56 protein-coding genes and 5 pseudogenes (1 of these 61 only partly in view) are annotated in these 55,758 nt (G+C 64.4%); 34 read left to right on the top strand and 27 right to left on the bottom strand.

The features are described from left to right. Together LGR69_RS29940 and LGR69_RS29935 are read left to right on the top strand one after the other, a co-directional pair. Window positions 1-310, top strand: partial view of an MBL fold metallo-hydrolase gene (locus LGR69_RS29940; protein ID WP_091995191.1) — the end only. 602 nt of this gene lie to the left of the window's left edge; only the last 310 of its 912 coding nucleotides appear in the window; its start codon lies beyond the left edge, outside the window; it ends in the stop codon at window positions 308-310. A 363-nt stretch (window positions 311-673) separates the two neighbouring features. Further along, the gene (locus LGR69_RS29935) at window positions 674-1,102 is read left to right on the top strand and encodes a hypothetical protein (protein ID WP_091994684.1); all 429 of its coding nucleotides are present in this window, start codon (window positions 674-676) and stop codon (window positions 1,100-1,102) included. Between the two features lie 83 nt (window positions 1,103-1,185). On the opposite strand, the gene LGR69_RS29930 is transcribed toward LGR69_RS29935, so the two are convergent. From LGR69_RS29930 to LGR69_RS29920, 3 genes are read right to left on the bottom strand one after another with little or no spacing between them, the layout of a single operon-like run. Then, window positions 1,186-1,749 carry a hypothetical protein gene (locus LGR69_RS29930; RefSeq protein ID WP_091994687.1) on the bottom strand — a complete coding sequence of 188 codons (564 nt, stop codon included), beginning with the start codon at window positions 1,747-1,749 and terminating at the stop codon, window positions 1,186-1,188. A 4-nt stretch (window positions 1,750-1,753) separates the two neighbouring features. Continuing rightward, window positions 1,754-2,482 carry a hypothetical protein gene (locus LGR69_RS29925; RefSeq protein ID WP_091994689.1) on the bottom strand — a complete coding sequence of 243 codons (729 nt, stop codon included), beginning with the start codon at window positions 2,480-2,482 and terminating at the stop codon, window positions 1,754-1,756. A gap of 4 nt (window positions 2,483-2,486) precedes the next feature. Then, window positions 2,487-2,963: a hypothetical protein gene (locus LGR69_RS29920; protein WP_091994692.1), complete on the bottom strand. Its 477-nt coding sequence runs from the start codon at window positions 2,961-2,963 to the stop codon at window positions 2,487-2,489. A gap of 227 nt (window positions 2,964-3,190) precedes the next feature. Between LGR69_RS29920 and LGR69_RS29915 the strand changes: the two genes are divergently transcribed. The 5 genes from LGR69_RS29915 (at window position 3,191) to LGR69_RS29895 (ending at window position 8,653) form a co-directional block, all read left to right on the top strand. Next, window positions 3,191-3,487 (top strand): hypothetical protein, encoded by a 297-nt coding sequence (locus LGR69_RS29915; RefSeq protein ID WP_091994694.1) that lies wholly within the window; start codon window positions 3,191-3,193, stop codon window positions 3,485-3,487. After that, window positions 3,484-6,423, top strand: coding sequence for a MobF family relaxase (gene mobF / locus LGR69_RS29910; protein WP_091994697.1), 2,940 nt, complete (start codon window positions 3,484-3,486; stop codon window positions 6,421-6,423). Before LGR69_RS29915 ends, mobF begins: the two co-directional genes overlap by 4 nt. 9 nt (window positions 6,424-6,432) lie before the next feature. Beyond that, a complete protein-coding gene (locus LGR69_RS29905; protein WP_307356114.1) occupies window positions 6,433-6,762 on the top strand; it encodes a FitA-like ribbon-helix-helix domain-containing protein in 330 nt (109 codons plus the stop codon). Further along, a complete protein-coding gene (locus tag LGR69_RS29900) occupies window positions 6,759-7,187 on the top strand; it encodes a type II toxin-antitoxin system VapC family toxin (protein WP_091994704.1) in 429 nt (142 codons plus the stop codon). Before LGR69_RS29905 ends, LGR69_RS29900 begins: the two co-directional genes overlap by 4 nt. A gap of 122 nt (window positions 7,188-7,309) precedes the next feature. Then, window positions 7,310-8,653 (top strand): IS1380-like element ISMex4 family transposase, encoded by a 1,344-nt coding sequence (locus LGR69_RS29895; protein WP_043765794.1) that lies wholly within the window; start codon window positions 7,310-7,312, stop codon window positions 8,651-8,653. A gap of 103 nt (window positions 8,654-8,756) precedes the next feature. Here LGR69_RS29895 and LGR69_RS29890 read toward each other — a convergent pair whose 3' ends face one another. Continuing rightward, window positions 8,757-8,966 (bottom strand): hypothetical protein, encoded by a 210-nt coding sequence (locus tag LGR69_RS29890; protein ID WP_139239622.1) that lies wholly within the window; start codon window positions 8,964-8,966, stop codon window positions 8,757-8,759. A gap of 107 nt (window positions 8,967-9,073) precedes the next feature. Then, complete coding sequence (locus tag LGR69_RS29885; protein WP_139239624.1) at window positions 9,074-9,625, bottom strand: hypothetical protein; 552 nt, start codon at window positions 9,623-9,625, stop codon at window positions 9,074-9,076. Window positions 9,626-10,273: 648 nt separating this feature from the next. Between LGR69_RS29885 and phnC the strand changes: the two genes are divergently transcribed. The 6 genes and pseudogenes from phnC to LGR69_RS29855 all read left to right on the top strand — a co-directional run bounded on the left by phnC (window position 10,274) and on the right by LGR69_RS29855 (window position 14,712). Next, complete coding sequence (gene phnC / locus LGR69_RS29880; RefSeq protein ID WP_048464251.1) at window positions 10,274-11,083, top strand: phosphonate ABC transporter ATP-binding protein; 810 nt, start codon at window positions 10,274-10,276, stop codon at window positions 11,081-11,083. 13 nt (window positions 11,084-11,096) lie between these two features. Next, entirely contained in the window at window positions 11,097-11,969 is an 873-nt protein-coding gene (phnD, locus tag LGR69_RS29875; RefSeq protein WP_091995058.1) for a phosphate/phosphite/phosphonate ABC transporter substrate-binding protein, read from the top strand. 4 nt (window positions 11,970-11,973) lie between these two features. Then, on the top strand, window positions 11,974-12,807 hold the full coding sequence (gene phnE, locus LGR69_RS29870; protein WP_048464249.1) for a phosphonate ABC transporter, permease protein PhnE: 834 nt from the start codon (window positions 11,974-11,976) through the stop codon (window positions 12,805-12,807). A gap of 8 nt (window positions 12,808-12,815) precedes the next feature. Continuing rightward, a complete protein-coding gene (locus tag LGR69_RS29865) occupies window positions 12,816-13,847 on the top strand; it encodes a phosphonate dehydrogenase (RefSeq protein WP_048464248.1) in 1,032 nt (343 codons plus the stop codon). A 10-nt stretch (window positions 13,848-13,857) separates the two neighbouring features. Further along, window positions 13,858-13,986, top strand: a pseudogene (locus tag LGR69_RS29860) (LysR family transcriptional regulator); the annotation flags it as partial. A 93-nt stretch (window positions 13,987-14,079) separates the two neighbouring features. After that, the gene (locus tag LGR69_RS29855) at window positions 14,080-14,712 is read left to right on the top strand and encodes a LysR substrate-binding domain-containing protein (RefSeq protein ID WP_082167375.1); all 633 of its coding nucleotides are present in this window, start codon (window positions 14,080-14,082) and stop codon (window positions 14,710-14,712) included. Window positions 14,713-14,742: 30 nt separating this feature from the next. Here LGR69_RS29855 and LGR69_RS29850 read toward each other — a convergent pair. The 8 genes and pseudogenes from LGR69_RS29850 to LGR69_RS29815 all read right to left on the bottom strand — a co-directional run. Further along, window positions 14,743-15,188, bottom strand: a pseudogene (locus LGR69_RS29850) (transposase); the annotation flags it as partial. A 360-nt stretch (window positions 15,189-15,548) separates the two neighbouring features. Continuing rightward, window positions 15,549-15,665, bottom strand: a complete 117-nt coding sequence (locus tag LGR69_RS29840) for a DUF2474 family protein (RefSeq protein WP_139239545.1) — start codon at window positions 15,663-15,665, stop codon at window positions 15,549-15,551. 11 nt (window positions 15,666-15,676) lie between these two features. Next, entirely contained in the window at window positions 15,677-16,000 is a 324-nt protein-coding gene (locus tag LGR69_RS29835; protein ID WP_091995050.1) for a cytochrome d ubiquinol oxidase subunit II, read from the bottom strand. A gap of 192 nt (window positions 16,001-16,192) precedes the next feature. After that, the gene (locus tag LGR69_RS29830; protein ID WP_091995330.1) at window positions 16,193-17,536 is read right to left on the bottom strand and encodes an IS1380 family transposase; all 1,344 of its coding nucleotides are present in this window, start codon (window positions 17,534-17,536) and stop codon (window positions 16,193-16,195) included. Between the two features lie 1,092 nt (window positions 17,537-18,628). Next, on the bottom strand, window positions 18,629-19,147 hold the full coding sequence (locus LGR69_RS29825; RefSeq protein WP_139239556.1) for a hypothetical protein: 519 nt from the start codon (window positions 19,145-19,147) through the stop codon (window positions 18,629-18,631). Window positions 19,148-19,428: 281 nt separating this feature from the next. After that, entirely contained in the window at window positions 19,429-20,031 is a 603-nt protein-coding gene (locus LGR69_RS29820) for a DUF6338 family protein (RefSeq protein WP_091995096.1), read from the bottom strand. Between the two features lie 18 nt (window positions 20,032-20,049). Continuing rightward, window positions 20,050-20,325, bottom strand: a complete 276-nt coding sequence (locus LGR69_RS32260) for a WGR domain-containing protein (protein ID WP_370881422.1) — start codon at window positions 20,323-20,325, stop codon at window positions 20,050-20,052. After that, entirely contained in the window at window positions 20,270-20,818 is a 549-nt protein-coding gene (locus tag LGR69_RS29815) for a recombinase family protein (protein WP_091995102.1), read from the bottom strand. The genes LGR69_RS32260 and LGR69_RS29815 overlap by 56 nt, the downstream gene beginning before the upstream one ends. A 785-nt stretch (window positions 20,819-21,603) precedes the next feature. On the opposite strand from LGR69_RS29815, the gene LGR69_RS29805 reads away from it, so the two are divergent. After that, complete coding sequence (locus tag LGR69_RS29805; RefSeq protein ID WP_091995105.1) at window positions 21,604-22,689, top strand: SAVED domain-containing protein; 1,086 nt, start codon at window positions 21,604-21,606, stop codon at window positions 22,687-22,689. Between the two features lie 14 nt (window positions 22,690-22,703). Continuing rightward, complete coding sequence (locus LGR69_RS29800; protein ID WP_230368345.1) at window positions 22,704-24,080, top strand: nucleotide-binding domain-containing protein; 1,377 nt, start codon at window positions 22,704-22,706, stop codon at window positions 24,078-24,080. 101 nt (window positions 24,081-24,181) lie between these two features. Here the strand turns inward: LGR69_RS29800 and LGR69_RS32140 are convergent, their stop codons facing one another. From LGR69_RS32140 to LGR69_RS29785, 4 genes and pseudogenes are all read right to left on the bottom strand, one after another. Beyond that, entirely contained in the window at window positions 24,182-24,328 is a 147-nt protein-coding gene (locus LGR69_RS32140; RefSeq protein ID WP_328505095.1) for a DUF4113 domain-containing protein, read from the bottom strand. A 48-nt stretch (window positions 24,329-24,376) separates the two neighbouring features. Then, a pseudogene (locus LGR69_RS32135) lies at window positions 24,377-24,520 on the bottom strand (DNA polymerase V subunit UmuC); the annotation flags it as partial. A gap of 105 nt (window positions 24,521-24,625) precedes the next feature. Then, window positions 24,626-25,207: a recombinase family protein gene (locus LGR69_RS29790; protein WP_091995112.1), complete on the bottom strand. Its 582-nt coding sequence runs from the start codon at window positions 25,205-25,207 to the stop codon at window positions 24,626-24,628. 155 nt (window positions 25,208-25,362) lie between these two features. Further along, complete coding sequence (locus tag LGR69_RS29785; RefSeq protein WP_091995115.1) at window positions 25,363-26,436, bottom strand: YeiH family protein; 1,074 nt, start codon at window positions 26,434-26,436, stop codon at window positions 25,363-25,365. Between the two features lie 185 nt (window positions 26,437-26,621). On the opposite strand from LGR69_RS29785, the gene LGR69_RS29780 reads away from it, so the two are divergent. Beyond that, complete coding sequence (locus tag LGR69_RS29780) at window positions 26,622-26,870, top strand: hypothetical protein (protein ID WP_091995117.1); 249 nt, start codon at window positions 26,622-26,624, stop codon at window positions 26,868-26,870. 19 nt (window positions 26,871-26,889) lie between these two features. Here the strand turns inward: LGR69_RS29780 and sorB are convergent, their stop codons facing one another. From sorB to LGR69_RS29760, 4 genes are all read right to left on the bottom strand, one after another. Beyond that, entirely contained in the window at window positions 26,890-27,246 is a 357-nt protein-coding gene (sorB, locus tag LGR69_RS29775; RefSeq protein WP_230368343.1) for a SorB family sulfite dehydrogenase c-type cytochrome subunit, read from the bottom strand. Between the two features lie 11 nt (window positions 27,247-27,257). Continuing rightward, window positions 27,258-28,445, bottom strand: a complete 1,188-nt coding sequence (gene sorA, locus LGR69_RS29770) for a SorA family sulfite dehydrogenase catalytic subunit (protein ID WP_230368342.1) — start codon at window positions 28,443-28,445, stop codon at window positions 27,258-27,260. Between the two features lie 34 nt (window positions 28,446-28,479). Further along, a complete protein-coding gene (locus LGR69_RS29765; RefSeq protein WP_091995124.1) occupies window positions 28,480-29,337 on the bottom strand; it encodes an amidohydrolase family protein in 858 nt (285 codons plus the stop codon). Between the two features lie 62 nt (window positions 29,338-29,399). Next, entirely contained in the window at window positions 29,400-30,707 is a 1,308-nt protein-coding gene (locus LGR69_RS29760) for an MFS transporter (protein WP_230368340.1), read from the bottom strand. A 330-nt stretch (window positions 30,708-31,037) separates the two neighbouring features. On the opposite strand from LGR69_RS29760, the gene LGR69_RS29755 reads away from it, so the two are divergent. The 5 genes and pseudogenes from LGR69_RS29755 to LGR69_RS29735 all read left to right on the top strand — a co-directional run bounded on the left by LGR69_RS29755 (window position 31,038) and on the right by LGR69_RS29735 (window position 38,645). Next, window positions 31,038-31,922: a LysR family transcriptional regulator gene (locus tag LGR69_RS29755; protein ID WP_091995128.1), complete on the top strand. Its 885-nt coding sequence runs from the start codon at window positions 31,038-31,040 to the stop codon at window positions 31,920-31,922. 410 nt (window positions 31,923-32,332) lie between these two features. After that, complete coding sequence (locus tag LGR69_RS29750; RefSeq protein WP_139239557.1) at window positions 32,333-32,629, top strand: hypothetical protein; 297 nt, start codon at window positions 32,333-32,335, stop codon at window positions 32,627-32,629. Window positions 32,630-32,894: 265 nt separating this feature from the next. Next, the gene (locus LGR69_RS29745; RefSeq protein ID WP_230368338.1) at window positions 32,895-35,690 is read left to right on the top strand and encodes an ABC transporter ATP-binding protein/permease; all 2,796 of its coding nucleotides are present in this window, start codon (window positions 32,895-32,897) and stop codon (window positions 35,688-35,690) included. 134 nt (window positions 35,691-35,824) lie between these two features. Then, entirely contained in the window at window positions 35,825-37,033 is a 1,209-nt protein-coding gene (locus LGR69_RS29740) for an IS256-like element ISMex14 family transposase (RefSeq protein ID WP_230368337.1), read from the top strand. Window positions 37,034-37,323: 290 nt separating this feature from the next. Next, window positions 37,324-38,645 (top strand): annotated as a pseudogene (locus tag LGR69_RS29735) (IS701 family transposase). A 137-nt stretch (window positions 38,646-38,782) separates the two neighbouring features. Here the strand turns inward: LGR69_RS29735 and LGR69_RS29730 are convergent. Next, window positions 38,783-39,313, bottom strand: coding sequence for a response regulator transcription factor (locus LGR69_RS29730; RefSeq protein WP_091995133.1), 531 nt, complete (start codon window positions 39,311-39,313; stop codon window positions 38,783-38,785). A 193-nt stretch (window positions 39,314-39,506) separates the two neighbouring features. Then, window positions 39,507-39,827 carry a hypothetical protein gene (locus LGR69_RS29725; protein ID WP_139239558.1) on the bottom strand — a complete coding sequence of 107 codons (321 nt, stop codon included), beginning with the start codon at window positions 39,825-39,827 and terminating at the stop codon, window positions 39,507-39,509. A 489-nt stretch (window positions 39,828-40,316) separates the two neighbouring features. Between LGR69_RS29725 and LGR69_RS29720 the strand changes: the two genes are divergently transcribed. Further along, complete coding sequence (locus tag LGR69_RS29720; protein ID WP_091995135.1) at window positions 40,317-41,213, top strand: LysR family transcriptional regulator; 897 nt, start codon at window positions 40,317-40,319, stop codon at window positions 41,211-41,213. Window positions 41,214-41,216: 3 nt separating this feature from the next. Here LGR69_RS29720 and LGR69_RS29715 read toward each other — a convergent pair whose 3' ends face one another. Both LGR69_RS29715 and LGR69_RS29710 read right to left on the bottom strand, forming a co-directional pair. Further along, window positions 41,217-41,558, bottom strand: a complete 342-nt coding sequence (locus LGR69_RS29715) for a sulfite:cytochrome C oxidoreductase subunit b precursor (protein WP_091995137.1) — start codon at window positions 41,556-41,558, stop codon at window positions 41,217-41,219. 15 nt (window positions 41,559-41,573) lie between these two features. Further along, window positions 41,574-42,791 carry a molybdopterin-dependent oxidoreductase gene (locus LGR69_RS29710; protein ID WP_091995140.1) on the bottom strand — a complete coding sequence of 406 codons (1,218 nt, stop codon included), beginning with the start codon at window positions 42,789-42,791 and terminating at the stop codon, window positions 41,574-41,576. A gap of 1,077 nt (window positions 42,792-43,868) precedes the next feature. Between LGR69_RS29710 and LGR69_RS29705 the strand changes: the two genes are divergently transcribed. Further along, window positions 43,869-44,957, top strand: coding sequence for a YeiH family protein (locus LGR69_RS29705; protein WP_170867515.1), 1,089 nt, complete (start codon window positions 43,869-43,871; stop codon window positions 44,955-44,957). 134 nt (window positions 44,958-45,091) lie between these two features. On the opposite strand, the pseudogene LGR69_RS29700 reads toward LGR69_RS29705, so the two are convergent. Beyond that, window positions 45,092-46,220 (bottom strand): annotated as a pseudogene (locus tag LGR69_RS29700) (IS3 family transposase). Between the two features lie 231 nt (window positions 46,221-46,451). On the opposite strand from LGR69_RS29700, the gene LGR69_RS29695 reads away from it, so the two are divergent. The 11 genes from LGR69_RS29695 (at window position 46,452) to LGR69_RS29645 (ending at window position 54,246) form a co-directional block, all read left to right on the top strand. After that, on the top strand, window positions 46,452-46,592 hold the full coding sequence (locus tag LGR69_RS29695; RefSeq protein ID WP_170867516.1) for a hypothetical protein: 141 nt from the start codon (window positions 46,452-46,454) through the stop codon (window positions 46,590-46,592). Between the two features lie 46 nt (window positions 46,593-46,638). Continuing rightward, window positions 46,639-47,448, top strand: a complete 810-nt coding sequence (gene tetH / locus LGR69_RS29690) for a thiosulfate dehydrogenase (protein ID WP_091995147.1) — start codon at window positions 46,639-46,641, stop codon at window positions 47,446-47,448. Between the two features lie 10 nt (window positions 47,449-47,458). Then, the gene (locus LGR69_RS29685; RefSeq protein ID WP_091995150.1) at window positions 47,459-48,433 is read left to right on the top strand and encodes a molybdate ABC transporter substrate-binding protein; all 975 of its coding nucleotides are present in this window, start codon (window positions 47,459-47,461) and stop codon (window positions 48,431-48,433) included. 10 nt (window positions 48,434-48,443) lie between these two features. Next, a complete protein-coding gene (locus tag LGR69_RS29680; protein WP_307356090.1) occupies window positions 48,444-48,749 on the top strand; it encodes a LysR family transcriptional regulator in 306 nt (101 codons plus the stop codon). Between the two features lie 205 nt (window positions 48,750-48,954). Next, window positions 48,955-49,614: a c-type cytochrome gene (locus tag LGR69_RS29675; RefSeq protein ID WP_230368333.1), complete on the top strand. Its 660-nt coding sequence runs from the start codon at window positions 48,955-48,957 to the stop codon at window positions 49,612-49,614. Between the two features lie 32 nt (window positions 49,615-49,646). Further along, a complete protein-coding gene (locus LGR69_RS29670; RefSeq protein WP_230368332.1) occupies window positions 49,647-50,576 on the top strand; it encodes a c-type cytochrome in 930 nt (309 codons plus the stop codon). Further along, window positions 50,573-50,728, top strand: coding sequence for a hypothetical protein (locus tag LGR69_RS29665; protein ID WP_170867518.1), 156 nt, complete (start codon window positions 50,573-50,575; stop codon window positions 50,726-50,728). The genes LGR69_RS29670 and LGR69_RS29665 overlap by 4 nt, the downstream gene beginning before the upstream one ends. A 9-nt stretch (window positions 50,729-50,737) precedes the next feature. Continuing rightward, window positions 50,738-51,253: a cytochrome c oxidase subunit II gene (locus tag LGR69_RS29660; protein WP_091995160.1), complete on the top strand. Its 516-nt coding sequence runs from the start codon at window positions 50,738-50,740 to the stop codon at window positions 51,251-51,253. Then, window positions 51,250-53,001: a cbb3-type cytochrome c oxidase subunit I gene (locus tag LGR69_RS29655; protein WP_091995163.1), complete on the top strand. Its 1,752-nt coding sequence runs from the start codon at window positions 51,250-51,252 to the stop codon at window positions 52,999-53,001. The genes LGR69_RS29660 and LGR69_RS29655 overlap by 4 nt, the downstream gene beginning before the upstream one ends. Beyond that, a complete protein-coding gene (locus LGR69_RS29650) occupies window positions 52,998-53,615 on the top strand; it encodes an SCO family protein (RefSeq protein WP_210187145.1) in 618 nt (205 codons plus the stop codon). Before LGR69_RS29655 ends, LGR69_RS29650 begins: the two co-directional genes overlap by 4 nt. Next, window positions 53,608-54,246 carry a cytochrome c oxidase assembly protein gene (locus LGR69_RS29645; RefSeq protein WP_091995165.1) on the top strand — a complete coding sequence of 213 codons (639 nt, stop codon included), beginning with the start codon at window positions 53,608-53,610 and terminating at the stop codon, window positions 54,244-54,246. The genes LGR69_RS29650 and LGR69_RS29645 overlap by 8 nt, the downstream gene beginning before the upstream one ends. 831 nt (window positions 54,247-55,077) lie before the next feature. Here the strand turns inward: LGR69_RS29645 and LGR69_RS29640 are convergent. Then, on the bottom strand, window positions 55,078-55,758 hold a 681-nt coding region (locus LGR69_RS29640; protein ID WP_230368330.1), incomplete at its 5' end, for an aldolase.

The raw sequence follows: 55,758 nt of genomic DNA, 5'->3' as shown, positions 1-55,758 counted from the left end.
CGGCGAAGCGGAACTCGCACCGGGCATCCATGCGCTGCCACTGCCCGGCCATACACCGGGACATATGGGCGTCTTGATCGCGGACGGCTCCGACCGGCTGCTGATCTGGGGCGATATCGTCCACTCGCGGATCCTACAGATGCCGCATCCGGATTGGACGGTGATATGGGACACCGATCCAGCAGAGGCGATCACGACGCGACGGCGCATCCTCGACCGTGCGGCGGTGGAGGGCTTGAGGGTGACCGGGATGCACCTCGCCACTAGCGGAAAAATCGAACGCGCCGAGACGGGGTATGAGCTGCTCTAGGTGCGCCGGAACTCGGAGACCGCGGGCGTCCGCTTTTGAGGTTCCTCCAACGTACGATTGGCGACCGCATCGGGTCGCAAACGGAACGTCTGCTTCCTGATAGAAGACTAAGGTCCGGTGCCCACCATCTGTGACACTGATCACGGGGCTGGCGACCGGCATAGGCGTCGGCGGTGAGCATACGTTTTCGGACATCCTCTGCGATGCCCCAAGCCGGTAGCGCTCAAGTGGAGCTCTGATCGTGGTCCAAGATCTGGGCCGTCAGGTGAATGACACCGGGTTCAGCCACGTAAGCGGACCCCTGGGCCCGCGACCGGTTCCGTTCTACGGTCAGGCTTCGACGTCTTGTCCTCGACCTGCACCATGCCGATCAGGCGCGAGCACCGCTTCTTCTATCCGATCGATTGGCCACAGCTCTCCCGCGTGATCCGGTTCGACCGTGCCGGAGGGCGCTGCGAGTGTTGCGGCAGGCCGCATGGGCAGCGCGTGGCCCACCTCGGCGATGGCTGTTGGTGGGACGGGGAGGCGGCGTCCTGGAGGGACGGAAACGGGCGGCGCGTGCGCCGCGCGCCCGGATCCGTGGACATCCTCGGGCGTGTGCGTCGGACCCGGGTGGTCCTAGCCGCAGCCCACCGCGACCACGACACGGCGAACAACGTCGGGGCCAACCTCGCGGCGTTCTGTCAGCGGTGCCACATGATCCACGATCGCCCCGAGCATCGCCGACGCCGGTGGGCCACGCTGTTCCGGCGCAAGGCGCTCGGCGACCTGTTTCGGGGACCCTATGCCTGAGCGCGGATCGGCCAGGAGACACCCGACCCCTGGGGTGCGTTTGAGGCGATGTGAGAGGGCGGGTCCGCGCCTCCCCGATCCGATCAGCGCGCGGGCGACAGGTCGAGGCCGGCGCGCCAGACCGCGCCGTACAGGTAGCCTTGCTTTTCATTCCACACTCGGACCCAGGCGAGGTCGCCTTCCAGGCGTTCGACCGGGACCCAGGTATTGGCCGGGAGCGTGTAGGTCATCCTGAAGCCATCCGGTCGCGAGAGGATGGCGGTCAGCGGATACACTGAGCGTTCGATCCGGGGCGTCGCCCGGCGGGCGAGCTCGAACCAGCCTCCCGCGATCACCAAGAGGGCGAGCACGGCCGGATGAAGGGCACCGCGCAGCAGCGCGATGCCAAGGCGGCGCCCGCGCGCGAGGATCCGGCCACGCGGCCACCATCGGCGCCGGGGTTTGGCGAAGGCGGCCTGGATCGAGCGGCGCAGTCTGACCCGGTCGGGGCCGATCAGGGCCGCGTCTTCGAGATGGGCCATGCGCTCGCGCGGCGCGAGCCGCAGCAGTTCGGTCAGCCGCACTCGGCTGTTCTGTCCGACCCGACGCGCGGCGGCGCGTTCGGCCTCCTCGGCACCGCGTAAGCGAGCATCCACGATGCGGGCCACGGGTTCAGCCCTCCAACCACGCCGCGGCCGGGGCGGTAGCCGCCATCGCCTTGGCGCGGAAACGGGTGAGATCCTCGACGATGCGGCCGGCCTCGGCGAAACCGAATTGCGTAATGAGGTTATCCTCGGCCCCGGCGAGGTCCTCGCCGATGAACCGCAAGCCGCCCTTCTGCAGGAGCTCGTTGGCGCGCGCGTCGAGGCTGAGCCGCTCCAGCCGGGTCAGGGTGACGCCTTTGCCGAGCGCCTTCAGGGCGGCCGGGTCGACCGGGCCCTCGACCTGGTTCTCGACCGCGAACCGGGCGGCCGCGAACGGTGCTGCGAGGTCGAGCAGCATCGGGGCGTTGGCCAGGGCGCCGGGCTCGCTGGTGACCACGACGAGCAGGGCGAACGTGATGCCACGCCGGCCGTAGCGCCCGCCCGCCTCGCGGATCAGCGGCAGGAGCGAGCCGGCGGTGTTGGCCCCGACATCGACGATCACCGGCCCCTCGGCCGCGGCCATGGCGTTGAGCACGCCGTCGAATTCGGCGCGTGCGGCCTGGCCGCCGGTGCGGTCGATCTCACCGCGTTCGGCGCGAACCGGGAAAAACGCGAGTCGGTCGTCGAGTTCGACCAAGCGGCGGCCGGCCTCGATCTCGATCAGGCGGGCGGTGGGCAGGCATTCGGCGAGCGCGCGCACAAGGACGGTCTTACCGGAGCCACCCTTATCCTGGGCGACGAGGAGGATACGCGGCATCAGGTCAGGCCTTCTTCAGGAGCTTGTGCAGGGCGTCGAGGCCGGCGCGCCGGATCGCCTCTTCGCTGGCGTGCGCGGTACTGTCGGGAGCGGGCGGCGAAGCGGGCGGGACCGGTGCGATCAGCGCTGGGGCGGCAGTGAGGTCGGTGCGCGCGGGCTGAGGAGCAGCGAGATCGGCGCGACCGCGACGTGCGGTGGCCTGCTCGGCCTGTCGACGCAGCTGCGCCTCGACCTGTCCGACGATGGCGGTGAGCCGGGACGCGGTCAGGGGGCGACCGGCACCCTGGGTGACGCCCTGGGCGCTCATCGCCGCGGCGATGGCGGCCCAGGTGATACCGCCCTCGCGCAGTTGTCGGATCATCGGCAGGCCGTCGCGCACGGCGCGGGTCACGCCGGTGGTCTCCCGGCCGATGCCGCCGGCGGGACGCGTGGCCTGGACGCGCTTGGCGTCCCGGGCGAGGCGCTTGGGATCGAGGGTCATGGCCGGGAGGGTTGCCCGACCCGGGGTTAACGGTGGCTTGGCCCAGAGCGCTTGCCAGGGCTGCCAGCCTTTGCCGTTGCGTTTGCCGTTAAAAGACCATGGTCGAGATGGGTCACACCTCACGCACTGAAGTGACCCAGCGTTAACCGCACGGCGGCGTGGGCCTCGCCCGACCGCCTCGACCGTGCCACGGCTGCCGACCCGATCCACGCGCAGCAGGTACGCCGATGACCCAGGAGGTCAAGCTCACCGTGACCCTGGAGGCGGCGCTCACCGCGCGGTTGCGAGCCGCCGCGGCCGAGCGTGGCTGGTCCGCCGAGAGCCTGGCCGCCGCGTGCATCGCCCAGCACCTGGAGGTGGCGATCCGTCACCGGACCCTGGTCGAGCGCCTGGAGCAGGTCGACGGCGCCATCCTCGACATGGCTCAGGCCGTCGGCGAACTCGGTGCGCCGACGGCCGGCATTGATCTGTCCAAGGTCTGCCGCTTGCGCAAGGGCGACGGCGTCGTCGATCCGGTGCCGTGACCGCCTCGCTACACCGACTGGGTGCCGGCTCACCGGTGGCGGCGTACTACACGCAGGACAGCCAGCGCGAGGCCCGGCCGGATCGACGCGACGAGTACTACCTCGCAGACGGCGGCGGGGTGTGGTGGAGCAGCGGCGAGACGGTCGTGCGCCACGGTGCTGCGATCGATGCGGCCTCGTTCCGCGACCTGTGTGCGGGGATCCATCCAGGCACCGGCAAGCCGCTGGTCCGCGGCGCCGGCCCCGGTCACTGGGCCGGGGTCGACTGCACCCTGACACCCGGGAAGTCGATTTCCGTGCTTTGGATGGCCGGCACGCCCGAGCAGCGCGCGGCGATCGAGGCCGCCCACCGCTCTGCCGTCGAGCGAGCGCTCGGTTTCGTCGTCGCGGAGGGGCTCGTCACCGTCCGGACCGGCGCCGGCGGCACGGAGCAGCATCGCCCGCGCGACCTGATCGTCGGCCGGTTCGACCACTATACGACCCGGGAGGGCGATCCGAACCTCCACACGCACTGCGTGCTGATCAACGTCGCCGGTACGCCCGAGAATGCCGGATCCGGGCGGTACAAATCAAGAACACACCTGACCATCGAGCCCGACCGTCTGTACGCGGCCCAGCTCGGGGTGGGAGCCGCGTACAGGGCCGCCCTCGCCGAGGACCTGCGCGAGCGCTTCGGCCTGCAGTATCGCGAGGCCGGGCGCGGGCAGTGGGAGGTCGCCGGGCTGCCGGAGACGCTGCTCGCGGCCTTCTCCAAGCGCGCGGAGCAGATCCTCGCCTATGCAGGGGCGGGGGCCAGCAGCGCCCAGCGCGAGATCGCCGCCCTGGCGACCCGCCGGGGCAAGGACGAGCTGCCGACCGGGGTGGAGCTGGAGGCGCGCTGGCGGGAGGAGCTCGCCGCCTGCGCGATCGATCCGTGGCTGGCCGCGCGTCACCCCGAGCGCGACCCCGCCCTGGCGATGGCCACCGAGCGCGAACGAGATCTCCCGTTCGACCCGCCCGAGATCCCCGGCGATGGCCCGGTGGCGCGTGCCGCCTCGGCCCTGTTCCGGCACGAGAGCGTTCTAGCACGCAAGGACCTGCTCCAGCGGGCCCTGGAGATCGCCGGTGTCGCCGGCCTCGGGGTCGACGCCGTGGCGGCGGAGCTCGCCCGGCTCGAGCGGGACGGCACGCTGATGCCACTGGCCGATGCCGCGATGGTGCCCGGCGCCAGCGCGTGCTGGACCAGCCCGGGCATCGCCGCCTGCGAGGCCGCGATGCTGCGCGCCGCCGATCGCCCCCTGGAGCGGAGCTGGATCACGCCCGAGGCGGTCGAGGACGCGCTGGCGCACGCCCCTCACCTCAGCTCGGAGCAGGGCGAGGCCGTGCGTCACGCCGCTGGTCGGGACGGGGTGTCGCTGCTGCAGGCCGGTGCGGGGACCGGCAAGACCACGACGGCGGCCGCCCTGGTCGCCGCTGCCCGTGCCTCCGGCCTCCGCGTGATCGGCCTCGCGCCGTCGTGGGTGGCTGCCGACGAGCTCGGGCATTCGACCGGGATCCCGGCGCAGGCGATCGCGCGCTGGCGCCACGACCTGACACGGGCGGCAGGCCCGGATACCACCCACAGGCTCGACAGCCCGGCTACGCTCGATGCTGATACCGTGGTGCTGGTCGATGAAGCCGGGATGGTCGCGACGCGTGACCTGGAAGCCGTGCTGAGCGCAGCCCAGTCGGCCGGGGCGAAGGTGGTGCTGATCGGCGACCGGCGGCAGCTCGCCTCGGTCGGCGGCGCGAGCGCGCTCCGGGCGGTCGCCGACGTGGTCGGGCGCTCCGCCGTGCTCGAACACGTCCGCCGGCAGGCCGTGGAGTGGCAGCGCGCCGCCTCGGTGCTGATGGCACGCGGCGAGGTCGAGGCGGGCTTGCGCGCCTACGCGACTCGGGACCGGATCGAACTGGTCGCCGGCGCCGAGGCCGCGCAGGCGCGCGTGCTCGCGGTCTGGAACGAGCAGCGCGCGGCGCATGGCGAGGATGTTCTGATCGTAACCCGGCGCAACGCCGACGCCGCGGCGTTGAACGTCCGGGCGCGGGCCGTGCTGCGGGCGGAGGGGCGCCTCGGCCCCGACCTGGTCACCCTGCCGGCGCGCGACCGCGACGACAGGCCGGCGCCGCTCGCGCTCGCAGTCGGCGACGCCTTACGCTTCGGCGAGAGCCTGCCGCATCTCGGGCTGCGCAACGGCAACCGCGCCAGGGTCGCGGCGATCACGGCCGAGCCGGATGAAGCGGTACGCCTGCGCCTGACGCTGGAGGATGGTCGCGCGTTGGAGGTGGCGTGGTCAGATCTGGCGCAACAGCCGCGGTTCGGCCGGGCGCGGTCTCAACCCAGGATCGTGCACGCCTATGCCGGCACCGCTTACGCGGCGCAGGGCCGGACCTCCTCCGCAGCGGTGATGTATGTCGGGGCGGCGACCGACGCGCGGGAGCTCTACGTCGGCCTGACCCGACACCGGCACGAGGCCAGGGTGGTGGTCGAGCGCGACCGGCTCGACGCCCTGTGCCGACAGCGTCAGGAGGATGCGCGCATGCCGGCGACCGACGCGATGGTGCTGGAGCGCCTGTTCCGCGAGGCGCGGACCTACAGCGAGAAGATCAACGTGGTCGACTACGCCGCCGACCGGGTCGCGTTCGTGCGCGAGGGATCACTGGGAACGCGCGAGCCCATCGGCCGAGGGTTGGACGTGCCGCGCGTGATGCGCGCAGCGCGTCTGTTGCGGGAGGCCACGGTGTGGCTCGGCGTCGAGCAGCTCATCGTGCCGACGTGGCGGCTGGTGGATGCCTACGGGCGTCGTTTGACACAGGCACCGGCACGGGTGTCCCGTGCTCTGGTAGGGGAGCTTGCCCGTCGCCTCGGCCGCCCCGATCCGCTGTCTCAGCGTGAGCGGGGTCGGCACATCGAGCGATGAGGAGGCCGGATGCAAAGTACCAAAAACGATCTCGTTGCTAGCAGCGCTAGCAACGCTTACAATCAGAGCATGGCGGTTTCTCATGCACCCAACGCGACGATCACGATCCGTAACCTCGACGGCGGGGTGAAAGAGCGGCTTCGCATGCGGGCCGCCAGGAACGGTCGATCGATGGAAGCCGAGGTGCGTTCGATCCTCTCGGATACGCTGGACACCGAGGCGGCCGAGTCGGTGAACCTGGCAGAAGCGATCCGTCGGCGGGTCGCACCCCTCGGCGGCATCGAGCTTGACGACCATCCGGCCATCTCGATCGGAGAGCCGCTAAGCTTCGAGCTGTGATCGTCCTCGACACCAACGTGATTTCGGAGCTGATGCGGCCGGAGCCCGACCCGACCGTAATCGCATGGGTTGCCGCGCAACCCCGCGCATCGCTCTACACAACGAGCATCAACCGGGCAGAAATCCTCTACGGCGTCGCGACTCTTCCGGCCGGACGCCGCCGTGAGGGCTTGGAGTCGGTAGTCCAGGCGATCTTCTCAGAGGAGTTTGCCGGACACATCCTTCCGTTCGACAGCCGCGCCGCCGAGTACTATGCGCGGATCGCGACGGCACGGCGCATGGCCGGCGTTCGGATCGAGGGTTTCGATGCACTGATCGCCGCCGTCACGGCGGCGGCCGGCTTCCGCATCGCCACGCGAGACGTGGGGGGCTTCGAGGGCTGCGGCCTTGAGGTCATCAACCCCTGGGACGCCGTCGCAGCCTAGCCCGTCTTATTCACGAGGGCAGTGGATCTGTGGTGGCGAGCGTAGCGTAAAGCATTGATGTGGCTTAGGGATTGGGTGCTGACGCCAAGTCCTCAGACCAGATCGAGCCCGCCACGCCCGCCATGTCCGATCCTACGTGTCTGCCGTTCGCGTTTCCATCGGTTCGAGGCAAGAAGCTCACAGCTGCTTTCGACGGCGGACGCCTGACCTCGGACGGGGGCGTCCTGTTGCTCGCTCAGGCTGCCCGGCGGATGCAGATCGGTGAGAAGCTCGCCGCGGTGATCCCCGACCGGCGTGACCCGAGCCGGATCGTGCATCCTCTGCCCGAGATCCTGCTGGCGCGCATCCTGGCCATCGCCTGCGGGTACGAGGATGCCGACGACCTCGATCACCTGCGCGTCGATCCCGCCTTCAAGCTCGCCTGTGGTCGCCTACCCGACAGCGGACGCGACTTGATGAGCCAGCCCACCGTCTCGCGGCTGGAGAACACGCCGGGCCTGCGTGACCTGATCCGGCTCGGACGGGTGCTGGTCGACCTCTACTGCGCCAGCTACGCCGCGCCACCGGCGGCTGTCACGCTGGATATCGACGACACCTGCGACGTGGTCCATGGCCAGCAGCAACTGTCGCTGTTCAACGCCCACCACGACGAACGCTGCTTTCTCCCCATCCACGTCTACGACACCGCCACCTCGCGCCCGGTGGCGATGATCCTGCGGCCGGGCAAGACGCCTTCGGGTCGCGAAGTCCGGGGCCATCTGCGTCGTCTGGTCCGGGCGATCCGCCGACACTGGCCGACGACCGCGATCACGATCCGTGGCGACGGCCATTACGGGCGGCCCGAAGCGATGGACTGGTGCGAGGACAACGACGTCGCTTACGTCTTCGGCCTGACCGGCACCAAGTCGCTCACCGCCAAGGTCGAGCCGACCGCCGATCACATCCGGGTCGAGCGGGCCCTCAGCAACACAGATGCCGTGCGCGGCTTTGCTGAGACCACGCACGCAGCCAAATCCTGGCGGCAGCACCGCCGCGTCGCCGCCCGCATCGAGGCGACCCGCCTTGGCCTCGACATCCGCTACGTGGTCACGAACATCGCCACCGGTACGCCCGAATGGCTCTACGCCGAGCTGTACTGCGCCCGCGGACAGGCCGAGAACCTGATCAAGCTCCATAAGGGCCAGCTCGCTTCCGACCGCACCTCCTGCCGGCATCCGGCCGCCAACCAGATGCGGCTCGTGCTGCACACCGCCGCCTATTGGCTGATGCTGACCGTGCGCGACGCCATCCCGGCTCCCCATCGCCTGGCCAAGGCCGAGTTCGCGACGATCCGCCTGCGCCTGCTCAAGCTTGGGGCTCGCATCCACGAGACCACTGCCCGTGTTCGTCTCGCCTTCGCCGCCGCCTGTCCCGAGGCCGACTTGCTGCGCCATATCGCGGGCGCACTCGCCCCAGCGCCAGCCTGAACCACGGGGCGTGATGCCCCATCGACACCGCTCCCGTCCCTCCAGCGCCGACAGCACAACCAGATCCATACGCGTCAGGACAGACGCACGATCCCGCTCGCCTTCAGCTCAAAACACGTCGCCAGCCAAACCCTGGTGAATAAAGCGGGTTAGATAAGACGGCGATGGTTCCTGCACGATGGAAGAACGACCGATAGGCATCTGTTGCAGCAGGAAGACGTTCAGTTTCTACCAACGGAGGCTGTGAAGTGCTTTGACGCCTCCCTGCGAGTAGAAAAGCGCGTTCGAGGTGGCCGCCGAGTTGAATGATCATGTAAGTCTCGTCATTGAATTGTTGACCTTCACTTTTGTCGATGAAGGTATGAGGTTTCGGTGTTATACTTGTTCGATAGCAAGGTTTATTAATTATGTCGTTCGTGATCAGATTGAATATTGCGCTAGCGCCTCCATGAATAGATGGAGCTTGGTTTCGATTGCGGCAGCCGTTAAGGCGTCAAAGTCGAGCGGAGTCTCGATGTTGAGACAATGAACAAGGCGGTCATCGCCATCCCGAGACGCGTCGTAGATTTCAACACGACACTGCACGTATTGCTCTAATCGATCATGATAGAAGCTTAGGGTAGGAATTTCATAAAGATTGATCCCATTCGGTAGTGCGGTATCGGAGAGGATCAATCGTATACCGGCACCGACGACAGCAAGGGCTTCGTCGGTGTGATCGTTATCAGTGACGACGTGATGAGCGTAGTTGCCGAGTGAACCGGCGCGGCTAAATGCGTGCATGGTCGGCTCAATCACTTGATCTCTGAGTTCGGCGAAGCGGGTAACATTCTCAAAAGGCTTAGCTTTAGCCAACTCGGGATATTGCAACAAAGCGATCTGCAGTCTTTTATGACGCTGCTCCATATTGTGAAGCCGAATACGGTTCGCTGCTGTGTTGTCATCAAGTGAAGATTTGCTCATGTTGCGCACCGTTATCCATTACAATTCTTGAGCTGATTTTTTTACAGTTTCTAGAGTCATGTGGGCGCTTTTTGGCGCATGTCCACCCCTTGTGTTTATATTAATCGGAAAGCGATCAGTCACAGCGTAGCGAGGCCCAGAACACCCCTCAATGGGCAGCAAAAATTTCTTATCCTTAAGCATGAGGTAACGTGCTACATCCTATAATTATGTCTGTTATGTTTTACGGGCAGTATGTAGGGAATCGATTTCATAATATCATAGTAATATTTTTTAAATTCAGGGATTATCATTGACGGTTTGTCCTTATGGGATTTACAAAGGAATATTTACACTTAATTTGATTTCATTATTACATTTATTAAGTATACAAGCTCAAGATATAAACGATAAATAACTGTCATATGAATGCATCCATTGGCATTGTATAGATTTTATGAAATTGCAGTCAAAACTAGTCATAAAAGCTGGGACTTTAAGAGCTTGATTGTCAACCACACCCAGGCCGGGAGGTCCATGCTTTAACAGGGGCAACCAGTCGATCTGGCTCTTGGTGACGTCGGTGAACCAGGTTGAAGTCATTCGATTGTCATCTCCCCCCCGTATCGGAAAACGCGATCGAATATTCTCTTTGATCTAGGAATCGATTGGCGACTGATGCTGTCCATCTACGACCTTCAAGTTACCTATCCGGGGCGGTTAACCGCCCTGAATCCGACGTCGTTAACGTTCGACCAGGGCGAGTTCTCTGTGCTTCTCGGTCCGTCGGGTGCGGGCAAGTCCACGCTGTTGCGGTGCCTGAACGGTCTGGTCCGGCCAACGAACGGGCAGGTCGTGTCGACGGCTCATGGCGACATCCACTCCGGAAGCGTAACTTTGCGCCGGCATCGGGCTGCAACAGGCATGGTGTTCCAGCATCACCATCTTATTGGCCGCTTGACTGCTCTGGCCAACGTCCTCGTTGGCCGGCTCGGTCATCACTCGGCCCTTCGCTCATTGCTTCCGCTTCCCCTTGCAGATCGGCGCATCGCCCTGGAGGCACTCGAACGGGTCGGTTTGCTCGACCGGGCCTTAACCCGAGTTGACCAGCTTTCGGGCGGGCAGCAGCAACGTGTCGGCATCGCGCGGGCTGTGGCTCAGCAACCTCGGCTGATCCTTGCCGACGAGCCGGTAGCAAGCCTCGACCCGGCCACCGCGGCACGCGTCCTCGATCTCCTGCGAACGATCTGCAAGGCCGATGGCATCACGGCCGTAGTAAGCCTGCACCAAGTCGACTTGGCGCGCGGCTTCGCAGATCGCGTCATCGGTCTCCAGGCTGGGGCCGTCGTGTTCGATGGAACACCCGATCAGCTCTGCGAGGCGAGCCTTGAGCGGATCTACGGATCACGGACCGACGCCCCAAGGGCCGTCGAAGACGAACGAGTGCGGCCCCGCCGTGAGCCGTCCTACGCCGCCCAGCCCGCCTAAAGGAAACCAACCCATGATTTCAAGACGTACCCTCGGTGCCGGCTTTGTGCTGGGCGCTCTGCTGCGAACCGGACCGTCGCTCTCGCAGGGCGCCGATCCCGACACTCTCAAAGTCGCGCTGCTGCCCGATGAGAGCGCCTCAACCATCATTCAGAACAATCAGGGTCTGAAGTCTTACCTGGAAGAAAGGCTTGGTAAGCGGATCGAGCTTGTCGTCACCACAGACTACTCGTCCATGATCGAGGCAATGCGGTTCAAGCGCATCGACCTTGGGTACTTTGGCCCATTGTCCTACGTGCTGGCCAAAAGCCGTTCGCCAGGGATCGAGCCGTTCGCTGCCCTGGTCTCAGGGGGGAAGCCGACCTACACGAGCTACCTTATCGCGAACGTCAATGCCGGCATTGCAAAGGCCGAGGACGTACGAGGGAAGACGGTCGGTTTCGGCGATCCGGCCTCGACGTCAAGTCACCTGATCCCGCGGGGCCTGCTCAAGAACCTTGGCCTCGAAGCCGGGGAGGATTTCAAGTTCCAGCACCTTGGCACACACGATGCTGTGGCTCGCGCAGTGGAGGCCGGCAATGTCCAGGCTGGGGGGATCAGTCGGACCATCTTCGAGACGCTCGTCGAAAGGAAGCTCATCGATTCCTCTAAGGTGAAGGTCGTCGCCGAGAGCCGGCCGATCCCGAATTATCCGTGGACCCTGCGCGGCGACCTCACGCCGGCGTTGAAGGACAAGATCAAGTCTGCTTTCCTTGAGATGAAGGATCCGGCGATCCTGAAGCCCTTCAAGGCCGAGGCCTTCGGCCCGATCACGGATGCGGACTACGACGTCCTGCGCGAGACCGCCAAGCTCCTCAACATCGACCTTACCAAGGTCAAGGGCTAGCGGCATGCCCCAATCACGCCTTCCTACGTCGTTCCCGGCCCCTTCTGCGGTCTACGACGTCCTGCTCGATCAGGCCCGATCAACGGCGCTACGGCGGCAGATCCTCGTCCTACCGATCGCTCTCGGGATCCTTGCATGCCTCTGGAAGGTCGGGCTGCTGGATCCCGTGCGTCTGGCGGAGGGTGTGCCCGCCCTTGCGCAGCTCGTCGACGAGATGACGCCACCTGATTTCACACGCTGGCGGTCGTGGCTGTCCCCCATCGTTGATACCTTCGCCATGAGCGTCGCTGGGACGGCTCTCGCCGTTACGCTTTCACTACCGCTTGGGCTGCTCGCGGCTCCGAACACCAGTCCTCATCCTCTGGTGTTTCGTGCGACGCGCATCGCGCTTAATGCGCTCCGGTCCGTCCCGGAGCTCATCATGGGCATCTTCTTCGTGGCCGCCGTCGGGTTCGGGGCCCTACCGGGCGTGCTTGCTCTCGGCCTGCATTCCGTTGGCATGGTCGGCAAGTTCTTCGCCGAGGCCATCGAGCACGCCGATCCGAAGCCCATCGAGGCCGCGAGAGCGGCAGGTGCCTCACCTTTCCAGGTCGTGACGCATGCTGTGCTGCCACAGGTCCTGCCGCAGCTGACGGACACCACCTTGTATCGATGGGAATACAATTTCCGAGCATCGACTGTGCTCGGCGTCGTTGGGGCGGGCGGCATCGGTTTTGAACTCATCGCCTCGCTAAGGCTCCTTCAGTACGATCAGGTCGCAGCGATCATGCTGTGCATCCTGGGCGCCGTTACCCTCGTCGATGCGTTGGGCGGACTGCTGCGCCGCCGGCTTAAGTGAGAGATTGCATGCGCGCCAAGGTCGTCGTCACGAACCCTGTCTTCCCCGAGACAGAGGCCCTCCTGGAACCGCTCTGCAGCCTCGACGTCAATCCAGGCCCGGACCCCTGGCCGCCTGAGGAAGTGAAGCGCCGTTGCGCTGATGCCGACGGGGTCTTTACCTTCATGACGGATCGCGTGGACGCCGATTTCCTCGCGGCCTGCCCACGGCTCAAGGTTGTGTCGTGTGCCCTTAAGGGGTGGGACAACTTCGACGTCACCGCTTGCACCGACGCCGGGGTCTGGTTGACCGCAGTCCCGGACCTGCTCACTGAGCCGACCGCGGAACTGGCGGTTGGTCTGGCCATCGGTCTTTGCCGAAATGTTTTGATCGGAGACCGGGCTGTGCGCGCCGGATTCGAGGGCTGGCGCGCCAGCCTCTACGGCGCGGGGTTATCAGGCAGCGTCATCGGCATTGCCGGCATGGGAAAGGTCGGCCAAGCCATTGCGCGTCGGCTCGGAGGCTTCGGTGCCAGGGAGATCGTGTACTTCGATGCCGCGACGCTCCCCGTGGACGCAGAACGCGCGCTCGGTCTGAGGAGGGTCGCTTGGGAGACACTCGTTGCACAATCAGACCTGCTTATCCTGGCACTTCCCCTGACACCTGCTACTCGTCACCTGCTGAACGCTGAGACTCTCGCCAAGGCTCAGCCTTGGTTACGGATCGTCAATGCCGGTCGCGGTTCGGTGGCAGACGAGGCTGCGGTTGCCGACGCTCTTTCCGGTGGACGCATCGGCGGCTATGCCGCGGACGTATTCGAAATGGAGGATTGGGCCCTCGACGATCGCCCGCGAAGCATCGAGCCGAGGCTTCTATCCGATCATGACAGGACTCTATTTACGCCTCATCTCGGTTCCGGTGTCGTTGCGGTGCGTCGCGAAATCGAGGCAGCGGCGGCTCGCAACTTGTTGGCTGTCCTTCAGGGCAAAGAGCCGCCGGACGCGATAAATTGGCCATCGCAGCCGCGCACGCAGCGCAAGGGGCACGCTCCGTCATTGTGAAAGCATACTTGTGCTGAACCTTCACCACGTCGAGACATGGCTTTCCGTGCTCGCGACAGGCAGTTTTCAAGAAGCTAGTCGTCGCCTCGGATTGGCCCAGTCCACGGTTTCGCAGCACGTGCAAAAACTCGAGGCGTCGTTGCGGGCACCCCTCGTGGAGCGCCATGGCACGGGATGCCGGCCCACTCCCCAGGGTAGAGCGCTACTACCCCACGCAGAGGCGCTCCTACGATTGAGCCGACGCGCGGAGGAAGCCGTCAATGGCGGCCGTCTTGCTATCGGTGCATCCGGCAACGTTGGCACCTATCTCCTGGCCGACCTGCTACGTGCCTACCAAGCGACCAATGCGACGTCCCCGCAGGTCGAGATCGGGACTAATCCCTACGTCATGGATCGGTTGGAGGCCGGTGAAATCGACCTAGCGTTGGTTGAATGGTGGGAGGCTCGGCCTGGTCTGATCGCACGTGCTTGGCGTCGCGAACCGCTGATTGTCATTGTCGGACCGGACCACCCATGGTCGACCTGGAAAAGCGTAACCCCAGGCGACCTTGTGGGCCGTCCACTCCTTGGGGGCGAACCTGGCAGCGGGACGGGACGCCTCTTACGAGAGGCCCTGGGTGCGGCGGGGGCGAACCTCGGTATCCACCACCAGCTTGGAAGCACAGAGGCGGTCAAGCGCGCGGTGCGGGCCGGCATTGGCATCTCGATTGTGATGGCAAGCTCCGTCACGGACGAGGTTCGTGCCGAGTTGCTTGTGGCATTGCCCCTGAAGGGCATCGACCTCTGTAAGACATTGTATGCGGCTCATCGATACCCGCTGCCCGGCACAACGTTGGCCGATGGCTTCATCGCAGCCCTTGCATGACGGCCATGGATGCTGTCATCGACGAAAAAGGGTCAGCGCATCCTCGTCAGCCGGCACCGTCGGCACGTAGCGTTGCGTGCCCCGGTGCTGGCCGACGATCCGGCAGGCATGGCGTTCTGAGAGACCATACTTCTCACGAATGCCGTCGACTGCCTGCCGGCGTCGCTCCGGGGCTATAAGTTTTGCTGGCGCTGGCCTTCGGCTCCCGCGGCGACGTCCACCAGCACCTGCTTCTCCAGGAACAAGTCAGACACGAGCTGGCGCAATCGCGCGTTCTCGCGCTTCAGATCCTTCATCCGACGGTCTTGGTCGATCTGCAGGCCGCCGTATTTCTTGCGCCAGCGTGAGTCGCTCTGCTCGGAGATCTCCGCCTCTCTGCACGCTATCGCCAAACTTTTGAACTGCGCCGTCTGAACCTCGATCTGGCGCAGCTTCAGCACCACCTGCCCCGCACCCGTCTTTTGATCTTGCTTCATGTCCAGCTCATGCGGTCCTGGCTGCTCCTCTCAATTAGCCCGGTCCGAAGCCAGCCGGTCGGGTCGCAGGGGCCATCCACACCATCAATCGAGCAGCCCTTCGCCAAGCAGAAAGGCCTTCGCCGCACCAGGGCGGCTCACACCGCCCTAGATCTGTGGGAGGCCATCAAACGCGCGCCGACACGCTTCCAACCAAGTAAGTGCTGCAACGACCTCGCATCAGAGGGATACGACACAACCTGATCGGATGCCGCTCAAAGGGGCCGATTTTTCCCAGCCCGGCATGTCCCCAAAGAGGGGTGAAGTTTTTGCTCTGCTCAAAGCGGGCGTACAACTTGAGCAGAGCACACACTGGTAGCGTCAGACGACTTTGAGCAGCCAGCGCAGCGGGAGGGCGACCGCAGTGAGGCAGGCGATACCGCCGGCCCAGAGTGCCACGAACCAGCCGAGGCGACGCATCGAAACGGGAACGGACATGATGGGGCTCCTCAATGGTAGCCCGGGGCACCGGCGGTGACCTTCCCCCGGAACAGCCAGTAGACATAGGCGGTGTAGCCGAGGATCATCGGCAGCAATACGACCGTCCCGACGATCAGGAAGAGCTGGCTGCTTGGGTGGGTGGCCGCATCCCAAATCGTCACCGTGGGCGGTACGATCATCGGGAACAGGCTGATGCCGAGCCCGACATAGGACAGTAGGAACAGGCCGAGGCCACAGAGGAATGGCATGACCTCCTCCCGCCGGTCGAGGGCGTTACGCAGACGCAAGCCGAGAAGAGCAACGAGGACTGGGACGGGAGCAACGAAGGCCATCGCCGGCCAGGTGAACCAACGTCCGCGGAATGCAGGGCTTAGCCCGTCTTATTCATCGGGCTTTGTCGGCGGTGGTTTTTAGGCTGATGGCGAGCGGGATCGCGCGTCTGTTCTGACGCGTGTGGATCCGGAATGTTTTGTCAGCGCTGGAGGGATGTGGACGGGTTCGTCGGGGCGTCGCTGCCCCGTCGTTCAGGCTGGCGCCGGGGCGAGCGCGGTCGCGAGGTGGCGCAGAAGGTCAGCATCAGGGCAGGCGGCGGCGAAGGCGAGGCGAACCCGGCTGGCGGTCTCGCGGATGCGAGCTCCGAGCTTCAGGAGGCGCAGCCGGAGGGTGGCGAACTCGGCCGTGGCGAGGCGGTGCGCCTTCGGGATGGTGTCGCGCACGCTCAGCATCAGCCAGTAGGCGGCCGTGTGCAGGACGAGCCGCATCTGGTTGGCGGCGGGATGCCGGCAGGAGGTACGATCGGAGGCGAGCTGGCTCTTGTGGAGCTTGATCAGGTTCTCGGCCTGTCCGCGGGCACAGTACAGGTCGGCATAGAGCCATTCCGGCGTGCCGGTCGTGATGTTTGTGACGACATAGCGGATGTCGAGGCCGAGCCGGGTCGCCTCGATGCGGGCGGCGACGCGACGCTGCTGCCGCCAGGATTTGGCCGCGTGCCGGGTCTCGGCAAAGCCGCGCACCGCATCCTCGTTGTCGATGGCTCGCACAACTCTGATGTGATCGGCCGTCTGTTCGACCTTGGCGGCCAACGCCTTGGTGCCGCTCAGGCCGAAGACGTAGCTGACTCCATGGTTCTCGCACCAGTCCATGGCCTCGGGCCGCCCGTAATGGCCATCGCCCCGGATGGTGATCGCGGTGTTGGGCCAGTGGCGGCGGATCGCCCGGACGAGGCGGCGCAGATGCCCGCGGACTTCGCGGCCCGAGGGCGTCTTGCCCGGCCGCAGGATCATCGCCACCGGGCGACTGGTGGCCGTGTCGTAGACGTGGATCGGCAGAAAGCAGCGCTCATCGTGATGGGCGTTGAACAGCGATAGCTGCTGCTGGCCGTGCACCACGTCGCAAGTGTCGTCGATGTCTAGGGTGACGGCGGCCGGCGGGACGGGGTAGCTGGCACAGTAGAGGTCGACCAGCACCCGCCCGAGCCGGATGAGGTCGCGCAGGCCCGGCGTGTTCTCCAGCCGCGAGACGGTGGGCTGGCTCATCAGGTCGTGCCCGCTCTCAGGCAGGCGGCCGCAGGCGAGCTTGAAGGCGGGGTCGGTGCGCAGGTGGTCGAGGTCGTCGGCATCCTCATACCCGCAGGCAATCGCCAGGATGCGCGCCAGCAGGATCTCGGGCAAGGGATGCAGAACCCGGCTGGGGTCACGCCGGTCCGGGATCACGGCGGCGAGCTTGTCGGCGATGTCCAACCGCCGGGCGGCCTGGGCGAGCAGCAGGACGCCGCCATCCGAGGTCAGGCGTCCGCCATCGAAGGCGGCTGTGAGCTTCTTGCCCCGAACGGATGGAAACGCGAACGGGAGACACGTAGGATCGGACATGGCGGGCGTGGCAGGCTCGGTGCGGTCTGAAGGCTTGGCGTCAGCACCCAATCCCTAAGCCACATCAATGCTTTACGCTACGCTCGCCATCCCAGATCCACCGTCCTCGTGAATAAGACGGGCTAGTGAGCGAGGCTACAGCATCGATCGATAAACCGTATGTTTGCGACGAGTCCGCCGTGCTTCTTATCTTGTCAGGATCGCTATGGGTGGGCCCACTGGGAAAGCTGATCCGGCGATATGCAGCCCGACGCTGCGAAGGGAAGCACCAAGCGGATGTCTTTGAGCACGGCATCTGCTTGTTTCCATACTAGTCCAGATAGCTGGTTCATCTTAGCTCTTCCGAGCTGCAATAAACCAGCTATCTTCAAGCAATAAAGAGACTCGATTTATATCAAGATTACGTAGAGGTATGCAAAAATCTCATCCGCAACAAGCGGAATTATACAAGACTAAAACACATGTCCATTTTATATAGTTTTTCAGTTTTAAGATATTCATTTATAAGGCCGTCTGGTATACTTATAACGAAACCCAATTTTAGATTTTTGTTTATAGTGTCTACTGCGTAAGTAGATCTTTCTTTTTGTGAAGAAGCTTTCCACCATTTTACGAAATCATCACAGATTGATCGCGAAAAACAGTGATCTCCAGCTTTTTGTGATAGGATTACGTCATCATACTGACCGGTTAGCGTATTACTTTGGATTAATTCGGGATGTTCACGCCAGTATCGTAAAAAAACCAGCTCGAAAATGTCATCCGATTTATATACGAAAGATGGTCTAGGGACTGGGATCATTGCACCCTCCAACAAAACATCGCTAGATTGTACGTACGATTTACCTGAGCAAATCGTACCCATAGATTTCTGCACTGACCTATCGTCCGCAAGAGCTAGATCGACAGGGTAAGCAAAATTCTGAGGCCTACGTACTCGGCCGCAAACGCTCTTAGGTGGGAAGGGCAGTCACGACACAAACGCCTTCCGAGCTCTCTGGCCTCCGATACCGTCCGCTTATCGGAAGCCAGTAGCGTCAGAGTGGGGCCCCGGCAGGAGGCAGCACACGCCTGTAAGTGGCTCCTGAGTTCTTACGTGGTCGAACGGGGCGTAACGCTTGGATGTAGCTTCTGGAACTCCTGTCGTTCCATCGCTTGCGTAATATCGGTGATCGCGCGCGAGATAGCATCCTCCACAAGTGAGGTCGTCACATTTCCTCTATCCGTCGCAAACACACCCGCTCGCTGTCCGGCAGGTTTTTTGCTGCCATCATCGGCGCTGCATGAGAACAATTTGTTAGCAATCTCAAATATGTAGATCCGGCTTTTTATACCATTGTGGCTCAACTGAAAGTGCAGTGCCGGGATACGCTTGCCGTTTAGGGTGTTGTAAAATTCGTCATGGTCGACGTCCACGTTGACATTTCGTGGTGCCAAATCTTGCTTGGCCTGTTCGATGATCGGTCGCACGACATTGTTCAGAGGTTTCATCGTCTCTGAAAACGCCTTGCTCTGCGCTTCTTGGCTGCGCTCATCAGCATCCCGATAGCCTTGGATTGTCGTCTCAGCAGCAGCTTTCGCCTTGTCGAACATCGCGCCGAAGTCCGCCATTTCAAACTCTCTAATGCCCCGGGAAGGTGAAGGCCTGCCGGCAGGCCCTACAACGCCGCTGCGTCACTCTTTGCTGGGCTTGGCGGGCGGGATCGCCCCGCTGCCGGTGGTCGGCGGGGCAGGGCGCTCACCAGGCGCGGAGGGCTGATGCCCGGCGCCGGGGTTGGAGGGGCTGTAGGTTGGCTGATGGCCGCGATCCAATTGCGGCCGGTGTCCTTCATTGATCGGCCGCCAGCCGTCCTGCGCGTAGCCAGGTCGCCCTTTATTCTCATTTGTCATTGTCAAAGCTCCTTCTTGAATTCTATAAACCGAATTTCTTTCGCAAGCAGCAAAACGCCGTGAACCTCGTCGCGGTAATTCCAAGCACCCGTTTCATCGACGTCCATGACTTCTTCGATGTAGAGATCGCGTTCAGCGGGGTCCGTCGACGCGAAAGAATTGACACCGAAAATGCCCGCGAACTTGGTGCCGTCCGTAAGCGTGACCATAACAAACCGCGCGGTTTCGCAGGTCGCGAACCGCCAATCCCACGAGGTTGGCGTGTTGTGGACGAGGCGCAACCGCAGCTTGGTTGCTATCCACCGCAACCAGTCGCGTTGTATTGCCACACCCAACAGTAAGCCGAAGGCAGACGGCCCCACGATAATCAGCGCCCACCACAAAAGCGTTTTCAGCAGCCCTTTCTCAAGATTTAAAATCAGACCGATGAACGGAATTGAAATTCCGTAATACACAAGCGTGAGCGTGAGATACCCAAGGGCGGCGTCGCTAAATTTCTCCATACGCCCGGCAATGAACTGCGCACGGATGTATGTGATGATGAGACCGGGGATAATAAACGCGGCGACCAGGTAGATGTTATTCAGATCTTTTAGATCAGGCACCAGTTCACTCCTCCCCGGTCACGCATAGCCGCGCTTTTCCTTGTCCCTGCGCTTGGCCTCCACGGCCACTTGCGCCTCGACGGGGGAGGGGTAGTGGTCGCGCCGCACGGTGCTGGCCCGGCTGATCCGCCCCCATTCCCGCATCAGGTCGCAGCCGCCGAACAGGTCGAGTTGGAGGGTAAGACGTAGAGCCGGCGCATGTTCTGCACCTCGTCCGCCCGGCGGAGCTGCACGCAGTTCATGGGCGATGTATCCGGGCGATGGTGGCTTGGCTGACGTTGAAGTTGCGGGCAACGCTGCGCTGGGTTTCGCCGGTATCGAGGCGCTGTAGGGCTTCCCGCTGCTGGAAGTGGGTCAGCTTAGGCTTGCGGCCGAACTTGACGCCCTTGGCCTTGGCGTCGGCCCGGCCCCGTGCCGTGCGATCAAGGATGCGGCGGCGTTCGAGCTTGGCGGATACGCCTAGGACCGCCAGCACCACCTCGGCAAAGTCGCCGCTTGTGTCCACAACCGGCTCGGCCAGGGAGCACAGCCCGGCCCCGGCGGTGTGCATATCGCGGGCGAGGATCAGGAGATCGGTTAGATCACGGGCCAAGCGGTCCGCGGCTGGAATGATAACCAGGTCGCCAGCCGCCAGTGTGGCCATCAGCTTCTTGAGCTGTGGCCGGTCGGCCGTGGTGCTGGTGATCTTGTCGGCGAAAATGCGCTCGCACCCGGCGGCAGCGAGCTGCGCCCGCTGGTTGGCTAGATCTTGGGCTTCGGTGGACACGCGGGCATAGCCGAAAATCATGCCGCATTATGCATCAGATATATGCATCAAGACAGCCTAACTTCACCACCGCGCCCGTTTTGATTCAAAAATTTGGAGTTTTGCATCAAAACGGACAGAGGACGGCATAAAACCGCTTTCAGGTCGCTAGTTTGCTCTATCAAAAACTATATTTTTTCGGCCGGAACGTGCCTTGAGAAACGGCTTTGGCTCTCTCGAAAGGAGACCCATTGTGACCGTTCAATTTTCGCTTCACCTGCTTATTGCGGGCGCTTACTTGCTGCTCGCGTTGACACATTTTCATCCGTAAGAGTGGAGGGCCACACGGCCCTCCACTCATTCCTCAATGACGGCACGGCGCACAGCGCCTCAAGCAGCGGGTGAGTGAGTTCCCGCCTGCGCCTCAAGCCAGCGATGACGCGGCTCGCTACGCGGGGCGCGAGGGCTACCGCCAGCACATTGCCCGACCGGTGCGGGGTGCCGGTGCAATGCAACTGCATCGGGGTCACGCCATCGCTGACCTCGAACGTCAGCCGGGCGCTCACGTCAAAGCTAACGTGTTCGGACACCTTGCGGATGCCTTCTGGTAGCTGCTGCTCGCTCTCAGCCTCGCCAATCTCGGCCTGATCGGGGCGCTTTGGCGAATGCGATAATCGCCGCCTCAATCTTTCAATGTCGAGCGCACTCTCTTAGGTTGCCTTTCGTGGAACAAAACATGCACGAGCGACTTGGCGGTGTTAGACAATAAGCCAAGCCATTGTCCTGTCAGGACGCTAACCAATGGCAAAATGGGGTACCGATCTACGATGACGAAGCTCATCAGCCGCCTTTTTGGGAAAGGCGATGACACCGAAAACTTTCCTGGTCGTCCTTACCGGGTTGTTGGTGGGGCGCTCATCATAGGCGGGATCGCTGTTGTTTCTCCAGGGCCTCGGGATGCCTTACTTGCTTACCTGAATAACACTTGGAAGCTTGGACTTTCCCTGGATGCTCCTTGGTGGATTGGCCTGCTGCTCATTGGCCCCGGCATCTTCCTGTTCGTCTTAGGCTTCATCAGGGATCGGGATGGAACCAGCAAGGGTCAATTTGTGGCGATCCGCCACCAGTCGTTTCAGCCCCTGGCCGCCAATCTGCCCTCTGACACGCTACCAGCACGCATGCGGCGGCGGAGAGTTCAGGTCTACGACTGCGATCAATCTTCATTCATGAACAGTCAACCGGTCGATCCGACCGGCGCCGTCCGCCTGCAGGAGAAACTTGCGCAGCACATTGCCGGCGTCCGCCGCAGCGATCCGGATGCGGCTCTTGGCTACTACGGGATCGTGCACATCCCGTTCCAATTCTTAACCGGCTGCAGCATCTCGACCTTCCCGGAAGTTGCCCTGTTCGAGTTGAACAGAAACGACAACAAATGGCATGAGCTTAAGGCCGGCGATGGAGCAAACCTAAAGCCAAAGCTTACCCAGGTTGCTGATCCAGCGAACCCAACTGCCGCCGTTATGCGGATTGAAATCAGCTACCCAGTACCTACCGCCGAGGTGGCGAAAATCATTCCGGGTCCTTATCGAGAATATACGCTCCGCATCGAAGCGCCGGCTATTGATAAGGTCACGCACTACGGTCAAGTTCACGCCATATGCAAGCTGTTCCGCCAAGCGCTGGATGAGATCCACAACGACCTAGACAGCGGCTTTCCGGTCCACGTCTTCTACTCAGGCCCAGTGAGTTTAGGCTTTAGCCTTGGGCGGCAAATCAGCCGCACCATCCACAATCGTGTCTTCGTCTACAACTACACCTCGCAGAATAACCCAGCCTACGCTTGGGGCGTCGATGTTACGCGCGACACGCCTCCACATGAAATGGTCGTCAAACCAACACTCGTTGTCCCCTGAGGTGTGAAATGTGGATGTTTGATCTCAAGGCGGATTTTCAAGTATTCTACGATACGCATGTTCGTCTGGGCACAACGCGCCGGAACGATCTTGCCGCAAAACGTGACCTCAATCTGAACCGCCTGAACGCTGGACTGAACGATCTGACTGCGGAGACCGGACTACCGCGTCCCTATCCAACGACCTGGTACAACCAGGGCAGCTATGCGATGCACACCCTCAACCAAGATCCATCAGATACTAACGACTTCGATATCGATGTTGGATTGATATTCAACAAGGACGATCTGCCATCTGATCCGCTTAAAGCACGCCAGCGCATTGCAGATGCGCTTGCTAAACGATGCACGAATTTCACCCAGGAGCCGACCGCCAAGAAGAATGCGGTGCGGGTTGCTTATGCCGATGGATACCACATCGATTTTGCGATCTATCGCACCTACACGGATGCCACAGGCACCCTCCATACGGAGCATGCGAGCACATCTTGGAAGCCCCGCGATCCGATGGCGGTCAATACGTGGTTCAACAAATGCGTGACTGAGAAAAGCCCCAAAGCCATGCCTGTCCTCGGGTACTACCCGAAGGTCAAGGACGGGCAGTTCCGACGCATTGTCCGCTTCCTCAAATGGTTCTCCCGTTCACGCGCCTCATGGAGCTTGCCCGGCGGCCTCATCGTGTCGACTCTCGTGGCAGAGGTCTACGTTCCGAACGACACCCGCGATGATCGGGCGCTTTACGATACGATCATCGCTCTCAAGAACCGCCTCGATATTCACACCAAAGTCTACAATCCAGTTTCAGGCAACGAATTTACAGAAAACACTGAGATCCAAAGCCAGGTAAACCGTCTGAAAAAACAGATCAATGCGGCTGCCGCCAAGCTCAGTCCCCTATTTGACCAGGAAAATTGCACGAGAGACAAGGCCAGATCTGCTTGGGATTGGGTTTTCAACCATTCATTTTGGGCAGATAAAGAGAAAGTTATCAAGGCCGCGCTGGATGAGGAGATCACAGCGTCCGCCCTCATGCCATACTTCGTAAAAATTAAATGCGAGCTGGCCGGCAGACAAGGTGGTCGACCTTATCGCACGTATGCGAGCGGCGGCGGGGTCTTACAGAAGAACGTGCATCTCAAATTTACTGTCGAAGGTACAAACGTTCCGCACCCGTTCCTAGTCACTTGGGAAATTCGTAACAGCGGCGACGAAGCTTCGGACGACAATGCGCTGAAACACTCAAGCCCGCCGAGCAATGACTACACGCATTGGACGAGTACGGCTTACAAGGGCAACCATCAGATGATCTGCACAATCACCAAGGGGGGAGCTATCGTCGCGCAAACGGCGCATCTGGTGCGTATCGCGCCCGGCAAGTGGTGGCGTCGCTAGTGGACAGACACCGACGAACGCGCCACGTGCCTGCCTGCTAACAGGCTGCTATTGCTCTAAAAAGTGCGTCACCTTGTGCATGTTTTGTTGGCGTCAGAGCACTAGACTGCCAACAGCTCACCCCTCTGGGTTGTACAGCGTTGTGAAAGGAACTCGGCCTTGAGCTTCCATGCCCGGTCGGTCCCGCTGCATGCGAACCGCACGCGGTCGGGGCCATAGCGGGCGTTGAGCTGGTCTACCAATTCCATCATGCGCACTCGGTGCAGCTGATCCGGCCGGATGAACAAGGAGCTTTGCATCTGATCGGCTGGCGCCAGGTTGGGGAACAGCACGCCGCTTTTCTTGTAGCGGACCTCTGGTCGGTAGATCCCTTTCAAACCCCATGAGGCGGCGCAGGTCAGGCGGTTGGTGTCGGCTGTCGCAATCGTCAGTTTGACGTGCCGGGTGGCGTGGTACGGGCCTGTCGCAAACTCAGGCGGTCCCTCCTATGGCCCAATCCCGAGTTTGCGACAGGCCGGGATCGCCGGATTTGACTGGCCTGGTGTTCAGCCCTTTGCGGTCATGCTGTTGGCGCGGGCACGTGGGAAGTAGCTGTAGAAGGTGTCCCGGTTGACGCCGAGGCGCTTGGCGATAACGGCGACGCTGATTGTGCCCGCTGCCAGCATGGCGCGGGCGGCCTCGAGGTCGGCCTCTGTGAGCTTCTTCGGCCGCCCGCCCTTGCGCCCGCGGGCTAAGGCCGCCTTCAGGCCCTCCATGGTTCGCTCGCGGTTCAGGTCGAGGAAGTACTCGGCCATGGCCCCGTGCATCTGCAGGGCAAAGCGGCCATGGGCGGTGGCGCTGTCGAATTGCTCAGTGAGCGAGCGGAAGTGGATCTCCTTCACCCGCAGCCCGTCGATGGTGCGCATCATCTCGACCAGTGAGCGGCCGAGGCGATCGAGCTTCCAGACCACGAGCACGTCCTCGGGACGCAGGTAGGCGAGGGCGGCCTCGAACTCAAGCCGCCGGGTTCCAGCCTTGCCGGACTTCTTCTCCTCGAACAGGCGCTCGCACCCGGCCTTAATCAGCGCGTCGCGCTGGAGGTCGAGGTTCTGATCGAGGGTAGAAACGCGGGCATATCCGACGAGCATGTCGGGATCGTGCCAGAATAGCCTTTACCCGGCAATAGAAAAGCCGACACGTTTTTCCGACAGAAACTACGCTTTTGTGGGCAACTCGCGACGTCCTGCCGCTCAGTGTCGGGAAAACGGTCGGATATCCGACAGTTTTAGGAGGACGTCCGCTCTCAGCCGATCCCGAGCCCGCGGATGAGGCCGATGCTGACCGCGATGAGGACGGCCAGCGAGGCGGTCACCGCCAGGGTCACCCGGCCGCCGACCCGGGCGAGCACGCGCACGTCGACGCCGAGCCCGAGGGCGGCCATGGACAGCACCGTCAGCACACCTGCAAGCTGCGTCAGCGGCTTGACTGCCACGTCCGGGATCAAGCCCAGGGACCGGAACGTCGCCAGGATCAGGAAGCCGAGGATGAACCACGGCACCAGCTTGGTCAGACCGGGGCGGCCCTTCGAAACCGCGCCTTCCATCCCCGGCTCGCGGGGCAGACGCGGGGCAATCAGCGAGAACGCCACCACGACGGGGCCGAGCATCAGCACGCGCACGAGCTTGACCAGGGTGCCCACCTGCGTCGACAGCAGGCTGACCGGCACGGTGGCGGCCAGCACCTGCGGCACCGCGTAGACAGTGAGCCCGGCCAGCACCCCGTACTGGTTGTCGCTCATGCCGGCGAGCGGAACGAACAGTGGCAACCCGAGCACCATCAGCACGCCGAGCACCGCGGTGAACGCAATGGCGGCGGCGATGTCCTTGGGCTGGGCCCCGATCACCGGCGCAACCGCGGCGATGGCCGAGTTGCCGCAGATGGCGTTGCCGCAGGCCACCAGGATCGCCATCCGTGCCGGCAGGCCGAGCGCCCGGCAAATCGCCACGCTGGCGGCGATACCGATCACGACGGTGCCGACGATGCCGGCGAGTAGCGCCGGGCCGGAGGCGAGGATCGCCCCGAGGCTGAGGGAGGCGCCGAGCAGGACAACCGCGACCTCGAGGAGTTGCTTGGCCGAGAAGGCGATGCCGGTCCGGAACCGCGGGTGCGGCGTCCAGGCGGTGCGCACCGCGATGCCGATCAGGATCGCCAGAACCAGGGCCTCGACGTAGGGGTGGCCGGCGACGCGCTCCTCGACCGCCTGTGCGGCCACCGCCACGGCGGTGATCACCGCGCACAGGCCGATGCCCGGCAGCATGGAGGTCGCGCGCTCGGATTGGGTGCCGGTGCCAGGCGACACCGCCGCCGTGGAGCCCATCTTTGTCGAGACTGGTTCGGGGGAGGCCTCAGGGCTCACGACGGCCTCTCCGGAGGTACTGAGAGCGGAACGGGGAGAAAACGTTTGCTGCACGGGCGCAAGAGAGAAGGAGCCTCTCCGGGCGCGAAAAACTTCGGAAGACGCGTCCATTGCTGACGCGCGTCCCAAGCGCGACACTGACGATCATGCGCACCATTCCTGACAAGCGGTCGACCATGAAGACGTTCGATCCTTTCGGCGAGCCTGTGGCTGACGGCGTGGCGCGCGCCTACTCGTCCACCTCCTCGACCGGCGATCGCATAGCCCGCCGGACTGGCGGCGCGGTGTTCTGGACGCTGGCGCTGGCGATCTTGGCAGGACGCATCTACGCCTTCGACATGCCGGCTGTGCAGAGCGTCGCCACCTACGCCACCCAGGTTGTCGCCCTTCGCTGAGCCTCGCGCAGCGCGGCCCTCAATAGGTATCGGATAGGTAGGTCGCGATCGCGCGGCCGTCGGCCTCGTCGATCGGAGCGTGGTAGATCTTGATCATCTTGCTCACCTCCGCCTCCCAAAAGGCCTTACCTTTCCCCGGCGGCTGAGTGGCGATGTAGTCGACCGAGTGGCAGGTCTGGCAATTGCCCTGAGCCGCCTCGAAGCCGGCCTGATGAGCCGTGTCCTTGGGGGCCCGGAACTGCGCCGTGGGCTCGGGGACATCGTAGCGCACCGGAGCGGCGAGCACCGCTCCGGTCAAGCCCGCGGCGATCAGAGCCGGGAGCACGAGGCCCGCGAGCGCCGGGATGGTGAGAACCGCGCGAAGAACCTTCCTCATCCTCACCTCCCTCACGCCGCCCGCACCCGGGTGGTCTCGACCACGTTGCGCATGTAGCCGGCCTGGTTCCAGCGCGGCTCCATCGGCTGCGCGCCGCCGTCATTGCTGGTCGCTCGCACTCGGATCGCATGCGCCCCCGCGGGCAGGTCGACGTCGAGCGTCCAAGTTCGAAAGGCGTAGGGTCCGAGATCCTGCCCCAGCTTGCCCTGTGCCCAGGACTTGTCGTCGACGGATACCTCCACCGCCTTGATCCCGGAGCCGCCGTCAAAGGCGATGCCGCGCAGTGGCACCGGTCCCGCTTTCACCTGCATCTCGTCGGTCAGGTTCGTCAGGAACGAGCGTACGTTCAAGCGCCCGATCGGCACTGTGGCGGCGGCTGGCTTGCCCGGCTCGGTACAGGCGCAAGCATTGTCTGGGATGCGGTAGGCCGTCTTCATCCAGAAGCCCTCGAACGGCTTGTCGAGCACGGTGATCGCGTTGAGGTGCTTAACCCAGTAGGTGCCGTAATAGCCCGGCACTACGAGGCGCAGTGGATAGCCATTGAGCCAGGGCAGGTCCTCGCCGTTCATGGCCCAGGCCAGCATCACCTGTCCGTCGCGGGCGTGTTCGAGCTTCAGCGACTTGGCGAAGTCGGGCGTCTCCGGGATAACGGGCCCGTCCAGCCCTTCGAAGGCGACCTCGGCCGCCCCCGCCTTGACGCCAACCCTGTCGAGCACCGCTTTCAGCGGCACGCCGGTCCAGCGGGCACAGCCCATGGCGCCGTTGGCGAGCTGGCCGCCGGCCATACGTGGCTCGAAGAAGCCCCGGGAATTGCCCGAGCACTGATTGACCGCCACGATCTCTGTTGGGCCAAACAGACCTTTGAGGTCGGTGAGGGACAGAGACACGGGTCTGTCGACATGACCCTTCACGTCGAGCCGGAAGGCGTCCGGGTCGATTTGGGTCGGGATGTCGGCGAGGTGGTAGCGCACGAAGAAGGCGTCGTTGGGTGTGATCGCGCTCTCGTCAAAGACGGAGAACGGCGTCTCCAGCTGCGGCGGCCGCGCTGTCATCTGCAGGAGCGGACGCTTGCCCGGGTAGGCCACCAGCGGGCGCTCGCCGTTGCCGAACGGAAGGTCTACTTCGCGCGCCAGCGCTCGGCGGCTGGCAAGGGCTAGGGCTAGGGCGCCCGCGCCGAACAGCATATCACGTCTCAGCATGTTCTCGTTCCTCGCATCTCTCTTCGCATGCCGTTCAAGCGTGCAGCCCGAGGCCGAGGAGCCGGTCGGCGTTGCGCCAGAGGGCGGCTTCCAGGGACTCGTCGTTGAGGCCGAGCGAGCGGAAGTCCTCGACGCCCTGGCCCATCGGCCGGAACGGGAACGATGAGCCGAACAGGAACTGGTCCTTCATGAAGCCGTTCGCCGCCTCCACGTAGAGGCCGCCGCCCGGCGCGAACGTGTACATGTCAGGCGAGACGAACACGTTCTCGTTGCGGAAGGCCACTGTCACCATGTCGGCGACATTCGGGTAGAACCCGTGGCAGCACACAAGCGGCAGCTTCGGGAAGGTCTTGGCGACCCGGTCCACCGCGAGCGGGTCGTTGAGGCGCAGGTCTGGCGTCGTCGGGCCCGACATCACGAAGGCCGGGACCTTAAGATCCTGGCAGAGTTCGTAGAGCGGCATCAGGCGCTCGTCGTCGGCGCGCATAGCGTCGCCGTAGAAGCCGGCATCGAGGTTGATCCCCTTGAAGCCCAGTTCGGTCACGGCGCGCTTGGCCTCCGCCAGAGCGGCGTCGCGGCCGAGTTCAACAGGATCGACCGAGGCGATGCCGACGAGCCGCTTCGGATCGTGGCGGACGACCGCGGCAAGAGCGTCGTTTGGGACCCGCACCCCCGGGACCGAGCGGGCGACCATCACGGCGACGTCGATCCCGGCGCCGTCCATCTCGGCGGAAAAGCCTTCGACATCCATGCCGCGGGTGAAATGGTCGATCTCCGTCGTACCGACGCGTTCATTCAGCCAGCGCACGACACCGAATTCCGGCGTGTCGGGCTCAGCGCCGAAAAACTTGTGCAGGAAAGTTGGACGGCTGCGCATGTCTGCGATGGGCATGACTTTCGGCTCCGTATGCGGGACAGGGACGGTGCACGGAACCGCGCACCGGATTGAGAACGTCAGTGCGAGACGGCTTCGAGTACCTTGCCGCGGGTCTCGACGCCCAGGGTGAGGACGAGGACGGCAGCGATCAAAAAACCACCCGCACCGACCTGGAAGGCGGTGGCCGGCCCGTAGTTCTGAACCAGCACCGGTACGATCATCGGCCCCAGGATTGCGCCGATCCGCCCGAAGGCCGAAGCAAAGCCCGCCCCCGTCGCACGGGCCCGGGTTGGGTACAGCTCCGGGGTGTAGGCGTAGAGACAGCTCCACATGCCGAACATGAAGAACTGCATCACGAACCCGGAGACGAACAGCCACGTCTGATCGACGGCGTTGCCGTAGAAGTAAGCTGCGACCGCGGCGCAGACGAGAAAGATAGCGGTTGTGGGCTTACGGCCGACCTTCTCCAGCATCAGTGCGGCGGTGAAGAAGCCCGGGATGCCGCCGATAGTGATCAGGGTCACGAAGCCGACCGAGCCGACGATCGAGAAGCCGCGCTCCTTGAGCAGAACCGCGATCCAGGAATTGAGCCCGAAGAAGCCGATCAGCGCGAAGAACCACATTCCGAAAGCCATCAGCGTACGCATCCGGTAGGCGGGCGAGAACAAGGTCGCGATGGGGTTCTGATGCGGCACTGGCGCCGAGACGGCGGCTACAACAGAGGGGGCGACCGGCGGCAGCGGGCGACCAGTGGCCCGCTCGACCTCCCGCTCCATCATCGACATCACGGCATCCGCCTCGGCATGGCGGCCATTGTCGGCAAGCCAGCGCGGTGACTCCGGCATGGAGCGGCGCACCACGAGCACCACCATCGAGAGCAGGCCCACGATGGCAAACGCCCAGCGCCAGCCGAGATAGGGCAGTACAAAAAAGCTGATCGCACCCGAGAGCACGTAGCCGATCGCCCAAAAGCCCTCCATGAACGCGATGTACTTGCCGCGTACATTGGCGGGCACAATCTCGGAGACCATCGCCTGGGCCACCGGCGCCTCGCCGCCGACGCCGACGCCGATCAGGAAGCGACAGACCATCAAGGCCGTGAGGCTCCAAGCAGCGGCAGCGGCGAGGCTGGCGAAGCCCCACACCAGCATCGTGGCCTGGAACACTGTCTTGCGCCCGAAGCGGTCGGAGGCGGTTCCGGCGATCACATTGCCAATGAGCTGGCCCGCGAAGGTCATCGCGGCGAGTTGGCCGGCCTCGGTTGGGGTAAGGCCAAAGGCTACGACGATCGAGCCGAGCAGAAACGTCAGGAGCGCCACGTCGACCTGGTCGACGAGCCAGGCGGAGGCGATAATCGCGAAGATCTTACGCTGGTAGCGTGACATCGGCAGCCGCTCCAAGCGTCCGGCGATGTTTGTGGTGGCCGCGGCCGCAGCCCTATCAGAAGCGCTGAGTTCAACCCCCATCCCAATGGGGGCGTCTGTTGCGAGTTGCATGGCGTATCTCCCAGGCGTTTCCTGATCCGTGCCCAGGACGTGCGCCGCGAGCGCCCTCCGAGCCATTTTGAGCCTGAAGACTGTCTCTCATCCAATCGGAGCAACTGGATGGAGTGCGGCATCATTTTTCTACTCGAGGCTCACCGTACGTAGCAGCTCTTCTCTTTTTCACCCGATTCGCGCAAATATAATTCTATTTTGGCCCTATAGACAGAGGTTATGGCACTCAATCTCCATCTCCTACGGCTGTTTGCGACTGTGGCTCAGAGCGGGAGTTTCTCCCGTGCAGCCGAGGAGCTGCACATCAGTCAGCCCGCAATTTCGAAGGGCGTGCGCGACTTCGAACTGCAGGTCGGATGTCGGTTGCTCGACCGGGGCACCCGGGGCGTACGCACGACCCGCGAAGGCGAGGCTCTCCTCAGGCATGCCAAAACCCTCTTCGCAATAGAACGAGCGGCGGAAGAAGAGTTAAACGTTCTGAGAGGACTGGGCTGCGGCGTATTACGGATAGGTGCAAGTACAACAATCGCGGTGTACATGATACCGTATTACCTAGGAGTATTTCATCGAAAATATCCAGGCATAAAATTGAGTATCACCAGCACCAATACCAGAGATATAACCAAACTATTGGTTTCGCACGAAATAGATATTGCCTTAGTCGAAGGACCCGTCGAGGAACCGTGTGTTCTCAGCGAAGCTTGGCGCAAAGATGAAATGGTGCTTATTGCTTCACCAGAGCATGTCCTTGCAAATGCAGCAAAGCCAATCGACCCGGCTCTCGTAGCACAAGAAACGTTTATTGCGAGAGAGTTAGGATCCGGGTCACGTGAGGTGGTCGCCGCTGCCCTGGATACAATGCAGATCTGCCCGGTTCGCCAGCTTGAAGTCGGCAGCACGGAAGCGATCAAGCAACTCGTTGCGAGCGGTCTCGGTGTGGCGATTGTCTCGGTCGCTACAATCCGCGATCAAATGGCTAACGGTACACTGGTAATTATTCCGGTCCAGAACCTGCACGTTGAGCGGACTCTATGGCAGTTGAGTGTACATGGGCGCTTAGCTAATCCGGCGACAATTGCATTTAACAAACTCATACGTCTCTAACTTCACGTTTCGCCGCCAGCGCCGGTTATCAGAGCTGATTGGTCGTGTGATGCCCCGGCGGCAGGCCATATAGCCCCGCGCTATACGAACAACCCCACCGGTCGGGAAAACGATCGAATAAACGACGCGCCGCCTTATATGACTATAGCCCTATTTGTATACGATGAGACCGGTGATTTTTTGGATCAAGAATTGAAGCCTGCCGAGATGCGGACATGGTTCCGGCGCACGGTCTGGCTTGAGCATATCTGCCGGAATGCGGCCCTGTCGTGTGCTCGGCGAGGATCTCTCGCGAGCGGAACTTGTTCGTGCTTTGCCCGGCATTGGCTGGCAGGCGGTATTCACGGAGCGAAGGGGCTGGCGTCTTGATTTCCGGGAGCACGCGCTTGTAGATCTCAGGCCGATTAACGATGCCCTCTACCAATCCCGCCCATCACCTCGCGCGCCTTACAGATGCTGCCGCGACACTCAGCACGCCTGCGGAGGTCGCGGCGTGGAGTTCCGCGGTATCGGCCGAGATTGAACGCCTCCAAGCCAAGGGGATGCGGCTTCGCGAAGCTGCGCTCCGTTCGTCGAACCAACGCAGGATCGCCAAGGCCGATGGCTTCTGCGCTGCCGTGGAACCCGAGTTGAACCGTGCCGCTGTCGCCGTGCGCGCGGTCAATACAATGTTCTTCATCGACCCGCCGAGCACGGCGAGACATTAGTCACAGGGTCTCATACAGAGCGCATCCCGGCGAAGCGACCTTATGCTCGACAGCAACGCCGCGGCGGTTTTTCAGCTAAGACTTGGCAGTTCAGCAATGGTGCCCCACTTCAGAGCGCCCAGCACGGCGACTTTCACGGGCGACATCCACGAGGAAGCGCCCCCAGTCGACCGATCGTTTTTACAGAACGGAAGCATCGATAGGTTCCGTTGGATCGAACCTTCAAGCTCGACGATGGTGGAGAACGCCAGAGTGGAGCCCCCCCTTGATCCAAGCCGCGTTTTTGTCCCCGGTCACCGAACAGGATCATCCGCATTGCCGCGGCAGTGCTACGGCGGCACAGGAGAAGACGAACGCGTGTCCGCAGGGTGGTGAGTGGTCCCCCGACCGAGACAGGGACACCCCGACACCCGGCCTGGAGCCGCGGCTGTTCCCGTACGTCTGGCGCCACTCGAAGCGCGACCAACTTGCCATCTGCATGGTCGTCCTGGCCTCGGTGCCATTCTACTTCGCTTCCCTCGACCTGCCCAAGCGCATCGTCAACGACGCGATCATCGGCAAGGCGTTCGCCCACGGCGAGGCGACCGCGCCGTTCCTGGATTTCGAGATCGCGTGGCCTGCCTCCCTCGGTGGCGGTCGGACCGAGCTTTTCAATGGCTTCCACGCCGATCGCCAGGGACTGTTGCTCTGGCTGTCCGGGCTGTTCCTCATCCTCGTCCTGATCAACGGTGCTTTCAAGTTCCGGATCAACCTGCAGAAGGGGGTTTTGGGTGAGCGCATGCTGCGACGCCTACGCTTCCAGCTGTTCTCCCTGATGTTGCGCTTTACCCCTGAAACCCAGCGCGAGGTGAAATCCTCCGAAACCGCGACCATCATCCGCGACGAGGTCGAGCCGATCGGCTCCTTCATCGGCGACGCGATCGTGGTGCCCGCCCAACTCGGCACGCACGCCGCGACTGCGCTGGCCTTCATTCTGATGCAGAACGTGTGGCTCGGACTGGCCGCCGGCGCGATAGCCGGCGTGCAGATAGCCGTCATTCCTCGGCTCAGGCACGCGATCTTACGCCTCAGTCGTCAGCGTCAGATCGACTCCCGCAACCTCGCCGGCCGTGTCGCGGAGGTGCTGGACGGACTCGATGCCGTGACGGTCAATAACAGCGTCCGCTGGGAGAGAGCTGAGATCAGCGGCCAGCTCCATGGGCTCTATGACCTGCGCCTACAGATCTATCGGCGCAAGTTCGCGATCAAGTACTTCAACAACCTGCTCGCGCAGGTGACACCGTTCCTATTCTATGCTGTCGGCGGCCTGCTCGCCCTGAAGGGCGAGCTCAGCATCGGCCAGCTGGTCGCGGTTTTGGCAGCCTACCGCGACTTGCCTCCACCGCTGAAGGGACTGATCGACTGGGACCAGCAGCGCCTGGACGTCGAGGTGAAGTACGAGGCGATCGCCGCACATTTTGGTGCACAGCGCCTGCGGCTGGCCGATGCGACTCGATCAGATCTGCCGCAGGACCAAATCCGCGCCGTGACGTCGGATGGACTCGTCCTGCGTGACCCGCAGGAGGGCCGGTCGGTGACGATCGCGGACCTGCACATCGCCCTGCCGGCGCAGGTCGGGCTTCACTCGCCCGGGACTAGCCTCGCGCACCAGTTCGCGCGCGCACTTGCCGGGTTGCAATCACCGGCGGCCGGGGCGCTCTCCATCGGCACCCTCAACCTTGTAACGGCCGGGCGTGCCGCACGAGCGCGGCGCATCGGCTACGCCGGTCGTGATCCAGTCCTGTTCCCCGGTACCATCCGTGACAACCTCGTCTATGGACTGCGCACGGCGCCACAGTCGCACCCTAAGGATGCTCAGCACCTGTCTGAGGCACACCGGACGGGCAACTCCCCAGACCCGGTGGACACACAGTGGGTCGACCTCGCCGCGCTCGGTGCGTCTGACGCCCGCGAGCTCGACCTGCGGATGCTGGATCTGCTTTCCCGACTCGGCATGGATGAGGATCTCTACCGGTTCGGTTTGACCGCGACCTCGCGCTGCGACGGCACGCCTTTGGGCGAACGCATGATCGCGGCGCGCCGGCACCTGCACCGCCGGCTCGTCGCCAGCGGCAAGGCTGATCTCGTCCTGCCGTTCGAGTCGGAGGAATACAATCCGCGTGCGACAATCGCGGAGAACCTGCTGTTTGGCGTGCCGACAGATCCAGCCCTCGTTGGCCGACGCCTCTCGTCGGAGCCGCGCTTCCGCGCTGTGCTGGCGGAACACAGCCTGCTCAATGACCTCGAATGTCTTGGTGTGGCGGTCGCCCGCACGCTCGTCGAGATCTCCCGCGGCCTTCCACCTGGACATGCCCTGTTTCGTTGCTTCCCAGTGATTGAGCAGGAGGCTCTACCCGAGGTCGAGCGGCGGCTCGCCGCGCTTGGAGATCGCGCGCTTCCGGACAGGACCGGCGACGACATCTTCCTCGCCCTGGCGCTGTCCTACGTCGAGCCGTCCCAGCGGCTCGGGCTGCTCGATCCGGCATTGTGCCGGCGGCTCGTCGGTGCGCGCGAACCGCTCCAGACGCAGCTGCGTTCGGAAGGCAAGCCTGATATCGAGCCGTTCGATCCGGATCGCATCAATATGCGCAGTTCGATGCTGGACAATCTCCTGTTCGGACGCATCGACACAACGCGGATGAACGCCGAGGCCGATATTCAGGAGCACGTCCGAGCCGCCGTGCGGCACTTCGGGCTTGAAGGCGACGTGCGGATCCGCGGGCTCGACTATGGCGTCGGAAACCGTGGCCGGCTCCTCACGGTGCGGCAGCAAGCGTCGATCGAGCTTGCCCGTGCCGTCCTGCGTCAGCCGGATCTCCTCGTTCTGGACGGCACGCTGCGGCACCTTGAGGACTGTGCAAGCGTGATCGAGGCGCTCACGTCGGGCCCGCTCGCGCCTGAAAGTCTTCTGGTCGTGACGGACACCGCCGAGGAAGCGGCTCTATTGCCGGTCCGCGTCACGGTGGAACGATCCGGTGCTGTGCACGTCGTGCAAGCCTCTCCTCCCGTGGTACTGGCCTGACGCGTGTGGCTGAAAGGGTAGCGTCCACGGACGAGGTGTAAATTCGGGGACCGTTTCGGCGGGGATTGGGGTGGCCATCGGGGCCGGCGGCTAAGGTGGAGTTTGCGGACTTCAACCAGAGCCGGGAGCACCCGATGACCGACGACAGAATGGCATTGATCGAAGCCTTCCAGAAGGCGGACGACGGCAACTTCCTACGCGGCCTCGCCGAGACGGTCTTGCAGATCCTGATGGAGGCCGACGTGGACGGTCTGATCGGCGCAGGCCGCTACGAACGATCTGGCGAGCGCAGCACCTACCGCAACGGCTATCGGGAACGCAGCCTCGACACGCGGCTGGGCTCGCTCAACCTGAAGATCCCGAAGCTGCGCACCGGCAGCTACTTTCCCGGCTTCCTGGAGCCGCGGAAGACCGTCGAGAAGGCGCTGGTGGCGGTGATCCAGGAGGCATGGATTGCCGGCGTGTCGACCCGGCGCGTCGACGACCTCGTTCAGGCCATGGGCTTGTCGGGCATCTCGAAGTCCTCCGTGTCCAGGCTGTGCAAGGACATCGACGAGCGGGTGAACGCCTTCCTGAAGCGCCCGCTGTCGGGGGCGTGGCCGTATCTCTGGCTCGATGCCACCTACCTGAAGGTGCGCGAAGGCGGGCGCATCGTCTCGGTGGCCGCCATAGTCGCCGTGGCGGTGGACACCGAAGGCCGGCGCGAGATCATCGGGCTGCACATCGGCCCGTCCGAGGCCGAGGTGTTCTGGACCGATTTCCTGCGCGACCTGGTCAAACGTGGGCTCTCGGGCGTGCAGCTCGTCATCTCGGACGCGCACGAGGGGCTCAAGGCCGCCATCCGCCGCGTCCTGAAGGCGACCTGGCAAAGGTGCCGGGTTCATTGGACCCGCAATGCCCTGGCCTACGTGCCGCGCGCTCAGCAGACCATGGTCGCCGCCGGCCTGCGCCAAGCCTTCCAGCAGCCCGATCAGGACGCGGCCCGAGCCGCTCTCCATCATCTGGCCGAGCAGCTTCACAACCGTTGGCCGAAGCTCAAGAGCTTCATCGATGCCACGAGCGAGGACGTGCTCGCCTACCTGACGTTCCCGCTTCAGCACCGAACAAAGTTGCACTCCACAAACCCGCTGGAACGTCTCAACAAGGAGATCAAACGGCGCGCCGACGTGGTCGGTATCTTCCCCAACACCGACTCGATCCAGCGCCTGATCGGAGCCGTGCTGTTGGAGGCCAACGACGAGTGGCAGCTCCAGCACCGCTACATGCAGATCGAAGGGATGGCTGGCTTCACCCCGAGCCTGCTTGACGAGACCCTCACCGCAATTCCACCGCAGGCTGCCTGACCGATGGCTGCTCCAAATCCACTCCGAATTTCCACCTCGTTGACGGACACAACCGCTGAAAGAGCGGGCCTTCGCGTCGCTTGGCGCGGCCAGGACAAGCAGGGTGGGCCATCGTGCGATGTCATCGGCGATGCCAGCCGAACTGCCGGGGCGGAGCGATATTGCAGCTGCCCCGCCCTTGTCCAGACTTTGCCACCGGTATCCAGGCGGAGAGACGGCGAACCTTAGTACTACTGTGTCACAAACTTTGGGTGTAGGGTTGGCGATTCAATCTCGTGATGGAGCGAGGCATGGATCGCTTGAACACCCCGCTAGCTGCCGACCAGCTGCGTTTTGCGGCCTATCTGGAGGCTTCGTCAGGCGTTCTGGGCCATGCTGATCGGATCGCACCGCTGAAGGCCTACTGTACGGGCCTCCTTCTGCCGGGTGCTCGTAAAGCATTGAGCCGATGGCGGCCCGGATCGCGCCGGCGCGTGTCCAGGCCACCCATCAGGCGCTGCATCACTTCGTGGCCAAGGGCGAATGGTCGGACAGCGCTTTGCTGGCTCAGGTACGCAGCGAGATTCTGCCTGTGATCAAGAGCCAGGGCCCGATCCAGGCCTGGATCGTCGATGATACAGGCTTTCCCAAGAAGGGCCGCCACTCGGTCGGGGTGGGACGGCAATACTGCGGTCAGATCGGCAAACAGGACAACTGCCAAGTTGCGGTGACGCTCTCGGTGGCCAACACTCAGGCCAGCCTGCCGGTGGCCTATCGCCTCTACCTGCCGGAAGCCTGGGTCCAGGATCCCGCGCGGCGCAGCAAGGCTGGCGTGCCCGAGGATATTTGTTTTCAGACCAAACCAGAGATCGCGCTGGATCAGATCCGAGCGGCCTTGGCCGATGGGGTGCCACCCGACCTCGTTCTGGCAGATGCCGGATACGGGATCGACACAGCCTTCCGCACGGCCCTGACGGCTTTGGGCTTGCGCTACAGTGTGGGCGTTCAGTCCTCGACGAGCCTGTGGGCCCCCGGAACGGCACCCCTGCCGCCCAAACCCTGGAGCGGACGCGGGCGCCCACCCACTCGGGTGCGACGCAGCCCTGAGCAAAAGCCCCTCTCGGCAGAAAAGCTGGCCCGGTCTCTGCCGGAGCCCGCCTGGCAGCATGTCACATGGCGCGCTGGCACAAACGGTCTTCTAGCATCACGCTTTGCGGCCGTGCGGGCCCGCCCGGCGCATCGGGATGAGCTGCGACACGAGCCCCGTCCCGAGGAGTGGTTCCTGATCGAGTGGCCGGAGGGCGAGGATGCGCCAACCAAGTACTGGCTCTCGACCCTGCCGCCAGAGACGCCCCTGGCCGAGTTGGTCAGTCAGACGAAGCTACGCTGGCGCATCGAGCGGGACTACCAGGAACTCAAACAGGAGATTGGGCTTGGCCACTACGAGGGGCGAAGCTGGCGCGGCTTCCATCATCACGCCAGCTTGTGCATCGCGGCCTACGGGTTCCTGGTCTCCGAGCGAGGCCGCTTTCCCCCCTCAGGACCCGACATCATCGGGCGGAAGGCGCTTGCGCTACCCGCCGGTTATAGACCCCGCGGTGCTCCCAATCCGGCCGGAGCGACACGTGCCTAACTCCATCACCACCTTGCGCCTGACGCTGGCACGGGCACTCACTCGAACCCTGGAACGATGTCCCTGCTGCCAAAAGAAATTTGTGACACAGTAGTATTAGAGGTCAAAGGCCCGGTCACGTTTTGACGTCTGGGTGGCTAGGTGCGCGCGAGAAGTTTGCGTAGCGTACGCGCGTCGATACCCAGTACACGCGCTGTCGCGCAGATGTCGTCGGTCATGATGCGCAGGATTTCCTGAGCGTGGCGTCGAGTGACAGCTTCCAGCGAGCTGTCCGCCGCACCGCTGAGCCTACATTCGTCCGATAGTTTGCGCAAGATCGCATCAATCTCGGCGGTTTCTGCCGGCCGAGCCAGGAAATCGGTCGCGCCCATGCGTAAGGCGGTAACCGCGCCTTGGAAGGTGGCACAGCACGATAGGACGACGATGCGGGCAGCGGGATCTGCTGTGATGAGCCTCGGGATCAGGCTGACTCCGCTGCCGTCCGACAGCTTGTAATCGAGGATGGCGAAGTGAGGTTGTTCAGCCGTGATGATCGCGAATGCCTCACCGAGAGATGAGGCCGCCCAGACGTGGTAGTCCAGCTGGGCCAACTCCCGCCCTCGTTGCTCTCGGCTGACCGGATCCGCGTCAGCGAGCAGGAGGCATCCGGGCCGCTCATGCGCCGCCATCGGGCAGGGCGGTGTTCGTCCCACCCGATCCACCAAACCTTTATCCCGACGCACCCAGTTCAATCCTCCAGCTTGAGCCCTGCCAGCGGCTACGTCTTGCAAGCGACATTGCCCGTCCAGAAGGTGATGGATCGAAGGCAAATTGACCTAGGTGTTTGTCATTTCTCGCCGTAAATGCGCGTCTCAGATGCGACTATAACTCGAAATGCCTATTAATTATCGAATAGTATGTCGGCGACATCTTAAAATATCCGGAGTTGACCTGAACAGCGGCCACCCGGTGACAGGTTAGGCTTTGCCGCGCTTCCCAATCCTCGATCGTCAGATTGAGTGAACCCGGCCAGCTCTCCGAAGGTACATTCAGCACGAGGAGGCGGTCCGCGACCGTATAGAGGTCATGACGCAGCTCCTCCAGTTGCGCATAGGTCGGCTTGGGTGTCGCCGTGATCGCGCAGCCCTTCGTCAATCGTGCTGCCCATTCGGCAGCTTGATCGTTCGCCTGAGTTCCAGTCATGATCAGGGCCTGTTCTGTGTGGCTTCGCCATCATACCGCCCCGAAAGAAAAGCGGCATGATGCGGGCGCCCCAAGCGCAATGCCGGTAAAGAAGCGCCGGTCGCGGGCGTCCAGAAGGTGCGCACGTGGGTGTTGATCAGGTCGGTGCGAACCAGGGCTTCGAATTAAGCCCGGTCGAACATCCGCTCTCCTACCCCCGGAACTAGGCCGCCGCGGCAGTAACCGCTACCCACAGCGTCAGTCCAGGCGGATAGCCGTTGACCCGGGCAATCAAACTGGGACCGCGGTTTGTCATAGGAGCCTCATGGTTCAGACAAGGATCTCACCCGGAAGTAGTTCGATCCAATGCATTTTTATGCTAGTTCTGATCTGGAAATTCGATCATATCCAGGCTGCTCGGTTCAGCGATGTGACCTTCGGTTACGCCAGGCCGAACGTCTCAGTGCTCAAGCCGAGGACCCGAGCCTGGATCCCACCCAAGGTGGCTACATGACCCTCGACCAACTCCGGATTTTCGTGGCGGTCGCCGAACGCGAGCACGTCACGCGTGCCGCTGAAGCGCTCAATCTCGTTCAATCCGCCGTCAGCTCGGCTGTCAGCGCCATCGAGGGGCGGCACGCCGTCAAGCTCTTCCACCGGGTTGGGCGCGGCATCGAGCTCACCGAAGCGGGCCGCATCTTCCTCGGAGAAGCGCGGGCCGTGCTTGCCCGCGCAGCGCGTGCCGAGCTGGTGCTGGCTGAACTCAGCGGCCTACGCCGCGGCACGCTGAGCATCCAGGCCAGCCAGACGATCGCGAGTGACTGGCTGCCCCGCTACCTGGTCGCCTTTCGCCGTGCCTATCCGGAGATCACCCTCAATCTGACGGTCGGCAACACCGCTCAGGCCGCGGCCGCTGTGCGCGAGGGTGGGGCCGAATTGGGCTTCGTCGAGGGCGCGCTCGACGATCCGGCGCTGGCCAGCACGACGGTAGCCGAGGATCAGCTCATGCTCCTCGTCGCCCCTGACCACCCCTGGGTAGGGCGCAGTGAGCTGTCGCTGGACGAGCTTGCGGAGGGCAGCTGGGTGTTGCGCGAGCCGGGCTCTGGCACGCGCTCGGCCTTCGAGGAGACCCTGGCCCAGCGCGGGTTCGCGCCGACACGTCTGACGGTGATGCTTGAGCTGCCTTCGAACGAGGCGGTGCGGTCCGCGGTCGAGGCGGGCGGCGGAGCAACCGTGCTCTCGGCCTCGGTGGCTGCGGCAAGCCTCAAGGCCGAGACGCTTTGTCATGTGCCTTTCGACTTGCCGAAGCGGGCGTACCGGATGCTGCGTCACAAGGAGCGCTACCGCAGCCGGGCCGCCGACGCGCTCCTCGACTTGATCAAGACCGCTCCTGCGAGGACAGCCTGACTGCTAAGGCTGCGGTCTCATGCTGGCGAGGTAATCGACGATGGCGGGCACGTCCGTATCGTCGATCGGTGCCTTGTAGATGTGGATCATCTTGTTGACCGTCGCACTCCATTCAGTCCTGGAGCGCTTGGGTTGGGTCAGCACCATCCCGGCCGAGTGGCAGGCCAGACAGTTGTTGTTGATTGCCTCGGCCTCGTGGCCGCCCGGGAAGGTCCGGTCGCTCTGCGGCAGCTCGACCGAGACAGACTTGAACCGCATCGCCTCGCTAGCCAAGGCGGCTCCTCCGGCAAGCGGGACGGCGAACAGCGCGGCGAGCGCGAGGCGGGGCAGGATCATCGTGGGCATGCTCTGCTCCTCGCCTCAGGATGCCACGACGGGCGTGGTCTCGGCCACGCTGCGCATGAAGCCATTCGGGTTCCAGGTCGGCTCCAGCGGCTGAGCCACGCCCTTCGTGTTGGTGCAGCGGACCTTCAGTTCGTGCCGGCCAGCGACCAGGGCAGGAAGGCTCGCCTCGAAGCGACGGAAGCTGTAGGTGCCCTCGTCTTTGCCGAGAGCAGCGGCAAGCCAGCTCTGCCCGCCATCAGGGGAGACCTCGACGGTCCTCACCCCACAATCGCCCCCAAAAGCGATGCCCCGCAGATTGAGCGGAGCCCCGGTCCTCACCGAGGCGTCAGCCATGACGTTGGTCAGCAGGGAGCGCGGCACCATCCGGTTGATCGGCACGGTGGCGTAGCCGGTCTCCCCGGGTCGGACATTCGCGCCAGGAGTGGCGGGGATGCGGTAGGCGGTTTTCGTCCAGAACTGCTCGTCAGCATGATCGAGTACCTCGATGTCGGACAGCATCTTGACCCAGTAGGTCGAGTACCAGCCCGGCACCACGAGCCGGAGCGGGAAGCCGTTGAGCAGTGGCAGCTGCTCGCCGTTCATCGCGTAGGCAATCATCACCTCGCCATCGCGGGCGTGATCGAGATCCAGCGACTTCTTGAAGTCGGGCGCGTCGGCGACCACAGGCTCGTCGAGGCCATTGAAACGCACCTGCACGGCGCCAGCCTTCACGCCGGCCCGGTCGAGCACGTCCTTGAGCCGCACGCCGGTCCAGAGCGCGTTACCCATGGCGCCGTTAGCCCATTGTGCGCCGGAGACACGCGGCTCGAACAGACCGCGCGAGTTGCCCGAGCATTGGTTGACCGCGGCGATCTCGAACTGCGGCAGGCGGACGATGTCGTCGAGCGAGAGGGAGAGTTCCTTCTCGACATGGCCGTGGATCTTGAGGCGGAAGCTCGGGGCATCGACTTCGGTGGGGATCGAGGCCCAGTGCCAACGCACGTAGAAGCGGTCGTTGGGGGTGAACACACCCTGGTCGAACACCTCGAACGGCGTCTCCAACAAGGGCGGGCGGGTGCGCTGCAGGATCATCGACCCCTTGCCGGGGAAGGCGGTCGTGAGGTCGCGCGCGTCGGGGCCGCCGGGCAGCGGTAGCTTGACCGAGCCAGCGGCCCAGGCAGGCGCGGCGGCACCGAGGCTGCCGAAGCCGAGACCGGCGAGGACTGCACGACGTGACAGGGCGCGGTGGTTCAAGGGTGTTCTCCGCCTTGCGGGCGCGGCGCACTGAGCACCCGCACCACGATATGCGAGGGATATCTTCTCCACTGTGGGCCGTCCAATAGAATGACCTGCTCGTTTCGATCGATTTTGCAGATCAGTGTTTCTCGTCGGCCGTGGAGCATGTACGGGCCGGCGCCGGGCACAGTGTGTTCCCCTTCAACGCTCCGCTGAGGGTCTGCTGCGTCGCCATCGGCAGGCTGCTTCAGGCTGGCGGCGTCAGAGTCGACGGCCCTTGCGTCAGGCCGAGTTCGAGCTGCGGGTTCGACTGGCGCGGTCGGCGCGGAGGCTGTGGCATGGCAATCTCCCGAGGACTCGGGCGATGCTAGCGTTGCTCGGCGCGGGACATGGCCTTTGCCCGCCGCAGCGAGCAGGACGCACAAGCTCATCAGCGCGGACAAGGCCGCGACCGGCTGCGGCGTCGCCCGCATCGCCCCGCACGCGACGGGATCGAGCATCCAGACCGGGATCTCCTGCAGGCGTGCGGCTGGCGCGTCCACGAGTGTGCAGCGCGCGGCCGTACCTGCTGCGCGCCCGATCACCTCGTGAAGGCGAACCGCACGCCCGGCTCACGGATGCCATCCGTAGACGACGACACCGTCGTCGCCAGCGCCGGTACTATGGGTCTTGTGCTGAGAGGTTGTACAACGAAGACCGACCTCATACGGCCCTGGGCGGCTTGACGCCCCGAGCCTTCGCCAACCAAGCTGTCACGGTCCGAGAACTTGCATAGGCCGTGGACCACAAACCGGGTCAACTCCAACAGCCCGAGAACTTGCATAGGTCGTGGACCACAAACCGAGTCAGGGTCACGGACACGGCGCTGTGTCAAAGGCTTCTGGTCGTGAGATGCACCGGCCTGACGGATAGGTCATGGTGCGGCTCAGCCCGCCTAACGCCCCAAGTACGGCGCCACCACCAAAGGCGGCAGGCGGGTTGAGCCGAAACCGATCAAGCATCGTGTCTATAAAACGATCGGAATGATCGTAACGTTCTGTTGGATCGGCGCCCTTCGATCCGCAATGGTGGGCTACCGCACCGGAGCCAACCACGATGCAGATCAAGCCTTTAACCGCGCGCCGCATGTCGACCGGAGCCATGCACCGCGTTCTGCCGGGCCTTGGCCTCTGTCTCGCGGTCACTGCCGTCGCAGTCGGCCTGGAGGCAACCGAGGAGCACTTGTTCGGCCGCGCCTGGCTGGAAGCGCTGGTGCTCGCCATCGTGCTCGGCACGGCCGTCCGCACTGCCTGGAACCCGGGGCCGCGCTTCTTTCCCGGCATTGCCTTCGGCGCCAAGACCGTGCTGGAGGTTGCCGTCGTCCTGCTCGGCGCCTCGCTCAGCGTCACTACCCTGCTCGCCGCCGGCCCCAGCCTGCTCGTCGGCATCGCCGCCGTGGTGACGCTCGCCATCGCCGCGAGCTACGGTATCGGTCGCGCGCTAGGGCTACACCCCAGGCTCGCCATCCTGGTGGCCTGCGGCAACTCGATCTGCGGCAACTCGGCCATCGCCGCGACCGCCCCAGTGATTGGCGCCGAGGCTGAGGATGTCGCCTCCTCCATTGCCTTCACCGCCGTGCTTGGCGTCCTCGTCGTCCTCGGCCTGCCGCTGCTCGTCCCGCTGCTTGGCCTGTCGCCGATGCAGTACGGCGTGCTTGCCGGGTTGACCGTCTACGCTGTGCCGCAGGTGCTGGCCGCCACCGCGCCGGTGGCCGTGTTGAGCGTGCAGGTCGGCACTCTGGTCAAGCTGGTGCGCGTGCTGATGCTCGGTCCGGTGGTGCTGGCGCTCTCGCTTGGCGCGAGCCGGTTGCGCGAGGAGACCGACGTGGCGGCCCCGCACGTCACCGCCGGCGAGCGGCCGAGGCCCGGGCGCGTGGCGCTGCACCGGCTGGTGCCGTGGTTCATCCTGGCGTTCCTCGCCATGGCCGGCCTGCGCTCGGCCGGGCTGATCCCGCAGGCCGCGCTGCCCCCGATCGCGGCGACCGCCAACCTGCTCACCATCGTCTCGATGGCAGCGCTCGGCCTTGGCGTGGACGTGCGCAGCGTGGCGGGAGCTGGGGCGCGGGTGACGCTGGCGGTGGTCGCCTCGCTCGCCGCACTCACCGGCGTCAGCCTCGCACTCATCCGCCTGCTCGGCATCGCCTGAGCGGTGCCCTGACGTCGATACCGCTCCAATGCGGACGGTCCAGCCGTCCGCTCAACGAGTAAAGTCTCATGCTCTTGATCGATGCCGTGCTGCTCTTGACCTGACCGGTATTTTGGACCGAGCCGATTGAGAGGCTACTGCATGGTGGCGGCCATGGGTAGCCGGAAGGCCAGGTCCGGGAAGGTGACAGGCGCGGGCGGCCGATAGCCCAAGGACGAATGCGGTCGAACGCGGTTGTAGTTATTCTGCCACATACCGATCACGGTCTGTGCCTCCTTGAGTGAGTAGAAGATCTCTTGGCGTAGGCACTCGTCCTTAAGCTTGCCGTTGAAGCTCTCGCAGTAGCCATTCTGCCACGGCGATCCTGGTGCGATGTACTGGATCTGCGGGCCGGTTTTGGCGACCCATTTCCGCAAAGCCTTCGCGATCATCTCCGGGCCGTTGTCGCAGCGGATGTTCTCCGGGATGCCATGCAGGCACATCGCATCGGCCAGCGCCTCGATCACACCCAGACTGTTGATGCGCCTCGCGACCTTTAGCGCTAGGCAGGCGCGACTGTGCTCGTCGATCAGCGTCAGGATACGCAGGCTTCGCCCGTCATGGGTCTGGCCCTGCACAAAGTCGAAGCTCCAGACGTGATTGCGATGGAGAGGCCGCAGCCGTACGCAGGAGCCATCGTTCAACCACAGCCGGCTTCGCGGCCGATGCTTCTGCGGGACCTTGAGCCCCTCACGACGCCAGATCCGCTGAACCCGGTCCTTGCCCACCTGCCAGCCCGCTGCCTGCAGCAGCGCGGTGACGCGGCGGTAGCCGTAGCGTCCGTACTGGACGCCAAGGCGATGATGGCGCGGGTCAGCGCATCCTCGTCAGCCGGTACCGTGGGCACGTAGCGTTGCGTACCCCGGTGCTGGCCGACGATCCGCCAGGCGTGGCGCTCCGAGAGGCCGTACTTCTCCTGGATCGCGTCGACTGCCTGCCGGCGTCGCTCCGGGGCTATAAGTTTTGCTGACGCTGCCCTTCGGGTCCCGCTGCGACGTCCGCCAACACCTGCTTCTCCAGGGACAAGTCAGCCACAAGCCGGCGCAATCGAGCGTTCTCACGCTCCAGATCCTTCATCCGACGGGCTTGGTCGATCTGCAGGCCGCCGTACTCCTTGCGCCAGCGATAGTAGCTTTGCTCGGAGATCTCCGCCTCCCGGCACGCTATCGCCAAACTTTTACCCTGCGCGGTCTGTACCTCAATCTGGCGCAGCTTCAGCACCACCTGCTCCGCACCCGTCTTCTAACCTCGCTTCATGTCCAGCTCCTTCAGTCCTGGCTGATCCTCTCAATCAGCCCGGTCCAAAGCCAGCCGGTCAGGTCACCGGGACAAAGGAAATCTCCCGCCAAAACGTTCTTAAAGAACGATTGCAATGATCTAAACGTTCTATTGGAAAGAATTATATCGGGCCGCCATCTTAGAAACCGCCGCAGATCGCGGAAGAAGATTGACGCCATGTCGGAGCAAGTCATCATCGAAACCGCAGAGCAAGCCCGTGAGGGAGAGACCAGCGGGCGCATGCGCTGGGTCCTCCTGTGGGGACTGCTGCTGTCCATGGCCGCACTGGCGGTCGCCGGCCTCGCGATCATCGGCTGACCGACTGGATCGGCGACCCGACCCATCACTGAGCGGAGATACTGTCATGACTGTCGAAACTGGACGGCGCGGCGTGCTGCAGATCATAGGCCTCGGCCTCGGCCTCGCGACCAGCGCGACCGTCGGCTCGGCCTTGACTTCGGCCACGGCTCGGGCCGCGGGGACTGACAAGGCTCCCCTCATCGAGGCGGGGGCGGGCGACCTGCGCGCGCTTATGGAGCGCCTCGCCAAGGCGCCGCGGCGGCGCGACTTCAAGACCGTGCCGATGATCCTCACGAAGCCCGAGGAGTGGGACCATGAGGCGCTCACGGAGGTGATGGCCTACCGACCCAAGCCCAAGCAGGTCTGGGACAACACCGACATCGCCAGCCCCTGGCTCAACCTGATGCGCAACGCCCTGAACGCGCAGATCTGGTCGTTCCGCCATCCGGACTTCCTCGCAGTCTCGGCCACCCACGGCACCGCCCATCTCGCGCTCTACGACCAGGAGACCTGGGAAAAGTACAAGCTCGCCGACCTCGCCGGTCCGAAGTTCAAGTCGAACACGCTCATCGTCGAGGGCAAGGCGGCCTCGGCCGACCCGAAGAACTTCGAGGATCCGGCGGGCGTGTTCTCGCCCGAGGACAACGCGATCCCGGTGCTGATGCGGCGCGGCGCGGTGTTCACCTCCTGCCACAACGCGATCTGGGAGGAGGCCGGCGGCCTGATCGCCAAGGGCGTCAACCCGGACAAGCTCAGCCACGAGGCGCTCGCGGCCGAGCTGACCAACCACCTCATCCCCGGCGTGATCCTCACGCCCGGTGCCGTCGGTACGCTGCCCGAGCTGCAGCAGGCCGGCTTCCACTACGCGAAGTGAGGAGAGCCCGATGCACCATTTCCGCAACGCCCTGCTCGCCGGCTGCGCCTTCGCACTGGCCCTGTCCTCCGCCGCGCGGGCCGAGGACGCGAAGGGGCCGCCCGGCCCGTTCCCGCCCTGGCAGCACGGCGACAACAACGACGCCACGCCCCGCGGTCTGCCGTTCACCGTGCCCGAGGTCGACGTGCTCGCCGACTTCCACGGCAGCCTCGACGACCCGAAGCTCGTGCTGTTCGTGGGCGGCAACTACTTTTTCGCGATGGCGCCGCTGGTGAAGGCGTTTGAGGCGAGCCACCCGGAGTACAAGGGCCGGATCTTTTGGGAGACGATCCCGCCGGGCCTGCTCGTCAAGCAGATGGAGGCCGGCGGCACGGTCACCGTGGGCAACATGACCTTCACGGTCAAGCCCGACGCCTATTTCGCTGGGCTCAAGAAGGTCGAAGCGCTGATCCACGAGGACAAGCTCGTCGGGCCGGCAGTGCCCTACGTGACCAACACGCTGACCATCATGGTGCCCAAGGGCAACCCGGCGGGCGTGAAGGGTCTGGCTGACCTCGGCAAGCCGGGCATCCGGCTCGCGATGCCCAACCCCGAGTTCGAGGGCATCGCGCGGCAGATCAAGATGTCGCTGGCCAAGGCGGGCGGGAAGGATCTGGAGACAGCGGTCTACGACACGAAGGTCAAGGACGGCTCGACGATCCTCACGCATATCCACCATCGCCAGACGCCGCTGTTCCTGATGCAGGGCCGCGCACAGGCCGGCGTGACGTGGCAGTCCGAGGCGCTGTTCCAGCAGCAGGTCGGCAACCCCATTGGCCACGTCGACATCCCGGACGCGGACAACGCCACCGCCGTCTACGCCGGCGCCGAAGTGAAGGGAGCGGCCCATCCCGAAGCGGCCAAGGCGTGGCTCGCCTTCATCCAGTCTCCCGACGCTCTGCAGATCTTCGAGCGCTACGGCTTCAAGCCGTACCGCGGCGGTTGAGGAGGCGGCGATGGGAGGCAGGATCATGACCCTGCACCAGTTTCGTGTCTTCGTGGCGGTGGCCGAGCGGCAGCACCTGACGCAGGCCGCGGCGGCGCTGCACGCGGCACCCTCCGCCGTCAGCGCCTCGATTGCCGCGTTGGAGATCGAGTACGGGCTGTCGCTGTTCGATCGGGTCGGGCGCGGCCTGCGCCTGACGCCTCACGGCACGGTGATGCTGGAGGAAGCGCGCGGGGTGCTGGCGCGGGCCGATGCCGCCCGGGCGCGCCTCGCGAGGCTGCGGACCAAGCCGAGCACGAGGGACGTTGCGCGGTGAGGCATGCAAGGCGTCTGAGTCGGCCAGCCGTCGCATCCGCCCGCCTCTGCGATCGGAGACATTCTTTCGGATCATACGAATGGACCGAAGCGCGATGAGAGCTTACATATCCGTGTTGGTAAACAGCTCCAAGACATCGGCATTGCGTGGCACCCGGGGCGTCGAAGGCGCGAACGGCTCGACGTCGTGCACGGGCACTGCGCTGATGGTGACGCTCGCGCTCCTCGCTCCGGTGCCCGTCCTGGCTAAGGACGATCCTGCCGTCGGCGCCGCCATCGCGCTGCAGCCCGGTCCTTCCGGCCGGCCGGCCTGCGCCGCCTGCCACGGCGCTGATGGCGCCGGGCAGCCGGACGTGGGCATCCCGCGCCTGGCCGGGCTCCACGCCTCCTATATGGCCGACCAGCTCGGCCACTTCGCCACGGGGGTGCGCGCCAACGCGATCATGGCCCCCTACGCCGCATCGCTCTCGGCCGACGAGCGCCGGGCTGTCGCGGACTACTTCGCCAACCTGCCGCTCACGGCGCCGGTTGATCCGATCCCCGAGCCGGCCGCCCGGCTCAAGCGGGGGGAGACGCTGTTCCAGCGCGGGGACGCGCGCGTCGGCCTGATCGCCTGCACCCAGTGCCACGGCCCGAACGGGGTAGGCGTCGGCAACTTCACGCCGCGGCTCGCCGGCCAGTCCGGCCCCTACATCGCCGAGCAGCTCCACAACTGGCACGCGGGCGACGTCCGCGACCCGCGCGGCGCCTACATGCGGGCGATCGCCGCGCGCCTGCCTCCGACCGACATCGAGGCGGTGGCCGCCTACGCGGCCGGCCTCAAGGCAAGCGAGACCATTGGCAAGACGGTGGGAGGGAAGCCGTGAAATTCATGCAAGCGACTGCGACCGCCTGTGCCATGTCGGCCCTAGCTGTGGTGGGTCTCGCCGGCACAACGGCGTGGTTCCCGCACGCGGCCGGGGCGGCCGGGGCGGCCGAGACGCCGGCACCCTTCACGCCGCCGGCCGAGGACGCGATCCCGGCCGGCAAGTTCGGCGACGAGGTCCGCCTCGGCGAGAAAATCTTCCGCGAGCCGGGAGAACACGCAGCGGCCTACGTCGGCAACGACCTGCGCTGCTCGAACTGCCATCTCGACGCCGGGCGGCTAGCAGGCTCGGCGCCGATGTGGGCGGCCTACGTGTCCTACCCGGCCTACCGCTCGAAGAACGGCCACGTAAACTCCTTCCAGGAGCGCCTGCAGGGTTGTTTCCGCTACAGCATGAACGGCAAGGTGCCCCCGCTCGGCGACCCGGTGCTCGTTGCCCTGGAGAGCTACTCCTTCTTCCTGGCAAAGGGTCTCGCGACCGGCGAGAAGCCCCAGGGCCGCGGCTTCCCGGCGCTGCCGAAGCCCGCTCTGGCGCCGGACTACGTCCGCGGCGCGCAGGTCTACGCGGAGAACTGCGCCGCCTGCCACGGCGGCGACGGCCTCGGCCAGTCGGCCGACGGCAAGGTCGTGTTCCCGGCGCTCTGGGGTCCGCGCTCGTTCAACTGGGGCGCGGGCATGGGCTCGATCAAGAACGCGGCCGAGTTCATCCACGCCAACATGCCGCTCGGCATGGGCGGGACGCTGACGCCGCAGCAATCCTGGGACGTGGCGACCTACGTCGACAGCCAGGTCCGCCCGCAGGACCCGCGCTTCACCGGCGACGTGGCCGAGACGCGCGCCAAGTTCCACGACAACCCGAACTCGATGTACGGCCGCACGGTCGACGGCGCAGTGCTCGGCGATCCGAAGCTGACGCCCCCGGCCGGCACGGTCCCGGACGCGAAGGCGGGGCCGAAGCGATGAGCGGGGACGCGGCCCCCCCGCCGCTCGCGGACGCGTCCGCCCCGACCGAACCCGTGCGGCCGGTAGGCACCTGGGCGGTGGCGGCCTTCCTGGTCGCCTCGATCGTCGTCGTCTGGTGCCTCGCGGCGCTGGTCTTCCACACTCGAAGCTGAGGACCGGCGATGAGCGAGACCGGCGCGTCGTCCGCCTTCGAGGACGCCTTCCACAAGTCCGCCGAGCGGCACGAGCGCGTCTGGGTGTTCGTTGCCGTCGCGATGCTGACCCTGCTGCTCGCCGGCACGATGTTCATCGTCGTCTACGCCTACGGCATCGTGGTGCGCACCGACGGCTTCCGCCGCGATCCGGCGGCGGTCGAGGCACCGGAGGGCAGCGTCGTGAAGACCGGCCCGAACGCCTACACCGTCACCGTGGTCGCGCGCCTGTGGCGCTGGAGCCCGAGCCCGCTCCGCATCCCCAAGGGTGCGACCGTCACCTTCCGCGTGACCAGCGCCGACGTGCTGCACGGCTTCGCCATCCAGGGCACCACCGTCAACGTCACGGCAGTGCCGGGAATCACCGGCAGCGTCACCTACACTTTCAACCGCCCCGGTACCTTCAACATCGTCTGCAACGAGTATTGCGGACTGGAGCACCAGGGCATGCTCGGGCGCATCGTCGTCGCGGGAGATCCGGCATGAGCGCCACCGCTATCCCCGGCGCGCTGCTCGCGTCCGTCGCCGCGCCCGCCGACGTTCTGGCACCGCAGCGGCGCACGATGCTGGCCTTCCTGGTCTGGGGGTTCTCGGCCCTGATGATCGGGGCGATGATCGGCCCGCTCCAGGCGCTCAACTACGGCGGCGTCAACGCCTACCCGGCCCTCGCGCCGATCCTGAAGAGCTACTACCAGGGCCTGACCATCCACGGCGTGCTCAACGCCTATATCTTCACGTTCTTCGTGACTTGCGGCCTGCTGGTCTACCTGCCGGCGCGCGAGCTCGGGCTTGCGCCGAACATGGCCCTGTGGCGCGGCTGCTTCGGAGCGATGGCGCTCGGCACGCTGATGCTGCTGGTCGCCATGTTCGACAACTCGTCGAGCGTGCTGTGGACGTTCTACCCGCCGCTGAAAGGTAGCGCCTGGTTCTACCTCGGCATGACGCTGGTCGTCCTCGGCAGCCTGATGCCTTTGCCGATCCTCCTCGACCTGCGCGCCCGCTGGAAGGCGCGCCGGCCTGGGGAGGTCACGCCGCTCGTCACCTACATGAGCCTGACGACTATGCTGATGTGGGCGCTGGCCGGGGGCGGCGCGCTGATTGAACTCATCGTCCAGCTTAACCCGTGGGCGTTGGGGCTGACCGACACGATCGACCCGATCGTCGCCCGCACGCTCTTCTGGTGGACCGGACACCCAATCGTCTACTTCTGGCTGATGCCGGCCTACGTGAGTTGGTACGGGCTGCTCTCGAAGCAGATCGGCGGCAAGCTCGTGTCCGACCCGATGGCGCGGCTAACCTTCGCGCTGCTGCTCGTGTTCTCCCTGCCGGTCGGCAGTCACCACCAGTTCACCGATCCCGGCTTCTCGCCGGTCTGGCGCGGCATCCTGACCGCGCTCACCCTGTCGGTGGCGCTGCCGAGCCTGGTCACCGCCTTCACCATCGGGCTGAGCCTCGAATACGCCGGGCGGCTGCGCGGCGGCCTGGGCTGGCTCGGCTGGTTCACCGCCCTACCGTGGCGCGACCCCAGCGTCGCCGCGCAGGTGCTTGCCATGCTCACCTTCATCTTCGGCGGCGCCGGCGGCATCGTGAACGGGAGTTGGGAGCTCAACAACATCGTCCACAACACCACCTGGGTGCCGGGCCACTTCCACATCACGGTCGGGACCGCCTCGGCGCTGACCTTCATGGGCGTGACGTTCTGGATGTTGCCGCACCTCACCGGCCGTGCGCTCCTCAGCCGGAGACTGGCGCTCGCGGCCGCGTGGCTGTGGTTTGCCGGGATGTCGATATTCGCCCTCGGCATGCACTGGGCGGGCCTCCATGGCGTGCCGCGCCGGGCCTGGATCTCCATGCTGCCGCGCTCGGTCTACGAACGGGTCTACGGTGACGCCTACTTCGCTCTATTCCTCGTGGCGATCGGCGGTTGCATCCTGTGGCTCGCCACAATCGCCTTCTACACGGTCTTCCTCGGCAGCCTCGGTACGCGCCGCCTCGACCGGCGCCCGGCGATCCCCTTCGCTCAGGCCTTCGGTGGCCGCGAGAGCTACGCCCTCGACGGCGGCGAGCCGGTCGGTATCGTCGCCAATCAGGAAGTCTCGAAGCTCGCCCGCGCCCTGGAACACCTCGGGCTCATCACAGCATTTACGGCGTTCGCCACCGCCGCGGCCTACGTGCCGATTTTTTGGCCATTCCTCCGGAACGTCACCGCCGCCCGCGGCTGGGTCGTCTGGTGAGAGGTGTCGGCATCACGCGACGGGCGGTCCTGAGCGCGCTGCCGCCTGTTGCGCTTATCACCCTGTCGCCCGTCGCGCTGCAGTGGGGACGCTCCGGCGGCGCGCTCATCGGTACGCCGGTCCCCTCCGGTCCGACGCCGCCGCTCGCCTTATCGAAGACCGATGGCCGGCCATTCGACCTCGCCGCCGAGCACGGTCGCCTGGTTCTGGTCTATTTCGGCTACACGCGCTGCCCGGACGTGTGCCCGACGACGCTGGCCGACTTGGCGTCCGCGCTCGCCCATCTTAGCTCCGAAGAGGCCACCAGGGTGCGTGTGGCCTTCGTCAGCCTCGACCCCACGGCGGATCCAGCCCCGGCATTGCAGGGCTACCTTGGCAGCTTCGGTCCCAGCCCGCCCTTCGTCGGCTTGACCGGCTCGCCCGCGGCGGTCGCGCGGGCTGCCGCCGCATGGGACGTCACGTGGCGGAAAGCGGAAGGTGGCTTCTTCGACCACAGCTCATTCGTGACGGCGGTCGATCCGGGCGGAATTCGCCGCCTCCGCTACGGATACGCGCAAACCCAGGATCCGGTCGCGCTCGCTCACGATCTCAGCGTCCTTCTGCACGATGCCTGAGCGAGCGCTTCCTTCCCTCCGCCGCGCGGCCGGTGCCACGGGCATCGCTGTGACGGTGGTAGCCAGCCTCGGTCTACGCGACCCGCTTGCCTCGATGGCGAGCTACACCGCCGCTCTGATGGCGCTCAACCAGATCGCTCCCCCCCTCCTTCTCCTCGCCCTCGACCGCCCGGGACCGCGCGCGGCGAGATTCCTCGCCGCGACGCTGGATCCGATCCTGGCGTTCACGGCCTTCTGCACCCTGAGCGTCGCGGTCAGCCTGCCCGGCATCTTCGAACCCACGCTGGCCAACGCGCTGTACGCGGCCCCGCTCGGGCTGCTCGAACTCGGGACCGGTCTCATGATGTGGGCGCAGGCGATGCCGGCGACGCGTCAGGTCCGCTCGGCCTGGCGGGTGGCGCTGCTCCTCTGGGTCGCGAGCGTCCCGATGACCGCGGTCGCCGTCGTGTGGATGCTCAGCCCCGACGTCCTCTACACGCCCTATCTCGACGTCATCTGCCGCTGGGACGTGCCACCGCTCGTCGACCAGAAGTGGTCGGGGTTCGCCATGTTCTTGGCCGGCATTCCGATGCAACTCGCTGCCGTCTGGCTGCTGCTAGGTCTGTCTAGAGCGCGCCGCGATGCCATCTGAGCAAGTCTGGGAGCTGAGCTTGACCATCTTTCGCCCACTGATCGCAATATCAATTTATACGTTCGTGAAGCGTTTGATTTTCATGCTATATAATTGCTTTGTTTGTCATAATGTCCAGCTGTGTAGGGCGGAGTAAATCTAGCCCACTTGAGCTTCGCCTAGCCCGCTGAGCCCATTGGCGAAACGATTTGCCAGGCAATCAGTTGCGCCTGTGCGCCTGTGCGCCAGTCGCGCGCCAGCGTCCGCGCCCGACGCTTCAAGGGCGGTTTGGTGGCCTGGAATGTACGCCTCCGGTGAGGCTTACAGTTACCCACATCGTCGGTCTGAGGTTTGCCTCGCCTGAACCGGCCGTGATTCTGTCCGTGACGCCGAATCACGGAGGCGTTGCGGATGAGCGGTGGTGTATTGGCCGGCGACGCCGGCTGGCAGGACGCTGAGATCGCCTGCGCGAGCTTGCCCGATCAGCGCCTGGCACGTCGCCTTCGCAGGCTCCTGGATCAGCTGTCCTGGGGCTGTCGCAAAGATTTTTGCCGCAGAAAATTCTGCTTTCAGCGGGGGGGTACCTCTATCCGCTGAGGCGGTTCCGACCCCATCAAACGGCTTCACCGACCTCGACGAGGCAGGTCATCAGACGGTGAACAGGCACCGTAACGCCCTGTTCGGAGAATATTATTTCGCCCGTCGAACGTTTGCGACACGCCCCCTTTCCTCGAAGCCGAACTCAGGATGGGCGTGCAGATCGCGCCGCCAATCGATCATCGCGGCGGTCAGTTCAGCGTCCATGATTGGGGTTCCGAGATCAACGAGCCCAGCACGTGCTGGAGACGGCATTCACGCCAGGAAGGCGGGCTCATCACGGGCGAGCACCCGCTTGACGCTCTCCAGATGCAGCCGCGCGCTCTCGGCGCGTCCAGCAGCCTCCTGGGCCGCCACGTGCTGCACGATCTCCTCAGGAACGATCTTGAGGGTGCGGCCCGTGCTCATGGCGAGCACCTGCGCCTGTGCGGCGCGCTCCAGGTAGTAGAGGTCGTCCCAGGCTTCCGCGATGGTCTCGCCCAGCACCATCACGCCGTGGTTCTTCAGGAACACCACGTCGGCGTCTCTGGCGCTCTCGGCGATGCGCTGACCTTCGTACGCGTCGAGCGCCAGCCCGTTGTAATCCTCATCTACCGCGATCCGGCCGTAGAAGCGTAGGGCGGTCTGCCCGGCCCAGAGCAGCGGCTGCCCCTCCAGCATGGCCAGCGCCGTGGCGTAGGGCATGTGGGTGTGGAAGGCGGCTCGGGCGTTCGGCTTCAGCCGGTGCAACTCGGCATGGATGTGGAAGGCTGTGGCCTCGGGCAGGCCATCGCCCTCGACGACGTTGCCGTGGAAGTCGCACAGCAGCAGGCTCGACGCTGTCACCTCCGCGAAGGCGAGGCCGTAGGGGTTCACTAGGTGTAGCGGCGCGCAATCGAACTGTGGCGGAGGCGCAATCGAGGGCGTTTTCCGGCGCACGATCGGTGAGACTGGAGA

This window comes from Methylobacterium brachiatum (assembly GCF_020523825.1).
In the GTDB taxonomy this organism is placed as follows: Bacteria; Pseudomonadota; Alphaproteobacteria; order Rhizobiales; family Beijerinckiaceae; genus Methylobacterium; species Methylobacterium brachiatum.
This window is presented reverse-complemented; position numbering and strand designations above follow the sequence as displayed.

What these genes read in the sequence shown, in the direction of transcription:
- LGR69_RS29790 (WP_091995112.1), bottom strand. Translation starts at nt 25,207, where the DNA reads ATGCTCGTCGGATATGCCCGCGTTTCTACCCTCGATCAGAACCTCGAC.
- LGR69_RS29670 (WP_230368332.1), top strand. Translation starts at nt 49,647, where the DNA reads ATGTCGGCCCTAGCTGTGGTGGGTCTCGCCGGCACAACGGCGTGGTTC.
- LGR69_RS29730 (WP_091995133.1), bottom strand. Translation starts at nt 39,313, where the DNA reads ATGGCGGCGCATGAGCGGCCCGGATGCCTCCTGCTCGCTGACGCGGAT.
- LGR69_RS29840 (WP_139239545.1), bottom strand. Translation starts at nt 15,665, where the DNA reads ATGTCCGTTCCCGTTTCGATGCGTCGCCTCGGCTGGTTCGTGGCACTC.
- LGR69_RS29765 (WP_091995124.1), bottom strand. Translation starts at nt 29,337, where the DNA reads ATGCCCATCGCAGACATGCGCAGCCGTCCAACTTTCCTGCACAAGTTT.
- LGR69_RS29715 (WP_091995137.1), bottom strand. Translation starts at nt 41,558, where the DNA reads ATGCCCACGATGATCCTGCCCCGCCTCGCGCTCGCCGCGCTGTTCGCC.
- sorB (WP_230368343.1), bottom strand. Translation starts at nt 27,246, where the DNA reads ATGAGGAAGGTTCTTCGCGCGGTTCTCACCATCCCGGCGCTCGCGGGC.
- LGR69_RS29680 (WP_307356090.1), top strand. Translation starts at nt 48,444, where the DNA reads ATGGGAGGCAGGATCATGACCCTGCACCAGTTTCGTGTCTTCGTGGCG.
- LGR69_RS29705 (WP_170867515.1), top strand. Translation starts at nt 43,869, where the DNA reads ATGCAGATCAAGCCTTTAACCGCGCGCCGCATGTCGACCGGAGCCATG.
- LGR69_RS29825 (WP_139239556.1), bottom strand. Translation starts at nt 19,147, where the DNA reads ATGGCGGACTTCGGCGCGATGTTCGACAAGGCGAAAGCTGCTGCTGAG.
- LGR69_RS29830 (WP_091995330.1), bottom strand. Translation starts at nt 17,536, where the DNA reads ATGTCCGATCCTACGTGTCTCCCGTTCGCGTTTCCATCCGTTCGGGGC.
- LGR69_RS29815 (WP_091995102.1), bottom strand. Translation starts at nt 20,818, where the DNA reads ATGATTTTCGGCTATGCCCGCGTGTCCACCGAAGCCCAAGATCTAGCC.
- LGR69_RS29645 (WP_091995165.1), top strand. Translation starts at nt 53,608, where the DNA reads ATGCCTGAGCGAGCGCTTCCTTCCCTCCGCCGCGCGGCCGGTGCCACG.
- phnE (WP_048464249.1), top strand. Translation starts at nt 11,974, where the DNA reads ATGCCCCAATCACGCCTTCCTACGTCGTTCCCGGCCCCTTCTGCGGTC.
- LGR69_RS29675 (WP_230368333.1), top strand. Translation starts at nt 48,955, where the DNA reads ATGGTGACGCTCGCGCTCCTCGCTCCGGTGCCCGTCCTGGCTAAGGAC.
- LGR69_RS29760 (WP_230368340.1), bottom strand. Translation starts at nt 30,707, where the DNA reads ATGTCACGCTACCAGCGTAAGATCTTCGCGATTATCGCCTCCGCCTGG.
- LGR69_RS29720 (WP_091995135.1), top strand. Translation starts at nt 40,317, where the DNA reads ATGACCCTCGACCAACTCCGGATTTTCGTGGCGGTCGCCGAACGCGAG.
- LGR69_RS29785 (WP_091995115.1), bottom strand. Translation starts at nt 26,436, where the DNA reads ATGGGCTCCACGGCGGCGGTGTCGCCTGGCACCGGCACCCAATCCGAG.
- LGR69_RS29925 (WP_091994689.1), bottom strand. Translation starts at nt 2,482, where the DNA reads ATGCCGCGTATCCTCCTCGTCGCCCAGGATAAGGGTGGCTCCGGTAAG.
- phnC (WP_048464251.1), top strand. Translation starts at nt 10,274, where the DNA reads ATGCTGTCCATCTACGACCTTCAAGTTACCTATCCGGGGCGGTTAACC.
- LGR69_RS29755 (WP_091995128.1), top strand. Translation starts at nt 31,038, where the DNA reads ATGGCACTCAATCTCCATCTCCTACGGCTGTTTGCGACTGTGGCTCAG.
- LGR69_RS29660 (WP_091995160.1), top strand. Translation starts at nt 50,738, where the DNA reads ATGAGCGAGACCGGCGCGTCGTCCGCCTTCGAGGACGCCTTCCACAAG.
- LGR69_RS29935 (WP_091994684.1), top strand. Translation starts at nt 674, where the DNA reads ATGCCGATCAGGCGCGAGCACCGCTTCTTCTATCCGATCGATTGGCCA.
- sorA (WP_230368342.1), bottom strand. Translation starts at nt 28,445, where the DNA reads ATGCTGAGACGTGATATGCTGTTCGGCGCGGGCGCCCTAGCCCTAGCC.
- LGR69_RS29890 (WP_139239622.1), bottom strand. Translation starts at nt 8,966, where the DNA reads ATGATCATTCAACTCGGCGGCCACCTCGAACGCGCTTTTCTACTCGCA.
- LGR69_RS29665 (WP_170867518.1), top strand. Translation starts at nt 50,573, where the DNA reads ATGAGCGGGGACGCGGCCCCCCCGCCGCTCGCGGACGCGTCCGCCCCG.
- LGR69_RS29835 (WP_091995050.1), bottom strand. Translation starts at nt 16,000, where the DNA reads ATGGCCTTCGTTGCTCCCGTCCCAGTCCTCGTTGCTCTTCTCGGCTTG.
- LGR69_RS29905 (WP_307356114.1), top strand. Translation starts at nt 6,433, where the DNA reads ATGCAAAGTACCAAAAACGATCTCGTTGCTAGCAGCGCTAGCAACGCT.
- LGR69_RS29865 (WP_048464248.1), top strand. Translation starts at nt 12,816, where the DNA reads ATGCGCGCCAAGGTCGTCGTCACGAACCCTGTCTTCCCCGAGACAGAG.
- LGR69_RS29915 (WP_091994694.1), top strand. Translation starts at nt 3,191, where the DNA reads ATGACCCAGGAGGTCAAGCTCACCGTGACCCTGGAGGCGGCGCTCACC.
- LGR69_RS29750 (WP_139239557.1), top strand. Translation starts at nt 32,333, where the DNA reads ATGCCCTCTACCAATCCCGCCCATCACCTCGCGCGCCTTACAGATGCT.
- LGR69_RS29655 (WP_091995163.1), top strand. Translation starts at nt 51,250, where the DNA reads ATGAGCGCCACCGCTATCCCCGGCGCGCTGCTCGCGTCCGTCGCCGCG.
- LGR69_RS29780 (WP_091995117.1), top strand. Translation starts at nt 26,622, where the DNA reads ATGCGCACCATTCCTGACAAGCGGTCGACCATGAAGACGTTCGATCCT.
- LGR69_RS29685 (WP_091995150.1), top strand. Translation starts at nt 47,459, where the DNA reads ATGCACCATTTCCGCAACGCCCTGCTCGCCGGCTGCGCCTTCGCACTG.
- phnD (WP_091995058.1), top strand. Translation starts at nt 11,097, where the DNA reads ATGATTTCAAGACGTACCCTCGGTGCCGGCTTTGTGCTGGGCGCTCTG.
- LGR69_RS29920 (WP_091994692.1), bottom strand. Translation starts at nt 2,963, where the DNA reads ATGACCCTCGATCCCAAGCGCCTCGCCCGGGACGCCAAGCGCGTCCAG.
- LGR69_RS29740 (WP_230368337.1), top strand. Translation starts at nt 35,825, where the DNA reads ATGACCGACGACAGAATGGCATTGATCGAAGCCTTCCAGAAGGCGGAC.
- LGR69_RS29895 (WP_043765794.1), top strand. Translation starts at nt 7,310, where the DNA reads ATGTCCGATCCTACGTGTCTGCCGTTCGCGTTTCCATCGGTTCGAGGC.
- tetH (WP_091995147.1), top strand. Translation starts at nt 46,639, where the DNA reads ATGACTGTCGAAACTGGACGGCGCGGCGTGCTGCAGATCATAGGCCTC.
- LGR69_RS29695 (WP_170867516.1), top strand. Translation starts at nt 46,452, where the DNA reads ATGTCGGAGCAAGTCATCATCGAAACCGCAGAGCAAGCCCGTGAGGGA.
- LGR69_RS32140 (WP_328505095.1), bottom strand. Translation starts at nt 24,328, where the DNA reads ATGGAATTGGTAGACCAGCTCAACGCCCGCTATGGCCCCGACCGCGTG.
- LGR69_RS29805 (WP_091995105.1), top strand. Translation starts at nt 21,604, where the DNA reads ATGACGAAGCTCATCAGCCGCCTTTTTGGGAAAGGCGATGACACCGAA.
- LGR69_RS29725 (WP_139239558.1), bottom strand. Translation starts at nt 39,827, where the DNA reads ATGACTGGAACTCAGGCGAACGATCAAGCTGCCGAATGGGCAGCACGA.
- LGR69_RS29800 (WP_230368345.1), top strand. Translation starts at nt 22,704, where the DNA reads ATGTTTGATCTCAAGGCGGATTTTCAAGTATTCTACGATACGCATGTT.